This is a genomic window from Haematospirillum sp. 15-248, assembly GCF_012102665.1.
GTDB lineage: Bacteria > Pseudomonadota > Alphaproteobacteria > Rhodospirillales > Rhodospirillaceae > Haematospirillum.
Genome location: NZ_JAAVTF010000009.1, coordinates 57,672 through 103,645, shown reverse-complemented (window position 1 = coordinate 103,645; position 45,974 = coordinate 57,672). Strand labels below are relative to the sequence as shown.

The 45,974-nt window shown below is 57.5% G+C and carries 35 protein-coding genes and 1 tRNA gene (1 of these 36 only partly in view); 20 read left to right on the top strand and 16 right to left on the bottom strand.

The genetic code is table 11. From position 1 onward, the window contains the following. A partial coding sequence (locus HEQ72_RS08835; RefSeq protein ID WP_168020367.1) for a matrixin family metalloprotease occupies positions 1-748 on the bottom strand: 748 nt, incomplete at its 3' end. A gap of 146 nt (positions 749-894) precedes the next feature. Next, complete coding sequence (locus tag HEQ72_RS08830; protein WP_168023143.1) at positions 895-1,644, bottom strand: tetratricopeptide repeat protein; 750 nt, start codon at positions 1,642-1,644, stop codon at positions 895-897. A gap of 121 nt (positions 1,645-1,765) precedes the next feature. Here HEQ72_RS08830 and HEQ72_RS08825 point away from each other — a divergent pair, with 121 nt between their 5' ends. Then, positions 1,766-2,689 carry an SDR family oxidoreductase gene (locus HEQ72_RS08825; protein ID WP_168023142.1) on the top strand — a complete coding sequence of 308 codons (924 nt, stop codon included), beginning with the start codon at positions 1,766-1,768 and terminating at the stop codon, positions 2,687-2,689. A gap of 101 nt (positions 2,690-2,790) precedes the next feature. Here the strand turns inward: HEQ72_RS08825 and infC are convergent, their stop codons facing one another. The 4 genes from infC to HEQ72_RS08805 all read right to left on the bottom strand — a co-directional run bounded on the left by infC (position 2,791) and on the right by HEQ72_RS08805 (position 7,822). Next, complete coding sequence (gene infC / locus HEQ72_RS08820) at positions 2,791-3,312, bottom strand: translation initiation factor IF-3 (protein ID WP_066134279.1); 522 nt, start codon at positions 3,310-3,312, stop codon at positions 2,791-2,793. A gap of 174 nt (positions 3,313-3,486) precedes the next feature. After that, positions 3,487-5,397: a threonine--tRNA ligase gene (thrS, locus tag HEQ72_RS08815; protein WP_168023141.1), complete on the bottom strand. Its 1,911-nt coding sequence runs from the start codon at positions 5,395-5,397 to the stop codon at positions 3,487-3,489. A gap of 311 nt (positions 5,398-5,708) precedes the next feature. After that, positions 5,709-6,659 (bottom strand): glycosyltransferase family 9 protein, encoded by a 951-nt coding sequence (locus HEQ72_RS08810; protein ID WP_322099225.1) that lies wholly within the window; start codon positions 6,657-6,659, stop codon positions 5,709-5,711. Further along, positions 6,656-7,822: a glycosyltransferase family 4 protein gene (locus tag HEQ72_RS08805; RefSeq protein WP_168020371.1), complete on the bottom strand. Its 1,167-nt coding sequence runs from the start codon at positions 7,820-7,822 to the stop codon at positions 6,656-6,658. The genes HEQ72_RS08810 and HEQ72_RS08805 overlap by 4 nt, the downstream gene beginning before the upstream one ends. A 50-nt stretch (positions 7,823-7,872) precedes the next feature. On the opposite strand from HEQ72_RS08805, the gene HEQ72_RS08800 reads away from it, so the two are divergent. Then, positions 7,873-8,700 carry an alpha/beta fold hydrolase gene (locus HEQ72_RS08800; protein ID WP_168020372.1) on the top strand — a complete coding sequence of 276 codons (828 nt, stop codon included), beginning with the start codon at positions 7,873-7,875 and terminating at the stop codon, positions 8,698-8,700. Here HEQ72_RS08800 and HEQ72_RS08795 read toward each other — a convergent pair. Continuing rightward, positions 8,681-9,016: a hypothetical protein gene (locus HEQ72_RS08795; protein ID WP_168023140.1), complete on the bottom strand. Its 336-nt coding sequence runs from the start codon at positions 9,014-9,016 to the stop codon at positions 8,681-8,683. The two genes, HEQ72_RS08800 and HEQ72_RS08795, sit on opposite strands and share 20 nt — an antisense overlap. A 130-nt stretch (positions 9,017-9,146) precedes the next feature. Further along, on the bottom strand, positions 9,147-10,709 hold the full coding sequence (xseA, locus tag HEQ72_RS08790) for an exodeoxyribonuclease VII large subunit (protein ID WP_168023139.1): 1,563 nt from the start codon (positions 10,707-10,709) through the stop codon (positions 9,147-9,149). Between the two features lie 111 nt (positions 10,710-10,820). Between xseA and purD the strand changes: the two genes are divergently transcribed. Together purD and HEQ72_RS08780 are read left to right on the top strand one after the other, a co-directional pair. Then, the gene (purD, locus tag HEQ72_RS08785; protein WP_168023138.1) at positions 10,821-12,101 is read left to right on the top strand and encodes a phosphoribosylamine--glycine ligase; all 1,281 of its coding nucleotides are present in this window, start codon (positions 10,821-10,823) and stop codon (positions 12,099-12,101) included. A 91-nt stretch (positions 12,102-12,192) separates the two neighbouring features. Beyond that, positions 12,193-13,191, top strand: a complete 999-nt coding sequence (locus tag HEQ72_RS08780; RefSeq protein ID WP_168023137.1) for a hypothetical protein — start codon at positions 12,193-12,195, stop codon at positions 13,189-13,191. Between the two features lie 63 nt (positions 13,192-13,254). On the opposite strand, the gene HEQ72_RS08775 is transcribed toward HEQ72_RS08780, so the two are convergent. Continuing rightward, the gene (locus tag HEQ72_RS08775) at positions 13,255-13,860 is read right to left on the bottom strand and encodes a demethoxyubiquinone hydroxylase family protein (RefSeq protein WP_168020378.1); all 606 of its coding nucleotides are present in this window, start codon (positions 13,858-13,860) and stop codon (positions 13,255-13,257) included. A 3-nt stretch (positions 13,861-13,863) separates the two neighbouring features. Further along, on the bottom strand, positions 13,864-14,379 hold the full coding sequence (locus HEQ72_RS08770) for a disulfide bond formation protein B (protein WP_168023136.1): 516 nt from the start codon (positions 14,377-14,379) through the stop codon (positions 13,864-13,866). A gap of 171 nt (positions 14,380-14,550) precedes the next feature. Here HEQ72_RS08770 and HEQ72_RS08765 point away from each other — a divergent pair. Next, a tRNA-Leu gene (locus HEQ72_RS08765) sits at positions 14,551-14,635 on the top strand. 65 nt (positions 14,636-14,700) lie between these two features. Further along, positions 14,701-15,579 carry a formyltetrahydrofolate deformylase gene (gene purU, locus HEQ72_RS08760; protein WP_168020382.1) on the top strand — a complete coding sequence of 293 codons (879 nt, stop codon included), beginning with the start codon at positions 14,701-14,703 and terminating at the stop codon, positions 15,577-15,579. A 70-nt stretch (positions 15,580-15,649) separates the two neighbouring features. Here purU and HEQ72_RS08755 read toward each other — a convergent pair whose 3' ends face one another. Together HEQ72_RS08755 and HEQ72_RS11510 are read right to left on the bottom strand one after the other, a co-directional pair. Beyond that, entirely contained in the window at positions 15,650-16,951 is a 1,302-nt protein-coding gene (locus tag HEQ72_RS08755; RefSeq protein ID WP_168020384.1) for a calcium-binding protein, read from the bottom strand. Positions 16,952-17,183: 232 nt separating this feature from the next. After that, entirely contained in the window at positions 17,184-21,920 is a 4,737-nt protein-coding gene (locus tag HEQ72_RS11510) for a hypothetical protein (RefSeq protein WP_168023134.1), read from the bottom strand. Positions 21,921-22,295: 375 nt separating this feature from the next. Here HEQ72_RS11510 and queA point away from each other — a divergent pair, with 375 nt between their 5' ends. From queA to queF, 3 genes are read left to right on the top strand one after another with little or no spacing between them, the layout of a single operon-like run. Beyond that, entirely contained in the window at positions 22,296-23,357 is a 1,062-nt protein-coding gene (gene queA / locus HEQ72_RS08745; protein WP_168020386.1) for a tRNA preQ1(34) S-adenosylmethionine ribosyltransferase-isomerase QueA, read from the top strand. Continuing rightward, positions 23,357-24,502 carry a tRNA guanosine(34) transglycosylase Tgt gene (tgt, locus tag HEQ72_RS08740; RefSeq protein ID WP_168023133.1) on the top strand — a complete coding sequence of 382 codons (1,146 nt, stop codon included), beginning with the start codon at positions 23,357-23,359 and terminating at the stop codon, positions 24,500-24,502. The genes queA and tgt overlap by 1 nt, the downstream gene beginning before the upstream one ends. Continuing rightward, entirely contained in the window at positions 24,499-24,963 is a 465-nt protein-coding gene (queF, locus tag HEQ72_RS08735; protein ID WP_168020390.1) for a preQ(1) synthase, read from the top strand. Before tgt ends, queF begins: the two co-directional genes overlap by 4 nt. Here queF and HEQ72_RS08730 read toward each other — a convergent pair. After that, complete coding sequence (locus HEQ72_RS08730) at positions 24,960-25,505, bottom strand: prolyl-tRNA synthetase associated domain-containing protein (RefSeq protein WP_168020392.1); 546 nt, start codon at positions 25,503-25,505, stop codon at positions 24,960-24,962. The two genes, queF and HEQ72_RS08730, sit on opposite strands and share 4 nt — an antisense overlap. A 142-nt stretch (positions 25,506-25,647) precedes the next feature. Here HEQ72_RS08730 and HEQ72_RS08725 point away from each other — a divergent pair, with 142 nt between their 5' ends. From HEQ72_RS08725 to HEQ72_RS08695, 7 genes are all read left to right on the top strand, one after another. Continuing rightward, positions 25,648-26,385: a DnaJ domain-containing protein gene (locus HEQ72_RS08725; RefSeq protein ID WP_168023132.1), complete on the top strand. Its 738-nt coding sequence runs from the start codon at positions 25,648-25,650 to the stop codon at positions 26,383-26,385. 41 nt (positions 26,386-26,426) lie between these two features. Beyond that, the gene (locus tag HEQ72_RS08720; RefSeq protein WP_168020396.1) at positions 26,427-27,347 is read left to right on the top strand and encodes a DMT family transporter; all 921 of its coding nucleotides are present in this window, start codon (positions 26,427-26,429) and stop codon (positions 27,345-27,347) included. A gap of 435 nt (positions 27,348-27,782) precedes the next feature. Further along, positions 27,783-28,091 carry a DUF485 domain-containing protein gene (locus tag HEQ72_RS08715; protein ID WP_168020398.1) on the top strand — a complete coding sequence of 103 codons (309 nt, stop codon included), beginning with the start codon at positions 27,783-27,785 and terminating at the stop codon, positions 28,089-28,091. Continuing rightward, positions 28,091-29,764 (top strand): cation acetate symporter, encoded by a 1,674-nt coding sequence (locus HEQ72_RS08710; protein WP_168020400.1) that lies wholly within the window; start codon positions 28,091-28,093, stop codon positions 29,762-29,764. The genes HEQ72_RS08715 and HEQ72_RS08710 overlap by 1 nt, the downstream gene beginning before the upstream one ends. Positions 29,765-29,865: 101 nt before the next feature. Then, positions 29,866-31,680 (top strand): DUF294 nucleotidyltransferase-like domain-containing protein, encoded by a 1,815-nt coding sequence (locus tag HEQ72_RS08705; protein WP_168023131.1) that lies wholly within the window; start codon positions 29,866-29,868, stop codon positions 31,678-31,680. A 14-nt stretch (positions 31,681-31,694) separates the two neighbouring features. Beyond that, entirely contained in the window at positions 31,695-32,333 is a 639-nt protein-coding gene (locus HEQ72_RS08700; RefSeq protein WP_168020405.1) for a 3'-5' exonuclease, read from the top strand. Continuing rightward, positions 32,330-32,557 (top strand): DUF2892 domain-containing protein, encoded by a 228-nt coding sequence (locus HEQ72_RS08695; protein ID WP_168020406.1) that lies wholly within the window; start codon positions 32,330-32,332, stop codon positions 32,555-32,557. The genes HEQ72_RS08700 and HEQ72_RS08695 overlap by 4 nt, the downstream gene beginning before the upstream one ends. 18 nt (positions 32,558-32,575) lie before the next feature. Here HEQ72_RS08695 and HEQ72_RS08690 read toward each other — a convergent pair whose 3' ends face one another. Next, positions 32,576-32,896 carry a DMT family transporter gene (locus tag HEQ72_RS08690; RefSeq protein ID WP_168023130.1) on the bottom strand — a complete coding sequence of 107 codons (321 nt, stop codon included), beginning with the start codon at positions 32,894-32,896 and terminating at the stop codon, positions 32,576-32,578. A gap of 145 nt (positions 32,897-33,041) precedes the next feature. Then, positions 33,042-33,962 carry a flagellin gene (locus tag HEQ72_RS08685; RefSeq protein WP_168020408.1) on the bottom strand — a complete coding sequence of 307 codons (921 nt, stop codon included), beginning with the start codon at positions 33,960-33,962 and terminating at the stop codon, positions 33,042-33,044. 313 nt (positions 33,963-34,275) lie between these two features. On the opposite strand from HEQ72_RS08685, the gene pseB reads away from it, so the two are divergent. From pseB to HEQ72_RS08665, 4 genes are all read left to right on the top strand, one after another. Further along, positions 34,276-35,340 carry a UDP-N-acetylglucosamine 4,6-dehydratase (inverting) gene (pseB, locus tag HEQ72_RS08680; RefSeq protein ID WP_168023129.1) on the top strand — a complete coding sequence of 355 codons (1,065 nt, stop codon included), beginning with the start codon at positions 34,276-34,278 and terminating at the stop codon, positions 35,338-35,340. 22 nt (positions 35,341-35,362) lie between these two features. Further along, positions 35,363-36,583 (top strand): UDP-4-amino-4,6-dideoxy-N-acetyl-beta-L-altrosamine transaminase, encoded by a 1,221-nt coding sequence (pseC, locus tag HEQ72_RS08675; protein ID WP_322099503.1) that lies wholly within the window; start codon positions 35,363-35,365, stop codon positions 36,581-36,583. After that, the gene (pseG, locus tag HEQ72_RS08670) at positions 36,583-38,706 is read left to right on the top strand and encodes a UDP-2,4-diacetamido-2,4,6-trideoxy-beta-L-altropyranose hydrolase (RefSeq protein ID WP_168023128.1); all 2,124 of its coding nucleotides are present in this window, start codon (positions 36,583-36,585) and stop codon (positions 38,704-38,706) included. The genes pseC and pseG overlap by 1 nt, the downstream gene beginning before the upstream one ends. A gap of 357 nt (positions 38,707-39,063) precedes the next feature. Continuing rightward, complete coding sequence (locus tag HEQ72_RS08665; RefSeq protein ID WP_168023127.1) at positions 39,064-40,194, top strand: hypothetical protein; 1,131 nt, start codon at positions 39,064-39,066, stop codon at positions 40,192-40,194. Positions 40,195-40,241: 47 nt separating this feature from the next. Here the strand turns inward: HEQ72_RS08665 and HEQ72_RS08660 are convergent, their stop codons facing one another. Then, a protein-coding gene (locus HEQ72_RS08660; RefSeq protein ID WP_168023126.1) for an AAA family ATPase crosses the window boundary here: on the bottom strand, positions 40,242-45,974 show its 3' portion. It continues 54 nt past the right edge of the window; the window shows 5,733 of its 5,787 coding nt (coding positions 55-5,787); its start codon lies off the right edge, out of view — the gene reads right to left on this strand; its stop codon occupies positions 40,242-40,244.

Below are 45,974 nucleotides of genomic sequence, written 5' to 3'. Positions count from 1 at the left end.
CATAGGTCTTGCCGGCAAAGTCATACCGGTTGTCACCGGTGCGGGTTGTCATGTTCTTCCCGTACAAGTACTGCAACGCGGCCATGTCATTGAGCATGTAGGTCAGCGGCGTGGACTTGAAGCCGCCGGAGCCATCATCGCCAATCTTGGACTTGTACGACATTAATGAATAGGCTGAAGAATCATACGTGCGCGTCACGGGGAAGCCGTGATCATTATCATCATCATGTGGGTGCTTCAGCCCCAGGGCATGACCAATCTCGTGCATGGCAATGGAACGCAGCTCACTCCCGACGGGAGCATCCATTCTTGGATAACTGTACCAAGCATCAAACCAGACAGATCCGGCAAAAGCATCCTCCGAAGGATAGGATGCATGGGCCGCCACACCCAGAAGACTGGTTCCGGACAATGTCTTGCTGGCACCTATCAGAATTCTTCCGGGTTCCCCTCCTCCCTTTTGTTCCGTGAACGAGAGACCGGTAAAATCTGCAAGATGCCTGAACGTCCCGGCAATCGATGACTTCAGACCATCCGTAATGAAGGAAGGATCAAGCGCCGTACCTTCCTGCCAGTCTGTGGTTACACTCTCGTACTCTGGGGATACAAAACTGTACGTCAGCCTCAGGGCTTTTCCTGGAACACCGTCGGAGGACCAGAACTTCCCCCCAAGCAGTGAGTCAATTTCATGCCTCCCGCTGGAAGGCGCGGTAAACGCACTATTATATCTGGTAGATCCGATACCCATAACCTGATTCCTCCTTGGCCATCGCCAACACAATCATAAAGGGATAATAATCAGGCTCCTCTACCTAAAATAAGTCAACATGCAATTTCCTCCTGATATTACAACCAGAAGATAGAAATTTGACTTTTTGTACATATAGTATTGGGTCAGGGGGCAGAACTGTGTCTAATATCCATGGTAGCCAGATGCGTCCGTGCACGCTCCGCTTCGGCAGAGTCAGGACTCCCGAGAATAACGGCCATCCAGTCCCGGCGTGCCGCTGAGGTATTACCTGCTTGGCACAACAGGACACCGCGCTCAACCAGTGCACCGCGATCGTTTGGGCTCAAGACAAGCGCACGCTCCAGATCGGCCAAGGCCAGATTCGCTGCATCCAGTTGCTGCCAGACAGAGGCGCGCAGAAGCAACGCGGGACCATAATCCGGTCGATAATCCAGAAGGGTATTCAGATCATCCACAGCCTCCCACAAGCGCCCCGCAGCCACTGACAGCTCTGCACGATCTTCAAGAATTGTGGCATTTTCCGGAGTAATATCGCGAACCTGCCCCAGAAGAGACAAGGCATGAACGGGATCTCCGGCCTGAATCCAGGCGGATGCTGCCTGATGCAACAGCGGCGCGTATTGTGCGGGATTCTCACGATGCTCCCCGGCAAGCGCCTCCAGGATGACTGCAGCCTCACTGAACTGCCCCAACTCGATCAGGGCCGACGCACGGCAATGGCGAGCCGATGCTCCACCAGCCTGCCCTTCCCAAGATATGGCCAGACGCAGGGCAGCATGAGGATCCTGCCGACTTTGCGCCATACACGCACCGTATTCTGCCGTCAGCCCCGCCACAGGAAGTGCCGCACAGACAACCATCACCAGAACGGGTGCAATACCCTTGATTATCACCAGCCAGACTCCCTGCCCGCAAACACGTTCAACACACGAAAACAGGCATACGATACTCAGACATTGCCTGTCATAACAGAACATGATGTTCTTACAGCCAAACAAAGAGTCAGGACACCACATGCCAACACTTCTCTGTTCCGGTTTCGGATTTTGCGCCGCTGCCCTTGCCAGCCGCCTTCTTGAAGAAGGCTGGACCGTACGGGGCACAACGCGTCACCCGGAGAAGGCCGGTGCTTTACGGGCAGCCGGGATTGAAACCTGGATCTTTGACGGACAATCCCCCATGCCTGCCGAAGCACTGGATGGCGTCACCCACATCCTGGTCTCGGCAGCCCCCAAGGAGCACGACGGAAAGATCATTGATCCGGTACTGGACTGTCACCGTGAGCAACTGCGCCAAGCAGCCGAAGCCGGAACCCTCCGCTGGGTCGGGTATCTGTCATCAACGGGCGTCTATGGCGACCACCAGGGCGCCGTTGTGACCGAAGACACCCCTGTTTCCGGCAACGGTTCCGGCAGCACCCCCTCCACAGCCAGGATCGAAGCGGAACAACAATGGCTGGAACAGGGTGGCCCGATACACATTTTCCGCCTGTCCGGCATTTATGGCCCCGGACGCAGCGCCCTGGACAGTGTACGCAGCGGACGGGCACAGCGGATTGTAAAACCCGGGCACGTTTTCTGCCGTATACACGTTGATGACATTGCCACAGTTCTGAGGACCTCTGCACTGCGACCAAATCCGGGACGGATTTATAACGTTGCCGATGACGAACCAGCCCCGTATGCCGATGTTGTAACGTGGGCCTGCACACTGCTGGGCGTGACACCACCCCCCGAGATCCCGTGGGAACAGGCACAGCTCAGCCCAATGAGCGCTGGTTTCTATAATGCCTGCCGGAGGGTGGACAATACACGGATCAAGGAAGAACTGGGCATCACCCTGGCTTTTCCCACATACAGGGATGGCCTGCGGTCTATTCTGGAGTTCGAACAGATCAACAGGCAAGCCGCCCAGCAGCTACAGCCGGCAGGAACATAAAGGCAGGGTTATGATAACAAAAAAGGCGGAGCCACCTGACAAAGCGGCCCGCCTTTCAAACTGTTCTGGTCACCTGATGCAAAGGAAACCAGAATCCGGGATTATTTGGGAGCCAGCAGCATGGTCATCTGCCGCCCCTCCATCTTCGGAAACTGCTCGACCTTGACAAATTCCACAGTCTCCTCACGCACCCGGTTCAGCACGTCCATGCCGATATTCTGGTGCGCCAGCTCACGCCCGCGAAAGCGCAAGGTTACCTTGACCTTGTCACCTTCCTCGATGAACCGCTTCAACGCACGCATTTTCACGTTGTAGTCGTTATCATCGATATTGGGGCGCATCTTGATTTCCTTGACCTCGATGATCTTGGCCTTCTTGCGCTGCTCGGCCTTGCGCTTCTGATTCTCGTACTTGAACTTGCCATAGTCGAGAATCTTGCACACCGGCGGCTCTGCATTCGGCGAGATCTCGACAAGGTCAAGACCAGCTTCGTCAGCCATTTCCTGGGCTTCGCGGATATGCACCACACCGACCTGCTCGCCATCTTGGTCGATCAGGCGGATCATCTGGGCGGTGATCATATCATTGACGCGCGGTCCATCTTTGGACGGCGGCGTCTGCATCGGTGACCTGGCTATGTAACCCTCTCCATGACATACAGAAACAACAAGGACCCCTGACCGATTCGGTGGAGCCCCCTGTCTTATCCTTCCTGTATGGTCAGTCGGATGATACGCGGGTGGCTCCTTTCCGGTCGTGAACCGGGGTCCGGTTCATTAAAGCGGCGGGGCGAACAACTAGCCCGGCATCCGCGCTTCCCCTGCAATCTTAACCAGGGCAGCTTCCAGCGCAAGTACTTCTTGCACCTGACCACCCAAACAACGCAGGGCAACCGTTCGCTCTTCGGCCTCACGGCGGCCAACAACCAGTATCCATGGAACCTTGGCGTGTGAATGCTCGCGGACCTTGAAGTTGATCTTTTCGTTGCGCACATCCAGGTCAGCCCTGATTCCCCGCTCTTTCAGGGCCGCAAGGACTTCGGAAGCCCAAGCATTGCCGTCCGATGTGATCGTTGCGACAACAACTTGGACAGGTGCCAACCATGCGGGAAAGCGCCCTGCAAAATTCTCGATCAAAATGCCGACAAAGCGTTCAAAGGATCCCAGAACCGCACGATGCAGCATAACCGGACGCTGCCGGCTGCCATCCTCGGCAACATAGCTGGCATCCAGACGCTCGGGCAGAACATAGTCAACCTGCAAGGTACCGCACTGCCAGTCACGCCCGATAGCATCTCTCAAGACAAATTCCAGCTTCGGGCCATAGAAAGCCCCCTCACCCGGGTTTGGCAGCGCTTCCAGCCCAGCCGCCGCTGTAGCCCGGCGCAGGGCATCTTCCGCCCGGTCCCAGACATCATCGGATCCGGCCCGATTCTCGGGACGGTCCGAGAATTTGACCTTGATCTCGGTAAAGCCAAAGTCCGCATACACAGACTGCAAAAGATCACAGAACGCGCGGGTCTCGCTTTCGATCTGCTCGTCGGTACAGAAAATATGGGCGTCATCCTGGGTAAAGGCCCGCACCCGCATCAACCCATGCAGGGACCCGGAGGGTTCATTTCGGTGACAGCTGCCAAACTCGGCCATACGCAGGGGCAGATCACGATAGGACTTGATCCCCTGCCGGAAAATCTGGATGTGGCATGGACAGTTCATCGGCTTGATCGCCAAGGTCTTGTCTTCAGACCCGGTCACAAACATATGCTCGCGGTATTTGCCCCAGTGACCGGATTGTTCCCACAACACACTGTCCACAAGCTGGGGTGTATTCACCTCCACATAGCCGGATGCTTCCAGGCGATTACGCATATAGGTTTGCAAGGTCCGATAAATGGACCACCCCTTGGGATGCCAGAACACCGCACCGTGCGCTTCAGACTGGAAATGGAACAGGTCCAGCTCCTTGCCCAGCCGGCGGTGGTCACGCTTTTCGGCTTCCTCCAGCATGTGCAGGTGATCATCCAGCTGGCGCGAGGTAGCCCATGCGGTCCCGTAAATGCGCTGCAGCATGGCATTGCGGGAATCCCCACGCCAATAAGCACCGGCCACCTTCATCAAACGGAAGGCTTTCCCCAGACGCCCGGTGGACGGCAAATGCGGGCCACGACACAGGTCTTTCCAGTCGCCTTGGCGATATACTGTTATCGTCTCGCTCTCCGGCAAGTCACGAATGATTTCGGCTTTGTAAGCCTCGCCGATGGACTCAAAGTGGGCGATCGCCTCGTTCCGGTCCCAAACCTCGCGCACAATATCCAGATTACGGTCCACGATCTCCCGCATGCGGGCCTCGATCGCCTCTAGGTCATCGGTGGAAAAGGGTTCATCACGAGCAAAATCGTAATAAAAGCCATTCTCGATAGACGGGCCAATTGTCACCTGGGTCCCCGGGTACAATTCCTGAACCGCCTGGGCCATCACGTGCGCGGCATCGTGACGCAACAGCTCCAGCACGGCATCGTCACGGGCCGTCAGGATGGATACGGTTGCATCGGATTCGATCACACGGTTCAGATCCCGCATCTCACCATCCACCAGCACTGCCAAGGCGGCTTTTGCCAGACCGGGACTGATGGAACGGGCAAGATCCACACCCGTTACCGGATGATCAAACACACGGACATTGCCGTCAGGCAGGGTAATGGCAACCATGATTTATCTCTATATCTCTTCAGCGTCGCAGCCCGTCGCACCGCAGTACGGAAAACAGGATATCGGGCCGGAACAGGGAAAACATCAGCCGGAACACGGATCGACAAGATCCGGAATCAGCAACACAACAAAACGGGGAACGGCAGGATCAGACCACAGGGGTCACTGCAGGCCCCGTGCCACTAGTTCGGATCCCGTCCCTGCCATGAAACAGGGCAGCGGCAAAACCGGAAGCGCCGGGGCAAACGACAATACACGACACGCAGGAGAGTCCCATCCCGAGAAAAAACCAAGCCCCGGAATAGCGCATTTTACCCTGCACTGTCGAGTCCGGGCAGACCCAGGGTCTCACACACACGGGCAACCGGCATGGCCGCCAGATCAGAGGACTGCAGAATGGTGACATCCGGACCACGTTGCCCACACAGGCGCGGATCGGAAGCGGATGAATACAACACAACCGACCGACACCCGATACCGGCCAGAAGATGCATCGGACCGGTATCATTCCCGACTGCCAGCGTTGCCCGACGGGCCAGAACGGCCAGATCCATGATAGAAGTCCTGCCAACCAGCGACAGGACACCGGGACACCGGGACATGATGGCATCCGCCTCGGACTGCTCAGCCGCAGTCCCGATAATAACCGGCGTCTGTCCGGATTGCAGCAGAACACGGGCCAGTGCAGCATAGTGGTCTGCAGGCCAGCGCTTGTCAGGACGGTGCGGGGCTCCGCCGGGTACAAGAAGGGCAAAAGGACCGTCGGGCACGGGACCACACGACAGGGCTCCCCTCTCCAGCCAGGAGAAATCCGGAGACGGAATAGTCTCAATACCGGCTACACGCAGCTGCTCGGCCTGGCGTTCAACCGTATGCATCAGGTCCCGTTGCGGATTGTCATGCGGATGGCTGCAGCTACGGGCAATGCCATTCCACTCCACATGATCACCAATCAGCCATCGGTAGGACGATGAACGCCCGGATGTCTGCAGGTCATAAACCCGGTCGAACTGCCCACCGCGCAAACGGGACCGCAACGCAAGCAGGGATGGCACCTGCCAGATGCAGGGACGGCTGTCTGTCCACACCGCGTCAAACCAGGGAGACGCTTCTGCCAAGGCCACATACGGGGCTGTTGTCAGCAAGGTGATGTGTGCACGCGGATGGGCTGCACGAAGAGCCGCAAACGGACCAAAAGCCTGGACAAAATCGCCCAGCGCCGAGAGCTTGATCACCAGGATACGCTGCAAACCGGCACTCACCGCCCCAGAAGCTCCCGGTACACGTCCAGGGTCTGCCGACACATGGCGTCGGTTGTAAACTGCTCCCGCACATGTGCAATGGCACGGGCGGACAGTTCCAGACGTTGCGCGGCATCCAGATCCAGACACTCGGCCAGGGCGGCGGCCAAACTGTCGGCGTGTCCGGGGGCAAACAGCCAACCGGTGCGACCCGGCTCGACAATCTCCGGCGCGGCCCCGTGATCAGGAGCCACAACAGGGCGCCCCATGGCCTGACCTTCAGCACATACCCGGCCAAAGGCCTCCGGATCCGTAGAGGCACTGACAACGACATCGCTGACCATGTAGGCAGCGGGCATGTCATTGCACTCCCCGGCCAGAAGCACACGGTCTTCAAGGCCGGCACGGGCCACCGCACGCTCCAGCTTGCGCCGGAACGACGTCCGCCCCTGGTCCGAGCCAACAAGAATACAGCGGAAACGACGATCCTTCAGACGCGACAGGGCATCAATCAAAAGCAATTGCCCCTTCCAGCGGGTCAGACGCCCGGGCAACATGATCACCGGCTCCCCGTCGGACAGGCGCCAGCGACGACTGAGCTGGATCATGCGTTCCGCGCTGACCCGATCCGGATCAAAGCGGCTGATATCCACACCGCGATGGATAACCCGGACCGGGCCGTCATCAGGCAGGTAATGGTCCAGGATATGGCCACGGATAAAACGGGAAATGGCGATAACCCGGTCCCCCATCACCATCACCTTGTTATAGGGACGCTTGAGCCCCAGAAGGCCAAGGTTATAGGTACCGTGGAAGGTCGTGACCAGGGGCACCCCCTCACTCCGCGCCGCCCGCAAGGCCGCCCAGCCCGGTGCCCGGGAACGAACATGAACCAGGGAAACACCGTGCTCGCGGATCAGGGCCCGCAAGGCATCGGCATTGGCGCGCAGGCGACAGGGGTTCTTGCTGGCCATCGGCAAGGTCACGTGCAAGGCACCAACCCGTTCCAGCTCGCGCACCATCGGGCCACCCTCGCTGGCGACAACCGCCTTCCAGCCTGCGGCCTGCAGCGCTGCCGCCACTTCGACCGTGCCCCGCTCCACGCCACCTGTCACCAGACGGGGCAGAACCTGCAAAATCACCGGGGCAGGCTGCTCGCCTGCAGAATCAGTGCTAAGGTGCATCACTCTGGCAAACTCACAAACTCTGTTTTCATTTCGAAAGGCCATTCCTGATGAATACCACAACCGGGTACCCTGCATCTGCAAAACTACAAAACATGCCGCGACCCGGCGGACGTTTCCTTGCATTCCGGAGCCTGACACAAACAAACCCGAACGCCACGACCGGCGTTGTATTCCTGCACGGCCTGATGTCGGACATGGAGGGTGACAAAGCCCTGTATATGGAGCAACGGTGCCGGATGCAAGGGCGAGCCTTTATTCGCTTTGATCAGATGGGTCACGGTGCCTCGTCCGGACGCTTCGACGAAGGCACGATTGGCGCATGGGTTGAAGACACATTGGCCGTTCTGGATACCCTGACAGAAGGGCCACAGATCCTGGTCGGATCATCCATGGGCGGGTGGCTGATGCTTCTGGCGGCCCGGGCCCGTCCGCAGCGTGTGGCCGGACTGGTGGGGATTGCCGCCGCACCCGACTTTACCGAAGATATTGTCTTGCCAGGCTTGAGTCCGACCCAGCGCCAAGATGTGGAAACACGGGGACGCACGGAAATTCCGTGCCCTTATTTGGAACAGCCCTATGTTTTCACGAAAGCCTTCTTTGAGGATGGCCGACAGAACCTTGTACTGCGAACCCCTTTGCCCTTTGATGGCCCCGTATGCCTTCTGCACGGCCAGCAGGATGACAGCGTACCGTGGGAAACATCCGTAAGACTAGCAGAGCATCTGCATTCAGCCAGTGTGGAATGTATCCTGATCAAGTCTGCAGAACACAGGCTTTCCCGTCCCCAGGATCTGGCCTGCTTGGGCAGGGCCCTGGACTCCGTCCTTGAACAGCAGGAAGAGAAGAAGCGCGCCGTCAGTTCCGTACCGGGTTGATATCGGCCGACAGATCCAGCATCGGCAGGATTTCGGCGCTCTGACGGTTGATGGCAATAAAAGCCTCGATGTGCGAATCCGACAGGGTCGGGATCACGGCAGATGTCTCGGCTACATAACGAGCCCGGTTGTGCAGGGTACGACAATCCGCGCACCGGGCCTCCAGACGCTCGCTCAGAAGCTCGTCCAGCTGGGCCCAGAGCTGGGTGTTCTCGGCGACGCAAACCCGAAGTTCTTCCACGGTTCGCGCCCGGCTCATACGTTCAGCGCACCGCTTCAGACGAAGCGCATAAACAGACCATTCAACAAACGCCATAACGGGCTCCCTGATCCCAGCCCCGGAACATCAGGGGGCAGGCATGATGGACAAGACAATCCCCGCCGCTGTAGACCGTCAAGCCCCGGACGAGGAATATGACTGTGCGAACACAGCCGAAAACAGGGGGTCAAAACAGCGAATCCTGCCGGGGGTCGGAATCCTGCCGAGTCCGGCGTGAAACCCGCCCCCCGGGACCACGAGCTACAACAGGCAAGTCTCCATCCGCAAGCTGGATGGACAGGACATCCCCGACGCGCACGGAAGCCCTGCGGTCAACCAGGAGACCGTTCGAGTCCCGAACCACAGCATAACCACGCTGCAGGGCACGCTGCCACGAAGCTGCCTCAAGACGCTCTGCGGCATTGAGCAACCGCTGCCCCTCATCTTGCTGCAAACGGCGCATTGCGGCCACCAGGCGCTGCTCCAGACCGGTTACACGATCCCGCCCCTGCGCAAGACCACGCACCGGTGATACGGCTGCCAAACGGACCGCAGCGGCCCCCAGTCGGGTAGAAGCACCTCCCAGAGACAGCCGAAAGGCACCGGACAGGGCAGATCCAGCCGTGTCCAGACGGGCAGAGGCCATTGCCACCCGGTCACGCGGATGGCGCAAGGCTGCCGCCAGAGCCAGAAAGCTGGACCTGTTCCGTTCCAGAAAACTGCCAACAGCTGTTCCCAGACGCTCCGCCCGGTCTTCCAGACGCTGCACATGGCCCTGCACCAGACGATCAAGGGGTGGCAGGCCACGGGCCAAGCCCTGTAACCGGGTCCCCTGCTCTGCAAAGCTCCGCCGTGTTGCCGCTGTCAAACGGCGGGCCACATCGGCCACCTGCACACACAGGTCCAGACGTACCGGCACGGCAATTTCCGCAGCCCCGGTCGGGGTGGGAGCCCGCCGGTCAGCCGCAAAGTCACACAGGGTCGTATCCGTCTCGTGCCCTACGGCGGAAATAACAGGAATATCCGAGGCGGCAACAGCCCGCACAACCTCTTCCTCGTTGAAGGCCATCAGGTCTTCCAAAGATCCGCCACCCCGGGCCACGATCACAAGATCGGGACGAACAACAGGGCTGTCTGGGTCCAGCGCGTTGAAACCCCGGACCGCTGCGGCAATCTGGGCGGCAGCACCCTCTCCCTGCACAAGAACCGGCCAGACCAGAACATGAACCGGAAAGCGGTCGGACAAGCGGTGCAGAATGTCGCGGATAACGGCCCCCGTCGGGCTGGTGACCACACCGATCACCCTGGGCAGGAACGGCAGCGCTTTCTTGGTTGCAGGATCAAAAAGACCTTCTGCGGCCAACCGACGCCGGCGTTCTTCCAGAAGCTTGAGCAGGGCGCCTTCTCCGGCCAGCTCAAGGGATTCAATCACAATCTGATAGGACGAACGCCCGGGCCACGTGGTCAGACGCCCGGTAACGATAACCTCCAGACCATCCTGCGGCTTTGTTCCCAGCTTCGGGTACGTGCCCTTCCAGATCACGCCATCCAGAACAGCATTGTCATCCTTCAGACGCAGATAACAATGGCCGGACCCGGCCAGCTTGGGCTGGCTGATTTCACCACGCACCCGGACACGGGCAAAATGATCCTCCACCGTGCGCTTCAGGTCGGCGGAGACCTCGGAAACAGTGCGTTCGGGCAGATTGTGAACCGGATCTGCCTGGCCGGTGGTTTCAGTTGCTGTCATAACGTGGGCGATGGCCGTTTCTTGTCTTCAGCACAGAAGGTGACGGGGCGAAAACAGGATGCTAGAACAACAGCCGTTGCCGGTAAACATCTTTGGTCGAAAGAGAACACCATGAAAGTTCTGGTTGTTGGCTCAGGCGGGCGGGAGCATGCGCTGTGCCGGGCCCTGAAGCAGTCTCCGCGCTGTTCTGCACTGTTTTGCGCCCCTGGCAATGCCGGCATTGCCAGCCTTGCGACCTTGGTACCTGTTGCCGCCGAAGCGGTGGTTGACCTGACCGCGTGGGCCAAAACCCATGCCGTGGACCTGGTGGTTATCGGCCCGGAAGCACCGCTGGTTCTCGGCCTTGCCGACCGTTTGCAAGAAGCCGGTATCAAGGTCTTCGGCCCATCGGCAGCAGCAGCGGCACTGGAAGGATCCAAAGGCTTCATGAAAGATGTCCTGCGTGATGCCGGTGTCCCGACGGCCTGGTACCAGCGCTTTACCGACAGCCATGCCGCCCGGGCCTTTGTCACCGAAAAAGGCGCTCCGATTGTCATCAAGACCGATGGCCTGGCCGCAGGCAAGGGCGTGATCCTGTGCCAGAACACCGCAGAGGCCCTTCAAGCGGTCACGGACATCATGGACCGACGCATTTTCGGAGATGCCGGCACAGAAATTATCATTGAACAGTTTCTGGAAGGCGAGGAGCTCAGCTTCTTTGCCATCAGTGACGGCGAAACGGCCATTCCTCTGGCCGCAGCACAGGATCACAAGGCGGTCGGAGACGGGGATACAGGCCCCAATACCGGTGGAATGGGGGCCTATTGTCCAGCCCCGGCTTTTACCGATGCCCTGCGTGACGAACTGATGCAGAAAGCCATCCTGCCCACTGTGGCCCACATGAAGAAGCTGGGGCGCCCCTATCGCGGTGTCCTCTTCTGCGGGGTCATGCTGACCGCTGATGGCCCCAAGGTTCTGGAATACAATGTGCGCTTCGGCGACCCCGAGTGTCAGGTTCTGATGGAGCGCCTGGACAGTGACATCCTGGAAGTCCTGCTGGCCGCAGCCGAAGGACGACTGGCCGATATCCGCCTGCACTGGAAAGATCAGGCAGCCCTGGTGGTAGTGATGGCAGCACGTGGCTATCCCGGTGCCTATGCCCGCAATACCGAAATCCGTGGGCTTGATGCCGCGTCCCGCTGCGAAGGTGTCTTTGTCTGCCACGCCGGAACCCGTGAAGAAAACGGGCGTATTCTTGCGACCGGGGGGCGGGTCCTGGGAATCACCGCCCTTGGCGAAACGGTCACCGAGGCACAGAAACGCGCCTACACCGCTGTCGATACCCTGGACTGGCCGGATGGATTCTGCCGGCGGGATATCGGCTGGCGTGCCGTAGCCCGTGAACAGACGTGACCATACTGTCACACCTCTTTTTCAAAACACTCTCTCCACACGGCTGCCTGATAAACATCAGGCATGCCCTTTCTCTGAAACCGGATTGTACATGTCCTCTCCTGCTTCCTTTGCAAAGGCTATTGGCCACGACACCCTGCGCCTGTACTGGTCACTGCTGAAAATCATGGTCCCGGTGATGGTGCTGGTGCGCATTGCCGTCGAACTTGATGCGGTTCCACTCTTGGCCGCAGCCTTTGAACCCCTGACCGGCCTGGTCGGCCTGCCCCCGGAGACCGGCATGGTCTGGGCCACCACCTGCCTGGTGGGTATTTACGGCGGCGTGGCTGTCTTGCTGGGCCTGCTGCCCGAGCTCTCCCTGAGTGCCGCCGACCTGACCGTTCTGGGCGGTATGATGCTGGCCGCACACAGCTTCCCGATCGAACTGCGGGTTGCCCGCCGTGCCGGCGTCGGCATCGGGCTGACCGTTCTTCTGCGCATGGCCTTTGCTGTTGGACAGGGGGCGCTTCTGCAAGCCTTTTACGGACACTTGGATATCCTGCAGGAACCGGGCACGGTCCTGTTGGCAACAGAAGGCGCATCACAGACACAAACCCGTCTGGTATGGCTGATCGAAAGCCTGAAATCGCTGGCCGTCATTCTGCCGGTTATTGCCGGGCTTGTGCTGGTCCTGCGCATCATGGACCGTACCGGGATCACCGCCTGGCTGACCCGGATCATGGGCCCCCTTCTGCGCGTTATGGGCATGAGCCGTGATGCAGCCCCCCTGACCATGGTCGGTGTGCTATTGGGCCTGACCTATGGCGGCGGGCTGATTATCGACCGGGCCCGCAGCGGTGCCCTGAAGGCACGGGATGTGGTGATCTCGGTGTGCTTCATGTCGCTGTGCCACAATCTGATCGAGGACAGCCTGCTCGTCCTGGCCATGGGCGGACACTGGAGCGGCATCATCGTCGCCCGCATCATCATGGCCGTCGGCGTAATTGCGATTCTGGCGCGCATCATCCACGCCATGCCGGACAGCTTGTTCCATCGCCTGGTTTTCTGCCGGGAACCGCAGGACGGCGACGCCAAAGCCGCATCATCCTGACCGGAAAGACCAATCCCGGGGCAAGCGTTGTCTGAACGCACGGCCCCGGGGTGAAGGCTGTTCTCAGATACGCTCGGACAGCCAGATTGCCAGCCGGGTCCCGGCCTTGACCGCCCCATGCAGAAGGGTATAGGCCGGCGCCTGCTCTGCACCGTTCTCATACCCGATGTCGCGGTGCTCCAGCTCTTCCTCACGGAAGCGGACAATCGCGTCACGCAGGGGCTTCTCGTCATCACCCAGCTGGTCGATCTGGCCCTGATAATGCGCGTCGATCGCTTCCTCGACAGCCACGGTGCAGGCCATCGCTGCTTTTTCACCCAACAGGGCTGTCCCCGCCCCCAGCATCCAGCCGGCGACATGCCACAACGGCTGCAGGGCGGTCGGACGCACATGCCGCGCGGCAACCTGTCTCTCGAAGTAGGTGCAGTGCTCTACTTCCTGGTCCAGCATATGACGCAGGGTTTGCGCATGCCTTCCTTTCGACAGAACAGCAAGCTGCCCGGTATAGATCCGTACGGCACCATATTCTCCGGCATGATTGACCCGCACAAAACGGTCCAGAAGCTGCTCGCGGGTCAAGTCACCGGGGATATGCCTGTCGGCTGTCTGCCCGGCAGGTGGCACATCCCGGGCCGCAGAAGACGATTCACGAACAAGGCTTTTGGTCATGGCTTATTCCCCCTTCTGCCGGGAAACCGGGAACATGCCCGACAGGAATACAAACATACCCAGCCCCATCATGAACAGGGAGGCCAAGGCATTGTAACCGGCAAAGGACACCCCGAACAGGGTCCACTGCACGACATTGCAGGCCGGGCGCACCGGACGGTCCAGTCCCTCCATCAGATCGGCAAGCCCCAAGGGACCGGGAAGCTCGCCGGTGCATCCCTGAAAAGCCCACCATCCCTGTTCAACCCCGACATGATAGCTGGCCAGAAAAGCACCTGCGGAAAAGGCCGCCGTGACAAGAAGAACCCCCGACATGGGGCTGCGTCGGGCAAGGGGAACACCAAGCCAGCATGCGGAAAGCAAGCCGGCCAGAACCCAGGGGACCCGTTCGTACAGACACAGGATACACGGCTCCAGGCCGAAGACATGCTCGGCCGTCAGGGCACCGGCAAGAGCCAGGACCGCAGCCCCCAGGATACAGGAAAAGAACAGGCGACAGGATATTGCAGATAAAGGCATGGAACTTCCGCACACATGGCAAACACCGTCGCAGAGTGCACCTCTGGCGACAAAATGACCAGCCCCGACACCATAATTTTCAGCATACAATCAGGATAACGCCATTTTTTCCTTGGCGGAGTCCTGAAAAGCCTCTATAGAGTTTCGCCTTCGCATTGGCGGGCCACGCACGGGGGTGTGGCGGAATTGGTAGACGCGCGCGACTCAAAATCGTGTTCTGCAAGGAGTGTGGGTTCGAGTCCCTCCACCCCCACCATGGCTGGCCCGCCGCGAAAGATTGCCCCGCATCCCGAGATCCCGCAAAACAGGAAGCCGGCCCGAATGAACGTTGCCGCTGTCGTCACCGAACCGCTTTATGTGCTGACCATCAAATGCCCGGATGCTGTCGGCATTGTTGCTGCCGTGTCCGGTTTTCTGGCCGAAAACGAAGCTTTCATAACCGACAGCGCCCACTACGGCGACCCGGATACCGGCCTCTTTTTCATGCGTACCTCTTTCCGCGCCGGTGGCAAAAGTTTTCCGGCCCTGGATCGGTTGAAAGCAGGCTTTGACCTGATCGGCAGCCGGTTCGGGATGGAGTGGAGCATTGACAGTTCCGGCGACCGCCCCAAGGTCATGATTGCCGTATCCCGCTTCGGGCACTGTCTCAATGACCTGCTGCACAGCTGGCGTACGGGACAGCTGACGATCGACATCACCGGGGTGGTGTCCAACCACGTTGATTTCCGTGATCTGGTGGAATGGCACGGCATTCCCTTCCACTATCTGCCGGTGACAAGGGAAACCAAGACAGACCAGGAAGCACGGATGCTGGAGCTGTTTGCGGAAACGAAGTCCGACCTGCTGGTGCTGGCGCGTTACATGCAGATTTTGTCGGAAGAAGCCTGCAAGACCTTGTCGGGACGCGCCATCAACATCCACCACTCCTTCCTCCCCAGCTTCAAGGGTGCCAAGCCCTATCAGCAGGCACACAGCAAGGGGGTCAAGCTGATCGGGGCAACAGCGCATTACGTAACCGGTGACCTGGACGAGGGACCGATTATCGAGCAGGCCGTTGAACGGGTAGACCACACCTTCTCTGTCGATGCCCTGGTACGGACCGGGCGTGATATCGAGACGATGGTCCTGTCACGGGCTGTTCGCTGGCATGTCGAGAAGCGGGTTATGGCCAACGGCAACAAGACTGTTGTCTTCCGGTAGGCATATTCTAAAGCTTGCCCTGAATGAACAAGGCCCCTGCATAACAGGGGCCTTGTTCGCATGGGGTCTGTCAGAACAGAAAATCAGACTCTTCCAGAAACGTGTTATCGCTGACCAAAATACGAATCTCTGCGCTGGCTGGATCGCCGTCCAAATCTGCATAACACGTGACACCGACCCCGTCATCACGCACCTGATACCAAACGGCATGCGCCTTTGGCGTTGTGCCGGAGAAGGACAAGGGTTGGCGCCCCTCGGCATCCTTGTCCACATCAACGCGGGCAAAGTCAATACGATCGCCTTCAGTGCGACGGAAATCTGTTATGACATCTTCCGTCACGGTACTGTCGCCATGCCAGAACCAGAACCGGTCTGCGCCACCTCCACCGGTCAGGATGTCGAATCCGCGCCCTCCTGCAATGGCATCATCACCGTCAGAACCAATCAGCCAATCGTCCAGATCCCCACCAGACATAAACGTCCCTTGCTTGCTGGAGCGGATCTCGGCACCCACATTCCGGGGGCCCAGAATACTGGTCACATCGGAACGCTGCCCCAGATCAATGACCCGATACCGGATCTGGGATGAGAAATCGGCAATGCCTCCCGAAATGGTTGGCAGATCAAGATGTGTTCCATCCAGAGAGTCCATGCCCCGGATCACCATATCAATTTCAAGCGTCTCGGGATCACCGTCGGTATCACCGCGCAGCTTGATATTTCCTCCCTTGCGGGACACATTCAATTCTTCGCCTACCCACGGGAGAAAAACTGGCTCCACAATTTCGGGAATCACAAACCACACCGAAAAAGGGGCAGGATCTTCATAGGTAAAAGCAAAACCATGCCAAGCATCCGAGCCGGGACCAACATCAAGAAGCCTCATCTCAATCCGGTCCCCCTGCTGTGGATCAAAATCCATCAGCACATCGCCCAGCGCCTCACCGGCAGAACGATAGCGAAAGCGATCGGCACCTGGTCCACCGACGAGCACATCAGCACCAACACCACCAACAAGGACATCATTGCCGACACCGCCAACCAAGGTATCGTTACCTCGCCCCCCGTCCAGAAAATCGTTTCCATCCCCACCGGAAAGGATATCGCGACCGGGCCCGCCATGTAATGCGTCATTCCCGCCCTGTCCATCCAGAAGGTCAGCGCCACGTCCGCCATACAGTGTGTCGTTCCCGTCTCCGCCAACAAGTGTATCAGCGCCATTCTTGCCATACAGCGTGTCGTTCCCGTCTCCACCAACAAGGACGTCGGACAGACGACTTCCCTGCAACGTATCCGACGTCGCTCCCCCAACAAGAACAAGCCCACCCGAAGCGGGCAAGGTCTTGCTGTCATACGTGGAATGGTTTGTCACGTTCAACATCCCTGCTCCTGCCTGTCAAATAATCCGCAACGCGGGACCGGAACACACCGCCCTATCCCGGAAGCACCTCTAACAATATACACCCTCTTAGGTTAGAGATGTGCCCATATATCAACTAATGCTGCACTCATAACAGGCCACAGCGCCCGTCCTGTCTCTTGCAAAAAATAAAGGTTCCGTGGTACGGCATGCCGTACCACGGAACCCTGCAGATCAGAATATCTCAGAACAGGAAATCTGATGCGGCAAGTGACGAGACACCCTTGAGAAGGAAGGCTATCTCCGTGGTTTCAACATGACCATCCGTATCACCACACAAAACAAGGTCACTGCCCGCAGCATTGGGCACATACCACACAGCATGTGCACGCGGCACCGTATCAGAAAATACAAGATCCTGAACGCCGGCTGCGGACGTATTGGCATCAATCAGGCTGAAATCCAGGGTATCGCCGTCATCCTGACTGAAATCTGTAATAACATCACCAACCGTTGCAGCAGCAGACCAATATACAAAAGCATCCGCACCACTACCGCCGGTCAGCACATCCTTGCCATCCCCACCGGCCAGCACATCGTTACCACCACCACCATGCAAGTGGTCGTCACCATCGCCCCCGGTCAGGGCATTGTCCGCACCGGTTCCATGCAGCTCCATCCCGACAATACGGGAACCAACCAGATTGGATATACCCCGATAATCGGCCAGATCAATGGCCGTATAAGACCGGCTTGACGAGAAGTCGACAGTATCCATGGTAAATACCGGCAGGGGAACAGAGCGGGCCTCAAGAACGGCAACGCCTTTCACAGCAATATTGATTTCGTGCGTGTCCACATTGCCATCGGTGTCTCCGTAAAGGTGTACACCTTTTCCATTGCCATCGACCTGATACCACAGGGAATGTGGACGCACGTTGGCTCCATGGAAGACAAGACCCTGCCATACATCCGGATTGTCGCCCGAGTCTATCCCGTGCAAATCAATCCAGTCCCCCTGTGACGGGTTGAAGTCTGCAATCACATCGCCGACGGTTTCATCGACAGAGCGGTAATGGAAGCGATCCGCACCCCACCCACCGGACAACGTATCCCGACCAAGACCACCACGCAGGATATCGGCCCCGGCACCGCCGGAAAGGGTATCGTTTCCATCATCACCTTCCAGCGTATCATTGCCGGCATCGCCGGTCAGAGTATCGTGGCCACGACCGCCATGCATGATGTCAGCCCCGGTCCCGCCGGTCAGGATGTCATTGCCATCATCACCGTAGAGGGTGTCATTGCCTGCTTCTCCGGTCAGGATGTCATTGCCGCTACCACCGCGCAGGGTATCATCACCGGATCCACCGACCAGGATATCATCCCCGGCTTCTCCGTATATCTGGTCGGGACCATCCCCCCCTGTCAGTACGTTTGGACCGCTGTCACCACGAATTTCCGCACCGGAATCAGCCGGGCCAACGACGTTGTTGAAGCCCCTGTAGGTGTTAATATCAATATGACGGTGATTTGACGTCATCGAGAAGTCAAGGGTCTCCGGCGCCGGAGCCTTGCCACCTGCGTCACGCCCCTGCAACCCCGAGAAACGCCCCTCGTCATCCAGAACACGTAACAGGAACTTGGAGAACTGGGATGCCGTATAACCGGATACGGAAGCCTGGGGGGTATCGTAAGGCCCGTCGCCAGGCGAAATGACAAGCGGTGCCTGCAGAGCGCCGTTCTCATCGCTGCCGGGAAGCGGCTCCGGCGTTGTTTCCGCCGACAATGCACTGTCATCGAAACGGAAATCTGCCTTGGAACCATCATGGGGCGATGGCACAAAAACCCCGCGCAGCGCCTGTAATGTTCCGGAAAGATCCGGTGTCTCGGCACGCAGCACAGGCATATCAAGGTCCGATGCCAGAAGTGACGTTATCCCCCTGATTTCCAGACTGACCTCATGGGTGCGGATGTTTCCGTCTGTATCCCCGCACAAGATCACACTGTTCCCGTCTTCCCCCGGCTTGAACCACAGTGAATGGCGCACTGCTTTTGTGCCGCCAAAGGACATGACCTGCCATCCTGGCTCGTAAACGTTGGCATCAACCTGATGCAGGTCAAGCCAGTCTCCTTCATCCCGATTGAAGTCAAGGATCACGTCGTCAACAGTATAATCGGCAAGTGCATAGCGGAAACGATCAGCCCCTGCACCACCGCTCAACGTGTCAGCACCGGGACCACCATCAAGAATATCGCGGCCATCTCCACCGCGCAAAACATCATCTCCCCTTTCGCCGTAGAGCTGGTCATCCCCACCTCCGCCAATCAGGGTATCAGCACCGTCATGCCCCGACAGCGTATCACCCTTGTCTCCACCGGACAGGATATTGGCATCGGCATTTCCATGAATCTCTGTCGCGACATCAAGGGGGCCACGTACATGATTCACCCCGTTGTAGTAATCAAGATGGACATAGATATGCTTTGTTGTGGCCGAGAAATCGACAGTATCCCCCGCAAGGGAGGGAAGCTGGAGCGCCTCGGGGCCAAAGAACTCGGTGCCCTTGAGGTAGATGGAAATCTCTGCTGTTTCAGGATTGCCATCTGTATCACCCAGCAGCTCCGTACCAAACCGTTCCCGGTCAAAACGAGACCAGAGCGCATGAGCCTGCGGCGTGGTACCGGAGAAAACAAAGCCACGCCATAAAGCCTCGCTTGATGCACTTCCTGCATCAACTATGGTCAGGTCAATCCAGTCCCCTTCCAGCATGTTGAAATCGGTGATCACATCACCCTGGGCTTCCTCGACACCGCTGTAGACGAAACGGTCGGCACCGCGTCCTCCGGTCATCTTGTCCGCGCCGGGACCGCCCGTGACAAGGTCGTCACCGTCCCCGCCATCAAGATAATCGTCGCCGGCACCGCCGTTGACATGATCGTCGCCTTCCATGCCGTACAGCGTGTCATTCCCCTCATCCCCGATGACAGAGTCCTCGTCCATACCGCCAATCAGGACATTGGCGCCACTGCCACCCAGGAGTGTTGCGGAAACAGACCTTGGCCCCATAACCTGAAGGAAGGGATGATGTTCATGCAGGTTGACCAGGTCGTAATGAATCAGGTCGGAAAAATCCAGGGTACCATCCCTGCTGACAGGCAATTGAACATCCGATGCATCAAGAACCTCGATGCCCAGAAACTGGAGATCAAGCTCAACCGTCTCAGGATTGCCATCCGTATCTCCATAAAGACGCATACCTGACCCGTCTGGATCAGGCCCGGACCACAAGGCATGGGGACGTGGCTCTTCGCCGCTGAACGTGAAAAGCTGCCACCCATCCACATGCGTGTTGGCATCAATGCGATACAGATCAACCCAGTCACCCTGATCACGGTTGAAGTCACTGATAACATCGCCCTGCACTTCGGCAGAGGTCCGATAATGGAACCGGTCCATACCCGGGCCACCGGTCAGGATATCAGCGCCGGATCCTCCCCTGAGGAAGTCATCACCATCACCGCCATCCAGAATATCGCGTCCGCCTTCTCCGTGCAGACTGTCATTGCCGCGCCCCCCGCGCAGGGTATCATCGCCACTGGCACCAACAATGTTATCCCCCTTGTCACCCCCGACAAAGGCCCCGGTGACACTGTCGGATCCCTGTATCCTGTTCCAGGCATTCAGGGCACCAACGACCGAACTGACACCCTGGAAAGTCAGTTGATCCAGGTTGACCTCTGTCGGCTGGATATGAGCCGAAAAATCGACAGCATTTCCGCGGATGACTGTCAACAGACCCAGATCACGGGCGTTGACACTGGTCACCCCTTCCATGGCGATATCAATCTCCGGGGTTTCAGGGTCACCGTCTACATCACCCTGAACGTGAACCGTATCGTCACCGTCGATAAAGACCCTGTACCAGATGGAATTTGCCTGGGGCAACTGACCGGAGAACACAAATTCCTGCCGACCGGGCACGTCAACATTGGCATCAATCGATGACACATCGACCACATCCCCTTGGGACCGATTGAAATCAACAATCAGGTCACCGTGGGTTTCCACAAAATCCCTGTAGAGGAAACGGTCTGCACCAAGACCACCGGTCAAGGTATCTGCACCCTGACCACCAACCAGGATATCAGAGCCGCCACGACCGGACAGAATGTTGCTGCCATCGTCCCCGGCTAACCAGTCATCACCAAAACCACCAAAAGCATGCTCGATATTGACGATCGTGTCTTCCTCACGACCATCCACAAGAACGGTTGCGCTTTGGGATCCCGCAAGAGCCACATTGACGGGCAACAGGGCGTCCCGGTAATCGATGGCATCCTCACCACCCCGACCGTCCACGTGATCAGGCCCGAAACCGGCAACCAGCCGGTCATTATAATCCGTCCCTTTCTGCACCGAAGAATCGGCAACCGTTATCGCGGGTCCGGTCAGAACCAGATCCTGACTGGAGAGAGAAGACGTACTTCTCAACCAGACAACACGATCTGGCGACGCATCACCATCCACGTCAACAGCCAGTGTTACACCCTGTTCCCCCGGAGCACCACGGTACCAGACAGAGTAGGGAGATGGTTCCTGACCACTGAAGCGAAGGGATGGAAGTCCGGCCCTGATCATATGCTCGCTGATTACCGACACATTAATTTTATCGCCTTCAACACTCTTGAAATCGACAATTGTGTCACGCTTGTCAGATGCCAGCTCGCGGAAAACAAACGTATCGGCACCCTCATTGCCCATCAGCCTGTCAGCCCCGTCACCACCATCGAGGTAGTCATCGCCTTCGGCACCAATCAGGAGATCATCGCCATCAAGACCGAACAAGTGGTCGTCACCCTCTTCGCCGATCAGACGATCACGCTGGTCTGTCCCGATGATTTTGTCATGACCGTGTGAGCCAATAACCGCACGGCTAGGACCAAAATCCATAGGCTGGAATTCTCTTTCGACAGACATCTGCCCCCCCGCAGGCTGTGGAAATACCCCGTCAATTGCATTGATAATCAACGACAACGTCAACAATAAAACTACATTGAAAATCAGCCCATTAATTATAATACACGGTATTATATGGATACTTTTTAACTATGAATATCTATGTAAAGCGCAATACACCAAGACGCGACAGCAGATGAACTCACATTAACAACAGTCTCTGCCCAGACTTATGTTCCACCCATGCGTTTTTCATATCCGAAAGACGCAATCCCTAATTATGTTCCTCAGACCCAAACATAGATCAAACAGATTTCCCTCTTGCCCACAGAGACAGGGCAAGGCATACCCTCCCTTCTTTTCTTGCCTGCAAACGGAAACAGGATACGGCGCCCGATGCGGGTTGATGCCTTTGACTTTGATCTGCCACGTGAACAGATTGCCACGCGCCCCGTGTCACCGCGCCACAGCGCCCGGCTCCTGGATGTGGCGCCTGATGGCCTGCACGACCGGATCATGCTGGACCTTCCCGGGCTTCTGGAACCGGGCGATGTGATGGTGTTCAATGACACCCGCGTCATTCCGGCACGCCTGTCCGGATTGCGGCCTGCCATTCAGCCCGGGGGGCAACCTGCCAGCGTGGACATCACCCTTCATCAATGCCTGGGGCCAGATACCTGGGCTGCCTTTGCAAAGGGTGCCCGCAAGCTGTCTCCCGGGCAAACCGTTGTTCTGTCAGCAGACGGGGACTTTACGGCCCGTGTCGAAGACAGGCAGGAAGGGGGCGAGATTGTCCTGCGCTTTGACCGCAGCGGGGCTGATCTGATGGCCGCCCTGGAGCATCACGGCCATATTCCCCTCCCCCCCTACATGGGGCGGAAAGATGACGCCCGCGACCGGCAGGACTACCAGACGGTTTATGCCTCCCGCGATGGCGCTGTTGCCGCCCCCACGGCCGGTCTCCACTTCACGCCGGAACTTCTGGAAGCCATTGATGGCCGGGGGATACGTCGGGTACACGTCACCCTGCATGTCGGTGCCGGCACCTTTCTGCCCGTAAAGGCCGAAGACACCCGTGATCACCGCATGCACGCCGAGACCGGGGACATCTCAGCCGAAGCTGCCCGGGCCATCACACAAGCACGGAAACAGGGCGGACGGGTCGTCTGCGTTGGTACAACATCTCTGCGGTTGCTGGAAAGTGCGGCTGCACCGGATGGTTCCCTGTCGGCGTGGTCCGGTTCCACCTCTATTTTTATCACACCCGGCTATCAATTCCGGATCGCCGATCTTCTGGTTACCAACTTCCATCTGCCGCGTTCCACCCTGTTCATGCTTGTCTGCGCCATGGCCGGCCTGGACACGATGCACGCGGCCTATGCTCACGCTATAAAGGCCGGATACCGGTTTTATTCCTACGGCGACGGGTCGCTGTTGCGGTGCAAGGATTCCTGTTGATGACGGCTTTCTCCTTCTCGGTCCTGAAAACAGACGGCGCGGCCCGCCTGGGGCGCATTGAAACCGCACACGGCCCCGTGGATACACCCACCTTCATGCCGGTTGGCACAGCCGGAACGGTCAAGGGCATGCTGCCTGAAAGCGTTGCGTCCACGGGGGCACAGATGATTCTGGGCAATACCTATCACCTGATGCTGCGGCCCGGGGCCGATCGGGTGCAGACCTTGGGGGGATTGCACCGGATGATGAACTGGCCCGGCCCGATCCTGACGGATTCCGGCGGTTTCCAGGTCATGAGCCTGGCCAAGCTGCGCAAGATGACAGAAGATGGCGTCACCTTCCGCAGCCATATTGACGGGTCATCATGGACACTGACCCCGGAACACTCCACCGATATCCAGTATAAACTGGATGCCACGGTAACCATGGCCTTTGATGAATGCACCCCTTGGCCCGTGGACAAGAAAACAGCTGCCCAGTCGATGCGGCTGTCCATGCGGTGGGCTGTACGCTCGCGGGATGCCTTTGTTCCGCGTGAGGGTTATGGCCAGTTCGGCATTGTACAAGGGAGCGTCTTCCCTGACCTGCGGGCGGAAAGCATGGCCCGGCTGCGGGAGATTGATTTCGAGGGCTATGCCGTCGGGGGCCTGGCCGTCGGGGAAGGACAGGAACTAATGTTCCAGACCCTTGACAGCACGGTACCCGACATGCCGGTCGGCAAGCCACGCTATCTGATGGGGGTGGGAAAACCCTCGGATATGGTTGGTGCCGTCGCCCGCGGCATTGACATGTTTGACTGCGTTATGCCCACCCGGTCGGGGCGCACGGCCCAAGCGTTTACCCGACGCGGCACGGTCAACCTGCGCAATGCCCGTCACCAGGACGACCCGCGACCACTGGAAGAAAACTGTTCCTGCCCGGCGTGTCGCCAATACACGCGCGCTTATCTGCACCATCTGATCCGGGCCGGGGAAATGCTGGGGCCGATGCTGCTGACATGGCATAACATCCAGCACTATCAGGATATCATGAAGGATCTTCGCTCGGCCATCGGGCAGGGAACCCTGTCGCAGTACAAAACACAGTTTGAAGCAAGCCAAGCGCTTGGTGATATCGAACCCCTGACGGTGGAGAAACCGGAATGACCAACAGCGACCCCTCGGGCCTGACCCAGCTTGGCCACGCGTCTGCCCTGCCCTCCTCTCCGGAAGCAGCCACCCTTGAGACCGTGCCCAACCCGCATCCGGGCACGCTGTATGTCGCACGCTTTGCTGCACCGGAATTCACCAGCCTGTGCCCGGTCACGGGACAGCCGGACTTTGCCCACCTGGTCATCGACTATGTACCCGGTGCCACGCTGGTTGAATCCAAGAGCCTGAAGCTTTTTCTTGGCTCATTCCGCAATCACGGGGCCTTTCATGAAGACTGCACCGTCTACATCGGGAAACGTCTTGCCGAAGTCCTGAAGCCAGTATGGCTGCGGATCGGGGGGTACTGGTACCCGCGTGGAGGAATCCCGATTGACGTCTTTTATCAGACCGGTCCAGTGCCGGAGGGGGTCTGGCTTCCGGATCAGGGCGTGCCTCCATACCGCGGGCGGGGCTAGATCGTATCGCAGGCCGTTGCGCTGACGGGGTCAACAGCCTCTGGATCCAGCACAGCCAGCGACACCACGTGTCCGCAGGCCTCCAGAAAACGGCGCAAATCCGATGCCGCAATGGTGGTTGTCGCCGTATTTTCCAGGGGATGAAAGTTCAGCAGCGGTTGCTGCATCATCCAGGCATCCAGAACCACGCGCACGGATTGCGCCTGACGATCATTGAGAAGGGCAAACGGTGTCACTGATCCCGGGCGGACCCCAAGGGTTGCCCACAGGCGATCGGCTGAACCAAAGGACAACCGCCGTGACCCGATGCGATCAGGCAAGGCCTTCAGATCAATCCGGCGCTGTACCGGGGCAACCAGAAGCCAGTTCTGGCGGCCAGCATCCCGCAGAAACAGGTTCTTGCAATGCACGCCGGGGATATCAGCCCAGCATTCAGCCCCATCCTCCACGGTAAAAACCGGAGCATGCTCCCGGGTTGTGGTCTTGATTCCAAGGTGATCCAGAAAGGTAAACAGCTCCGCCCGGGATATAAAAGATGTCATAAAACCTCCAGCACTGACAAAGAACGCTACCTGTCCTGCACAAAAGAAAAATCGTGCCGTCTTGACGGCACGCCGGTCAAGGGACATGGTGACCGGGCGCATACGATGGACTGGAGCAATGTGGGGCAAGGTATTCGGTGGAATGGCCGGACTGATGACGGGGGGACCGCTTGGCGCTCTCCTGGGGGCGTCTTTCGGCCACTTTTTCTGGGATCGCCAAGGCGTTTTCCGTGCCTTTGATCCTCTGGGCTTCTTCCGCATTGCCGAAGTATCCCTGCGCCAGTTCCAAGCGGGGACAACCGACACCGCCCTGTCAGCGGCCCTGCTGATCCTGTCCGGTCATCTGGCCAGATTGTCTGGCTGGGACCCCGACCGGGGGCAAACAGCCTTGTTCCGGGTCCTGTCGCTGGCGCCCCAGGACAGGGAAACCGCGATTGCCCTGTTCACCCGGGGCTATGATATGCCCGAGCTTCCGCTCCCCCTGCTGCGGGGACTGGCTGTTCTTCTGGACAATGACCCCGACAGGGCCGATGCCCTACTTGCTGCTTTGGGCGCTTTTTCGGCCAGTGAAGGAAAACCTTCAGTCGCGGTTCATAAAGCGCTGGACACAATAGCCGCCGCCTTGGGACGTCGGCCTGGCACGATGCCAGGCGGAGTTGGAATGGGGCTGCAGGAAGCGTACTCCACTCTTGGTGTCCAGGACCGTGACGACGATGACACGGTGCGCAAGGCCTACCGGGCCCTGCTGCGCAGAAATCATCCCGATGCCCTGACGGCACAGGGTGCAAGCCCGGCTGATGTAGCCGCAGCCGGTGTACGCATGGCATCCATCAACGCAGCATGGGATGAGATTGCCCGCCATCGTGGCCTGCGCCGTTAACCTCCAGATCCCACATTCCCGTTTTGCGGAGTTTTTTTTTCGTGCGCCCTGTTGACATCTTTCTTGCCCTGTTGGTTCAGGTTTTGTGGGGCCTGAACTTTGTTGCCGTCAAAACCGGACTTGCAGACCTTCCCCCCATTCTCCTGGTCACACTGCGCTTTGGCCTGGTCGCCCTTCTGGTCGTTCCTTTTCTGCGTATCCCGCTAAATGCGTTGCGTGATGTCATCCTGCTTTCCTTTACACTGGGCACACTCCACTTTGCCCTGCTGTTTATCGGCATGGCTGATATCAGCGCCGGAACAACAGGCATCCTGATTCAGTTGGGTGTTCCGTTTTCTGCCCTTCTTGGTGTCATCTTGTACCGCGAAAAGCTTGGTCCCTGGCGTATAGGGGGGTTGGCCGTTGCTTTCTCCGGCGCGGCTCTTCTGGCTGGCGGACCCGACGTACCCGAACTTGCACCGGCCTTGTTGCTGATCATCTCGGCTTTTGCGTGGGCAGCATCCAACTTGTTGGCCAAGAAAACCAGCACCGTCAACCCCGTCGCCTTGTCCGGCTGGATGAGCTTGTTTGCCTTCCCGCAAACCGCCCTGTGGTCCTGGTTGACCGAGGAGGGGCAGATGCAAGCCATCGCATCTGCCGGATACCAGACCTGGATAGCCCTTCTTTATACAGCGATCGCATCATCGATTATCGCATACGGCCTGTGGTACTGGCTGTTGCGCCGACACCCGGTCAGCCATGTTGTCCCCTTCTCCCTGCTCAATCCCGTTGTCGGCATGACTGTTGGCGTTCTGCTGCTTGGCGAGGATGTAACAGCGTGGAAGGTTGGTGGTGCCCTTCTTACCCTGACGGGCGTCGGGACCATCTTGTGGAGACAAGCCTTGCACGCAAACCGGAAAACGGAAGAAACCCAGACAGATCCTCTCCCGTCTGTCTCCCCGGAAACAAAACCATCCTCATAAAAGACACGTCCCGGATGACCCTTGCCGCCACGAAAGCAGGCAGGGTCATCCGGGACGGTATCACGTCGTGACTGCACAAGCGCAACAGGCTCTGGGGCACCTGTTAACGTGGCAATCAGAGAAAAAGCGCGGTGATCATGAAACATTGAAATCACGCCAAGACAGACAATACATAACGTCCGTATCTGTTCTCTTTATCTCTTCCGGAAACACTCCGGCCTACAAATGCAACCCAGGCCAGAGTCTCTTGCATATTTTGTTGTGGAATTCTTCCTTATTCACGATATCTTGATTACGTCTCACACGCTATAAGCGTAATTGGTGTCAAACAACACGCTGTGTACAGAGCCGTAATAGGCGCTGCATGTCATAGCCAGCTTTTACAAGCCAAGATGGATCAAGAAATACGATGCAGTAGAAAACGGGAGGAATATCGTGTCCAGCACAGTGTACGAGAAAGTTCGATCCAATCCAAAATTTCACGATCTCTGCACACGGCGCACCCGTTTTGCATGGATTCTTTCGGTGATCATGCTGGCCATATACTTCGGCTTTATTGCTGTTATCGCCTTCTCTCCATCCCTGTTCGGAATCCCCATTTCAGATAAAGGCATTACAACAATCGGGATTCCCATAGGAATTGGTGTTATCGTGTCCGCCTTTGTCCTGACAGGGATCTATGTTGCCCGAGCCAATAGCGAATACGATGATCTGACCCGCCAGATTGTGGAGGAATCCCGCTGATGTTGCATCGTTCCGGCTTTTCCCTCCTTCTTTCCTGCCCCCTTGTTCTGGCTGCATCCACAGCCCTGGGGGCAGGTTCCGTTGACGGCGCTGTCCAGAAACAGGCAACCAACTGGACCGCCATTGCCATGTTCCTTGCCTTTGTTGCAGCAACACTCGGTATTACATACTGGGCTGCCAAACGCACAAAATCGGCCAAGGATTTCTATGCTGCGGGAGGCGGTATCACTGGCTTCCAGAATGGGCTGGCCATTGCCGGTGACTACATGTCCGCAGCCTCGTTCCTGGGGATTGCAGGCTTGGTGTTTACATCAGGCTTCGATGGCCTGATCTACTCGATCGGCTTCCTTGTCGGATGGCCGATTATCCTGTTCCTGGTGGCTGAACGCCTGCGCAACCTGGGTAAATACACCTTTGCCGATGTCGCATCTTTCCGGCTCCAGCAAACGCCGGTTCGGTCCATGGCCGCATCCGGAACATTGGTTGTTGTCATCCTGTACCTGATTGCCCAGATGGTCGGAGCCGGCAAGCTGATCCAGCTGCTTTTTGGTCTGGACTACGGCCTTGCCGTCGCGGTGGTTGGTGTTCTGATGGTAGCCTACGTCATGTTCGGCGGCATGCTGGCCACAACGTGGGTCCAGATCATCAAGGCTGTCTTGCTGTTGTCAGGCGCAACCTTCATGGCCGTCATGGTACTCTCCGCTGTTGGCTTCTCGCCGGAGGAAATGTTCGCGCGTGCTGTAGCCAACAGCCCCAAGGGCAAAGCCCTGATGGCCCCCGGTGGCCTGGTGGCCGACCCGATTGATGCCATATCGCTGGGCATTGCCCTGATGTTCGGAACAGCGGGGCTGCCCCACATTCTCATGCGCTTTTTTACCGTCTCGGATGCCAAGGAGGCCCGCAAATCCGTTTTCTATGCGACCGGATTCATCGGGTACTTCTACATCCTGACCTTCATCATCGGGTTCGGGGCCATTGTTCTGGTTCTTGGGCATCCGGAGTTCATGGCCGCAGATGGAAAAGGGATCAAGGGCGGATCAAACATGGCCGCCATTCATCTGGCCGCGGCAGTGGGAGGTGATGTCTTCCTGGGCTTTATCTCTGCGGTTGCCTTTGCCACAATCCTGGCCGTTGTCGCCGGGTTGACCCTGTCCGGTGCCTCGGCTGTTTCCCATGATCTCTATGCTTCGGTCTTCCGCGACGGGAAAGCCGAGGAAGCCGACGAGATCAGGGTCTCCAAGATCACGACCCTGTGCCTGGGAGTTGTCGCAATCCTGCTGGGCATTGCCTTCGAAAGCCAAAATATCGCTTTCATGGTTGGCTTGGCGTTCTCGGTTGCGGCATCCGCCAATTTCCCGGTTCTCTTCCTGTCGATGTTCTGGAAAGGACTGACGACAAAAGGGGCCTTTTATGGCGGCTTTTCCGGGCTGATCTGCGCCACGGTTCTTGTTGTGCTGGGTCCGCCGGTATGGAAAACGGTTCTGGGACATCCTGCTGCCATTTTCCCGTACAGCAACCCGGCCATCATTTCCATGCCTCTGGCGTTCCTGGTCGCGTGGATTATGTCGAAGATGGACTCTTCCGCCACGGCCGCCGCCGAAATGGTGGCCTTTGAAGACCAATATGTCCGTTCACAGACCGGCTTGGGCGCAGAGGGGGCATCCAAGCACTAGGAACAAGAACCCCGGCAAAACGAAAGCCCCCGGGATGCACACAAGGCACGCCGGGGGCTTTTTCATCTGTAAACCCGCCTGATGTTGTGGATACAGGCCCGATGAGTGCCTTTGATTTCTCCATGCCACCGTTTGACCTTCTGGACGTCCCGGGACGGGAGAAGGTGGCACGCGCGGCCGACATTGCCTACTTCCAGCCCGGTGAACGCCTGACATCGCCAGACACGGCGCAAGACCACCTGTTTGTCATCATGAAGGGCATTGTCACGGAATATGACGGTGACACCCTGGTCACCGTCCACGGACCGGGGGACTGCGTAGGTGCCATGACCTTGATCCGGGGGCGCGCGTCCCCTGTATGCGAGGCACGGGAAGAAACGCTGGCCTATACACTTCCGCGCCAGCTGCTGCTGGACCTGTGCCGGAGCAACCTGCCCTTTGAACGGTACTTCACCGCATCGGTCAGCGAACGTCTTCTGGCTCGTGCCGAAGCCCGGACAAACAGGGGCATGGCGGCCTTCATAGTTGCCAAGGTCGGTGATGCCTACCTGCATCCACCTGTTTTTGCCGATGGCGCAACGGGGCTGCGCGATGCCGCACTGATGATGAAGAAAAACCACGCCACCAGCCTGTTGGTAAAACACGCGGATGGTCGCATTGGTATTCTGTCCGGCAGTGATATCCGCGAAGCGGTTCTGATTGAACAGAAGCCGTTGGATACACCGGTCGAACAATGCGCCAGCTTCGGAACAATCACCGTCCGTGCCGATGATTTCCTGTTCAATGCCCAGGTCACGATGACCAGGCACGGTGTGCGTCGGCTGCCTGTCCTTCATGACGGCCATGTTATCGGTGTCCTGGAATTGATCGATCTGCTTGGCTACATGTCCAGTCATTCCCATCTGGTTGCCATCCAGATCGAGCGGGCTGACTCTGTAGATACCCTGGACAAGGCCGCCCGGTCATTTGATCCCCTGTTAAGGGGACTGCATGGCTCAGGGGTCAAGGTCCGCTTTATTGCCGAAATGGTCTCGGATCTTTCGCGCAAGCTGCAAAGGCGCCTGTTCCAGTTTCTGGCTGAACCGGAACTTGGGGAAAAAAGCTGCCTGATTGTAATGGGATCGGAAGGACGTGGCGAACAAATGGCCCGGACCGACCAGGACAATGCCCTGATTGTCGAGGACAGTATTGATCCGGATACGCTGGAACCCCTGTGTCAGCGCTTTACCGAAGCCATGATCCGGTTTGGATGGCCACCCTGCCCCGGCAACATCATGGTCTCCAATCCCCAATGGCGCAAAACCTGTTCTGCCTTCCGCGACAGCCTGTTCCAGTGGATAGATCAACCCAGTGAACAGAGCTTCATCAACCTGGCCGCATTCCTGGATGCACAGCCGGTTGCCGGGTCTCCGTTATTGCTCCACAGCCTGAAAGAAGACCTTTTCAGCCGTGTCAGCGACAGCGACATGTTCATCAGCCATTTTGCACGACCTGTATTGTGGTTTGATACCCCCGGGGGCGGCCTATGGCACACCCTGCTGCAAGGAGGCGGTCGCAGCGAACCCCTGGATATCAAGAAGGCCGGAATCTTTCCCGTTATACATGGTGTCAGGGCACTCGCCCTGCAGGGACGGATCATGGAAACCAATACCTTTGACCGCATTGATTCCCTGCGGGACACTGGAAGGCTTGACCGGGGCCTGGCCGACGAACTGGTAGAGGCCCTGCAGTTCATGATGGAGCTGCGCCTTGGAATCAGCATTGGCCATAAAGGTACGGATATCACAGGCACAGACACCCTGATTAATCCCGGGACCCTTGGCAAGCTGCAGTACGATGCCCTGCGGGATTCCTTGGCGATTGTCCGTCGTTTCCGCAATCACCTGGTGACGCGCCTGCGTCTGGATGCATTCTAGGAGAGGCTTATCCTGTGTTCTCGCTGCTCAGCCATGCTTGGAACAGACGCTGCCTGAAAGATCTGTCGTGGCGCTTTTTGTTCGGGCCGGAACACCCGGACGAAGTCGTCTGCTTTGATTGCGAAACAACCGGACTGGACCGGGAAAAGGATGATATTATCTCGCTGGCTGCGGTCCGGATTCGCGGAAACCGGATCCTGACCAGCCGGAGCTTGGAACTGTTCATTCGCCCGGGTCGGGCCATAAACCGGGATGCCATCCGCATCCACCATCTGCGTGAAACCGATGTGGCCGGTGGCTTTGCCCCACAGGAGGCCATGGCGCGCTTCCTGCATTTCATCGGCACACGCCCGCTGGTCGGCTATTATCTGGAATTTGACGTTGCACTGGTAAACCGCCTGCTGAAACCATGGCTGGGGATTCGCCTGCCAAATCGTCGAATCGAGGTGTCCTCTCTCTACTACGACAGAGAAATTGCACGACACGATCCGCTGTGGAGGGGGCATGTTGACCTGCGCTTCGATACCATGATGCAAACACTGGACCTGCCACGCCTCCAGGCTCACAATGCCTTGGATGACGCCGTTATGACGGCCCTGATGTATGTGAAACTTCGTAGCAAACCTGTGCGGAAACACGGAGAACGATCATGAAACGCAACATGGGAACAATAGACCGGGCCCTGCGCCTGATTGCAGGCGTTGCACTGATTGGTTCAGCCCTTGTCGGGGCCATTGACGTGTGGGGCTATGTAGGAGTGATCCCGCTGCTGACCGCCGTATTCGGCTACTGCCCGGTTTACGTCCTGTTCGGTTTCCAGACCTGCCCGCTTGAGACTGAGGACACCAGCCAGGGGAATCCACCAGCCAACGCATAACGATGACATTTGCGTGAGTCAGGATTCCAGTTTCAAGCCTATGACTCCGCAGACAATCAGTGCGGTAAAGACAACCCGCCGGACCGTCAGCGGGTCTTGGTGCAGGATGATTCCGGCAGCAACAACCCCGACAGCCCCTAATCCAGTCCAGACCGCATATGCCGTCCCGATCGGAATTCCCCTCATGACAAAGGACAAAAGCCCGATATTCAGAACCGTCAGAAATAAGCAGCTTCCAAGTGTCATAACCCCGGGCTCCTGTTGGATGGCCTTGAGGCTGAGTGCCCACATTACCTCGGTAACAACCGCCAGAAACAAGACCCCCCAGTAAACAGACATTCCGATACCCCACAGATAAACAGGCCAACACCGCCTGTGCCCGGAAACGGGTATCACCATAAGAAACGTTTGCAAACTGTGGCAAAGAAAAACGGTGCCGGGTTGTTCATCCGGCACCGCCCGTACGCAACAAGGAAACAGCACACTACCTGAAGAGCTGCAGCACCGACTGTTCAGACTGACCGGCGAACGACAGCGCCTGAATACCCAGCTGCTGCCGGGTCTGCAGGGCCAGAAGGTTTGCACCTTCCTCGTTCAGGTCGGCAAGAACAAGCTTGTCAGACCCTTCAGACAGGATGTTTGTATAGTTCTTGGTAAAGTCCAGTCGCACCTGGAGAATAGCAACCGCACCACCGAAGGATGCCGCCTTGGCACGCACGTTGTCGATTGTGCGCTCCAACCGGTTGGTAACCTTGTCGGCAAAGTTGTTATAGCTGGCCAGATTCGGTGCAACCGAAAGATTATAGGATGAAAGAGCCGCCGTAAATCCGAGGCGCTTGAGAACAGTAATCCCCAAACCAGCTTTTGAAACATTCATACTCAATATGCCATTGAGCGTCGTACGGAACAAGCGTGAGGCGTTGAAGTTCAGGCCGTTGATCTCCAGCTTCGAGTCCGCTTTTTCAGAGAAATAGACTGTCAGCTTGGCCGCTGAAGAATTCAGCAGGTTTTGACCTTGGTAGGATGTGTCATCCACCAGCTTCTGGATCTGCCAAGCCAACGAACCAAGCTGCGACGTGAATTCCTGCCGCTGTTCCTTGGTCGCCGTACGCGAGCTGTTGACAATACCGCGCATCTGGTTGGCCAGCTGCTCCAGACGCTCGGTTGTCTCGACCACCACCTTCAGGGCATTGATCCCTTGGTCAATCGAGTCCTTGCGCGCAGAGAGATCGCGGGAGCGGTCACTGAGTGATTTGGCCTGAAAGTATTTCAGGGCATCATCGATAACCGAAGACACGGCCTTGCCTGTTGACAGACGCCCTTGGGTACGATTGACCAAAGACTGCGTATACTGCAGTGACAACAGGTTCGCCCGGCTGGAGGCAGTAAGGGAGATATCAGCCATGGGTTTGCATCCTCTATTCTTGAAAATGCCTTCAACCCCGTTCTGGGGGATCTCCAGCACAAGCGCGCCCGGAAGATCTGTCCGTGCAGGCTGTCCCGATGACGCAATACTGCATTTACAGGAGAAGTGTTACCCAATGGTTAGTGGCTAACCCCTTCAAAACACAAACATATAGGCAGATATTGCCTAGTGCCGGAAAGGGCTATGAAATATAAAAACAAACATCATCTGCATCAGATTCCGTGTACAGTACCGACGGGGAATTTTATCAATCACCATTGTTTCCCGATTGTCATTAACAGGGGGAAATCTTATGCACGACCCAGTTCCCATTCGTCGGTTCGACTCTCCGTCACCCGATCTGGACGGCGCTTCCATTCTGGTAACCGGTGGAACCGGGTCTTTTGGTCAGCAGTTTGTGCGCACGGTTCTGGACCGCTACCGCCCCAAACGCTTGGTTGTCTTCTCCCGCGATGAACTGAAGCAAAGTGAAATGGCGGCTGTCTTCCGACCGGAGACGCACCGCTGCATGCGTTATTTTCTGGGTGATGTACGCGATCGCATGCGCCTGGAATTTGCCATGCGGAACATTGATTACGTCATTCATGCCGCTGCCCTGAAACAGGTTCCGGCAGCCGAATACAATCCGATAGAGTGCGTCCATACCAACATCATAGGGGCCAAGAACATTGTATACGCCGCCATCCGGGCTGGCGTGAAAAAGGTTGTTGCACTGTCTACTGACAAGGCTGCCAATCCTGTCAACCTGTATGGGGCCAGCAAACTGGCCTCGGACAAAATCTTTGTCGCAGCACGCCACATTGCGGGCGGCTCTCCCCGCTTTTGCGTTGTCCGTTATGGCAACGTTCTGGGATCACGGGGCAGCGTGGTACCTTTCTTCCTGGACTTGATGGCACAAGGCGTCGACAGCCTGCCCGTAACGGACGAGCGGATGACACGGTTCTGGATTTCCTTGGAACAAGGTGTGGATTTCGTCCTGTCCAGTCTGGCTCTGATGCAGGATAGCGAAGTGTTTATTCCAAAAATTCCCAGTGCCCGTGTTGTTGATATTGCAAAATGGATGGCCCCTCACCTGAAACTGCACACCGTTGGCATAAGACCGGGCGAGAAACTGCACGAAGCCATGATCCCCCTGGACGATGCCCGGTCTACGCTCGAACTGCCGGACCGCTACATTTTATTGCCGGTACCAACGCACTCAGACACACCGCGCCGGGAATTTGCCGGGGCAACACCGGTTGATGAGTCCTTCTCGTATACATCAGACAAAAATAACGAGTGGATTGACCAAGACGCTTTTCTGTCTGCCGTTCACAGCAAATTTCCTGACAAACGCCATCTTCTTTCCTCATCGTAGGTGGGCACTACGCCGGAGCAACATGATGAGCCTGGAACCGTTCCTGCCTTATGGGCGCCAGCTTATTGACGAGGACGATATAGAATCTGTCGTGCAGGTCCTGCGTGGAGACCGGATCACCACCGGGCCGTTTGTCACACACTTTGAGCACGCGCTGGGTCAGCGCGTCGAAGCGTCTTCTGTCGTCGCCTGCTCCAGTGGCACAGCAGCCCTGCACCTGGCACTCTTGGCCCTGAACCTGCAACCAGGAAAGCGGGATGCAGCGATTGTTCCCAGCATTACCTTTGCAGCCACGGCTAACGTGGCCCGTTTTATCGGTCTGCACGTGGTCTTTTCCGATGTCGATCCAGATACAGGACTGATGCGGGATTGCGATCTGGAAGCCGCCCTGTTCCGGGCCCGCTCGGATGGATTGATTCCCCGTGTTGTCCTGCCTGTTCATTTTGCCGGACAAAGCGCCGATATCCCGGTTCTGGTTGATATTGCCAGCAGTGCCGGTTGTACCGTAGTGGTGGATGCCGCTCATGCGCTGGGGTCTCGGGAACCGGGTGGCATTCCGGTCGGCAGTGACCGAAGCACGGCACATATGACGTGCTTCTCGTTCCATCCTGTCAAAACGATTACCACCGGCGAGGGCGGGGCTGTCACCACCGCAGACCCCGATTTGGGACATACGTTGCAGCGCCTGCGCAGTCATGGCATTACACGAGAGCCAGCTGCCTTCATGAACAGGGACATGGGGTTTACCGAAGAGCACGCCAATCCATGGTACTATGAGCTACAGGATATCGGCCCGAATTACCGTATTACCGATATCCAGTGCGCCCTTGGCCTGAGCCAGCTTGGCAAGCTGGACCGGTTCCTGGAAAGCAGAGCAGCCCATGTCGCCCGCTACCACGAGCGACTTGCTCCCATGGCTCCCCGGATCCGTCCGCTGAAGAACCTGCACCGCCCACAGACCGGATGGCACCTTTTTGTCGCCCTGATCGACTTTGACGCTACCGGAACCAGCCGGGCACATGTCATGGGCGCACTGCACAAGGCGGGTATAGGAACACAGGTTCATTATATCCCGGTGCATACGCAGCCCTATTACCGCCAGCACAGTCCATGGGCTGAACTACCGGGTGCCATGGAATATTATCGCCGCACACTGTCATTGCCCCTGTTCCCGGGGATGACTGTCGATCAGGTTGACCGCGTTGTCGATACCCTGCAGTCCCTGCCGGAGCTGCAGGCTTGATGACCAAAACAGTCTGCATTGTCCAGGCCCGGATGACATCATCCCGTTTGCCGGGAAAGGTACTGGAAGACCTGGCAGGAAAGACTGTTCTGGCACATGTCCTGGAACGATGTGCCGCAACACCCGGGGTAAACCAGGTTGTAGTGGCAATCCCCGACGAACAAACCGATGAACCCGTTGTACAGGAAGCAACCCGCCTTGGCTTTCCCGTATGGAGGGGATCGCGCGATGACGTCCTGTCGCGGTTCCACGGCGCAGCCCATGCCTTTGGCGCCGATATCATTCTCAGGGTCACCAGCGACTGCCCGCTGACAGACCCGGCGGTCAATGGACAGGTTCTGGCACTGGTTACGACCGATATCGATTATGCCTGCAATGCGGCTCCTCCTCTGTGGCCACACGGACTGGAAGCAGAGGCATTCACCCTGCAATGGCTTGACCGTGCCCACAGGGAAGCCCGTCGCCCCAGCGAGCGGGAACATGTTGGTCCCTTTATCCGTAACCATCCGGCTGCGCGCAAGGCCACCCTGCCCGGCCCGGGCGAGCCGGAATGCTTGTGGCGCTGGACTCTTGATACCCCGGATGATCTGGTTTTTCTGCGCACTCTTTTTTCCAGGATGCCTGTGGATGAAAACCGTTTCAGTTGGTCCGTACCGGCAGCCATCATGCATCGGTACCCCGAACTGGCATCCATCAATGCCGGACATGACCGTCTGGAAGGGCTGAAAAAGTCGCTGCGGGCAGATGCCCTCCGTACAAGCAAGACGGCAATCATCCGGTGTGATGCCGATCCAAGGCGCGGAGGGGGGCACCTGATGCGCTGCCTGAATCTCAGCCATGGGCTGTCAGCCATGGGCTGGTCCTGTCATTTTGCTGTTGCGGCGGGTAGCTTTGAGGCAACAGGCCGGACCAAGCCACCGGGAACCCTTGAATTATCGGGTGATTCCGTCATGGACCCTGATGCCCTGCGTCACTGGATGCCCGATGGCTGCGACCTTCTTGTCGTCGATCACTATGACTTGGGTATCACGTGGGAACAGAGCCTGTACGGCTGGGCAAGGACACTCCTGAGCCTTGATGACATCCCCGGACGCCCGCATTGCGGCGCTGTTCTGTCTGCCATTCCCCTGCCCCCGGCGGGACCAGGGCCGTGGCTGTGTGGCCCCGACTGGGCAATTCTCAATCCTGCATTCCAGGCCGTGCGTCACAAGGCACTGGAACGGCGTAAACGCATGCAGCCTGTCGAAAGGATTGTGGTCTCATTCGGCCTGACCGATCCGGACAATACAACATCATTGGTTCTGGGTGTCCTGCGCACAGCGGGCCGTGGCCTGTCCATTGATGTTGTCATTGGCTCGGGTTCACCATGGCTGGAGGCTATCAGGGCAGCGGCCGCTCAGTGTGATCCCCCCGCACAGCTTCACATTGATGCGGACAATATACCCGCATTGCTTCTCGAGGCTGACATGGCCATCGGTGCCGGAGGCGTCAGCGCCTTTGAGCGGTGTTGTCTTGGCTTGCCATCCATCCTGATCCAGATTGCTGACAACCAGAAGGAAACAAGTGCATTGTTGTCAGATCACCGGGCCGCGCTGGATCTGGGATCCCGGCATGATCTCCGGATTGATGACCTGGAGAGGGCAATACAAGCCCTGATCCATAATCCGGGCAAACGGGCGGCAATGGCGCAAACAGCATCATCCCTGTGTGACGGACGTGGCTTGTTACGGGCCATGTGTGCCTTGTTTCCAGTCCTTACCCCGACAGGGTCTTCCGTTATCCTCTATCCAGCCCAACCAGCAACGCAGAAGGTGCAAGGGCACGATCATCTCGTATCCGATATCCTGGTCGATGGTCAGAAGGCCGGATCACTAACACTGGAACAGATATCTGCCAACGCAGGTAACGATGATGAGAATGCAAAAATGCCAGCAATGATGCTCACAGTATCCTTGGAAACAGAGGCATCAGATGTGATCGAAGCTGCCCTGATCCTGGCCCGTCGCCTGGCCCCGCAGGAGAGGTTTCATGTCCGTAAAAACATAGCCCCGGACACCATACTGATACAGGCCGGATACACACCCCGGGCCGACAACCTGTTTGTACAGGAGCCATCGTCATGAACATATCCCCGCTTCCCGGATACAGCCTGCGGCACCCATCCTGCAAAACGAATCGGGCACAAGACTGCTCCAGCCACCCCTTGAAAACGGCAAGGGACTCCATAGCCCGCGATTCGTTGCAGAACAGACATGTTTTGACATCTGACACGAGTCTTCCGGAAGCAATCCGTACCTCTTCCTCCTTGTTGGACAACGAGAAAAAGCAACGCAGGGGAATGGTGAAACACCTTGCTTCTCTTTGCGGATGACTCGCCGTGGCAAAGCACGCACTATGTAAGCTGTGTTTGGAAAGCTTTCCGTAAGGCTTTTCTGGCAGCATTACCGTCAGGAGTTTCTAACAAAAGGGTATGGCAACTTATGGTAGACCTGACCCAACTACGCAGAATGCCAACACCCAACGTCTTGACCGCTGTCAATACGTTCAACAAGTCTTTGGTTGTAACCGCCAAGCTTCAGGAAACCATACAAAATCAGCTGAATGCCAAGGCGACCATGATCGGCGATCGCTATGCCGCATCGGTATCGGCAAACGGTCTGGATCGCGCAAAATGGTCCCGTGCCGAAGACAGTGTGCGGGATGCCGTTGACAAGATTGACTATGCACTTCAGGCTCTGACCGATATCTCCAAAATGCTGCCCCAGATGAAGTACGTCGTCCAGAAGGCAACGGCTGATTCTGTTGAGAAACCGGAGAATCTGAAAGCCTATGCACAAACCCTTCAGTCTTACATCCGCTCCATGGACGTCTCCATTACCAGTGCACGGGGGCGAACCCCGCTTCTGGACAGCCAGAGCGGCGGACTGATCTACAGGACCGGAATCACTGAGGGCGAACAGATTGAATATGGGCGGGATCTTTCTACGCGCTTCTCCCTCGAAAAAGATAATATCCGGTGGGAAGCAGACAGAACATCAAACTCCTTGATCGAGTATGTTGATGGGAAAGCAACCAATAATTCTGGTCTTCTAACCGGTGGTGTGCGCCTGGACGCAATCAATACCGATGGAACTGTGGACTTCACGATCGGATCCAGCACCGCTGTACCGCAAACAATGACAGGCTTTACGTTGAAACGTAGTGGGCTTGACGTTGCTGATTCATGGTTCTACGAAGATTTGGCAACTGATGACGGACGTGCGCGTGCGCTAAAAGATATCGAGACTGCGCGGGGCACCATTGCCGTACAAAAGACCCGCATTGAAAGCATGAAAATTACCGCTGAGTTCTATGCACAAAGGGCAAAAGCTGCCGTTGCATCAATTGATGCCGAGAATATCAAGACTGCGGAAGCCCAGGCAGCGGAAATCGAGAAACTGAAAAGCGAGGAGTCCCTGAAGGCCCAGGTTCTGCTGCGCTCTGTCATGCAAAGTGAACAGCTCTCACAAACCTATGCCTCTGTCCTCAAGATCCGGGACAATCCCCTCCTTCTCAAGAAAAAGATCCGGAACGCAAAGATTTTTGACACGATCCTCAAGGTCTCCGTCTAGGCATGGGCCTGCCCTCGATCAGAAGCAAAATCCGGATTGTCTCCTGATCAGTCGTGAAGACGTGGCGGCCCTTGGTTTGTAACCGTCAGGGCTGCCAAAGGCCCACTTTGCGTTGCTCCTTCTGGTTCAACCGGCATAGTGATAACAAGCCGGGTGCCTCTTCCAGGTTCGGAGTCCACCGTTATCGTTCCCCCAAGAACACCGGTCACAAGATTGAACACAATGTTCAGACCCAACCCCGATCCACCGGATCCGCGACGGGTTGTAAAGAAGGGATCGAACATACGGTCCCTCACTTCTCCGGATACTCCCTTTCCATCATCAGCAAACACCAGCTCCAGCATACCTCCGACAATCGGACGAACACTGACGGACAGGATGCCTTTCTGCCCTTCGTCATAAGCATGCATGACAGCATTTGTCACAAAATTGGATAAAATTTGGGACAAGGCTCCCGGCCAACTGACAATCTCCAGATCCTCGGGGCAGGAAACCTCAAGACGATGACCGGCTTTCCGCAGCATGGGCCCGAAACTACGCAAGACATCATTGATATACTCCGACAACCGGAAGCGCGTTTTTTCACCCCCGCTCCGATCAACAGCAATCTGTTTGAAACTGTTGATCAGATCTGCCGCGCGCTGGATATTTGCTACCATCAGGGACGTCGTTTCCGTGGCCTGCGCCACAAACTGTTCGAACTCGGATTTACGCAACACCCCTAATGCCATTTGGCGGTTGATCACATTGGCCCGCTCCATCAAGAAAGAAGCGGCTGTCAGGGTCACACCAACCGGGGTATTAATTTCGTGGGAAACGCCGGCTACCAGTTCACCCAGGGATGCCATCTTTTCTGCCTGGATCAGGTCATGGCGGGCGCTGCGCAAATCAGACAAGGCACGCTCTGCCGCCGTGCGCGCCGTTTCCAGTTCCTGCTCGCGCTTCAGCTCGCCAGTAACTTCCCTGAAAATCAGGACCTCCCCCCCGCCAGGCATCACCTGCCGCCGGACCCGCAGTATCCGCCCATCGGCAAAAACAAGGTCAGCACTCTCCATCTCCGAGCCACCATCAGCACCCTGCGAGCGCCCACCCCTTTCCAGAAGACGCACAGCATCGGTATCTGCAGAACCCGGTGCAACGGCAGCTTCCATAACAGATGACAGGGGCGTTCCCCGTCGTCGCAAACCCGGTGGAATACGGAACAAATCACAGGCCCGTCGGTTCCAGGCCACCAGTCGCCCTTCTGGATCGCAGGCAATCAACGCATCGGGTATGGATTCCAGGGTTGCATCCACCAACCGGCTCTGGCGACCAAGCGTTCTGGCCAATTCGGCTACCTGGGTCTCAAGATCACTGTTCAGGGCCGACAGGTGCTGGTAGAGCCTTGCATTCTCCAAGGCAACAACAGCCTGTGCAGCAAGATAGTGCAAGAACTCCATCCGGGCCGGTGTAAAAAGGCCGGCGGTCCGGGCATGCTCCAGCCATAGCATTCCACCGGGTGCGCCGCCTTTTGAGAGGGGCATGCACAGCAAGGAACGCGTCTGGGTATGACTGATATAGGGATCCAGAACGAACGGACCCGTTTTCGTCGCATCATCCAGCAGCACGGGTTCGCCAGTGCTCTCGGCCAAGGCAAAAACAGCCGGACTGAACAGCATCGCAACATCATTCTGCCCTGGATCCCCGGTTACAGCAACCGGCCGCCGGATACTGTCCACCCGCGCTGTTGAGGCATCACTTTCAGCCTCGATAGCCCAGCCATCGCCTCCCCTCAGGAATAACAACCCACGGCTGGCACTTGCAGCACCCATTGTAATTCGTAGAATATTCTCCAGCAGGACCGAGCGCTGAAGCTCGCCGGAAATAACGCGGGCAGCCCGCATGGCGGTCGCAAGATCAAGACCTCCCTCGCGGGATGTTTTAACCGATCGCCCGGGGCGCTCTCCCACATCATCACGCAAATCAACCCAACGGCTGCGCAAAAGAGATACCAGTCCCTCTGCTCCCCAACTGCGTGCAACATCAAGAGCCTGCCGCCGCCACGACAAGGCGATACGGGACTGGCGTTGCCCGTCATGGAAGGATGCCGCCATAAGACAAATCAGGATTTCGTCAGCATAAATACCGTTATCCGCTGCTGTCTGGAAGGCTTTGGCATACAGGCCCTCGGCCACTGTCAGGCGGAACGATACGCGGGCAACTTCGGCCTCGACCAGCAACAGGCGTTGCAGATGATTCACCGGCCCGATATCAGCTCGCTCCTGCATCAGGGGCAGAAAGCGCCGCAGTGCCAGCCGCCGCTCGGATTCGCCAACACTGCGACTGTTCAGAATCGTCAGGAGATAGAGCCAGTCATAAATGGCGACAGATAATGTACCCTCGATACGGCGTGCAACAGCCGCGATACGACGTGCAAACTCCAGGGCATGACCGTATTCTCCACAAATGACCGCGAGAAACAGCACAACAATTCCAGCCCCGCCTGCCAGCGCAGGATGTGCCGAATTGAAAAGACGCTCCAGAAAGGCACGCTCCTCCTCAAGAAGCCCGGGAAGATCGGCAGATACAAGGCTGTCCTGCATCAAAAGACGGCAGGTACGCTGAACCGTCATCAACCAGGGACGAAAGTCACGGCTTCCCGTGCGCTGGCAGAACTCCAAGGTTCCTGAGGTTTCAGAGGCCAGCTGGGGCAAAGACCCACCGTTGTAGAAAGCCAGTTCAACAGAAAGTCCCATGGCCATGACAACAGAGCCATCATCCCCGATACGGCCTGCCTCGGCGGCACAGGCACGCAACGCATCGCGGGCAGCATGCAGGTTTTCCCCCCAATGCAGCCCAAGGCAACGCGCAGCCAGCTCTGCCCGAACCCGCATCATCCCGGAAGGCAGAGCGGCAATAAAACGGACTGTACGGCGGGCCAGACTTTCAGCCAGACGGATACGCCCCTCACTGGCAACCTGCATAACCGCCGAGGCATGTGCGGCAGCAAGGGATCCCGGCGTCCCACTGTCCAACGCAAGCCGGACGAGCACGGTAACAGCCCGCGGAGACAGGGCCGGCCCTGATGGGAAGCAAGCTGTTGCCGCTGTAAACAGAAGCCCCACTGCTGCATCCAGCGAGCGACTGGCATCAGAATTTGCACGAGGTTCTGTCGCCATCAAACGAGGAAGAAGCCAAGACAACCGAATCTTGGTCAGGATACGGCCAAGCCAATTGTCATCGGGCCGAACATTCAGGCCCATGGAAGCAAGAGCAGAAACGGCAACAGCCATAGCTTCCGCCCGGTTCCCTTCTGCGGCAAGGGAAAAAATACGGTACTCGAGAGCCGGTGCTGCCGCCGCAACATCCCCCGTCCCGGCAAGCAAGGCATCCGCAGCATGTTGCAGACTGTCCCTGAAATCCAGTGCACAGGCTGACTCCGCTTGCGCAAGAAAAAGATCATGGGCCAGAACGGGGTGAGACTGCCATGGATCAGGTCCAAGACTATCGATACCAGAGACGGCATGGTCATAGGCCACAGCATAGGCTGCCAAGGCCGCAGCCCGCCGGGCTGCCTCGTGCTCCAGCTCGGCCAGACGCCCCCCAAGCCGGGGATCATCCTGCTCGATATGGCCGGCGCGCACATGGTCCAGTGCTGTAAACAAAAGAACAGAGGGGGCATCGGTGCCCAATTCCTGACACAAGGTCAGGCCAATCATCTGATGGTGAAGCGCCTGATCCTCTTCCGATATCAGGGAAATAACGGCATCACGAACAAGATGATGATTGAATATCAGGCAGGGAACACCGTGACCGCCATCCGGATCAGGAACAGGAGCATGAGGCAAAAGCAGAACGCCACGCTCCAGGGCAATACCGAGACGCTCGAGAATAACAGCGGGGGCAAGGTGTACAACCCGGGTCAAGAGATCCATGGATACAAGAGATCCAAGGCATGCCGCCGTCATCAAAATCTTGCAGCACTCTGCTCCCAGGTCATCAATGGCTTGACCCAAAGCGTCGCGGGGCTCATGGACAGACAGGTATTCGGCAAGAGCAACACCATCCCAGGACCACGTCCATGTGGTACGGTCCAGCACAATTTTCCCTTGGTCATTCAATATACGCAACAGCGTATGAATCCAGAATGGATTCCCCCCGCTGTGGACAATAAGCAGGTTGGCCAGCTCCTCTATACCTGATGGAGCACCGCCGAACATATCTGTCAGCAGGGCAACGACATGATCAACCGACAAGGCGCCAAGCGCGACGAGAGGTGGCATGCTTCCATTACGGTCACTGCGACGCAGCAAGGACGAAACAGGGTGATTGGCCCCCACCGCATCTTCCTGCCACGCAACAACAACCAGTAAGTGGCGAAGGTCACCCTCGGCCAGGATATAACGTACCAGGGCAATACTGGAGGAATCCGCTTCATGCAGATCGTCCATGACAAGAACCAGGGGCCTGGATGGACCAGCAACAGCCTGCAGGAAACGCAAAACAGACCGGAACAATCGCGCCTGGTTCTCACGGAGCGGAAGGGGATCAGGCAAAGGACGGCGGCCAACAATCAAGGCAAGGTCAGGTACCAGATCCAGCAAAACTCCGAGATAATCCGGTGGCAAAGCCTCAAGACGGGCGCGGGCCGCGTGCAGATCCGCCTCTCCACCCCCCAGCAGACCAGCAACAAACTCCGAGAAGGCTTCTGCCAGAACACCATGGGGAGACCGGCTTTCGCGTCCACCAAAACGGGCAACCATGACAGCCATCAAATGACCGGAAAGCGGAAACACCTCATTCACCAAGGTTGTCTTACCAATCCCGGCCGGTCCGCAAACCATGACGAAACCACCCTCGCCATTAAGAACATTGTCGCGACAGCGGCGAAGCATCGTGATTTCGCGTGATCGTCCATACAAACGACTGGGCTGGGCAAACCGTTCAAAACGATCAAAGCGACCGGGGTGGAACCCTACGGCACGCGATGACGTATCCGTAGCAGGTACAGGGGAAGCAGAAGGTGTCCGGCATGCCAGAAGGTCAGCCTCAAGGCCAACCAGACTCTGGTATCGGTCCTCGGGTGCCGGAGCCAGTAACTTGAGTACAATAGCTGCCAACGGGCGTGAAATACCCGGACTGCGCAAGGCAACCTGAACCGACGAAGAACCGGAGCGTACCAGGTTCCCCGTCAGCATCTCAAAAAGAACGCAACCAAGCGCATAGTAGTCATTACGGAAATCATCCGGACGGACAGGTCCGCGACCATCACCATGCACGGAACGCATTTGTGGCAGTTCGGGTGGCAAGGGAAATGTCGCCGGATCTGTCCGGTCCAGAACCGCGTCCAGGTCAGCCAAACGTACGGTACCATCATGATCAAGAAGAACATTGACAGTTGATACATTGCGGTGCAGAAGGCCTGCCGCATGCAGATACGACAGCGCACGCACAAGCCCGATCGAGGTATCAATGAATGTCGTACGGTCAAAGGGACCACGCGAGATCTCGGTTGCCAATGTCCGGGCACCGGTATCAGCCATAACCAGAACAACGCCAGCCTGATCTTCCAGAAAATCGACAGCCGGAGGCGTTACAGTCCCCCCCAGACGAACAAGGAGCCGATACTCGCGGTACAAACGCTCGACGGCATCCAGAGACGGCAGGCCGGTGTTGATATATTTAACCACAACAGCAAGGGCATCGCTATCGCGCCGACCGCGCCATACTGTATGTATACGCCCAGCATGGAGGCATGATTCCAAAGTGTAACCACTAATCAGGCGCATAGAGAACCGGAC

Excerpts from the sequence above, each read along its gene's own strand:
- HEQ72_RS08825 (WP_168023142.1), top strand. The coding sequence starts at position 1,766 with ATGCCAACACTTCTCTGTTCCGGTTTCGGATTTTGCGCCGCTGCCCTT.
- infC (WP_066134279.1), bottom strand. The coding sequence starts at position 3,312 with ATGCAGACGCCGCCGTCCAAAGATGGACCGCGCGTCAATGATATGATC.
- thrS (WP_168023141.1), bottom strand. The coding sequence starts at position 5,397 with ATGGTTGCCATTACCCTGCCTGACGGCAATGTCCGTGTGTTTGATCAT.
- HEQ72_RS08805 (WP_168020371.1), bottom strand. The coding sequence starts at position 7,822 with ATGCACCTTAGCACTGATTCTGCAGGCGAGCAGCCTGCCCCGGTGATT.
- HEQ72_RS08800 (WP_168020372.1), top strand. The coding sequence starts at position 7,873 with ATGAATACCACAACCGGGTACCCTGCATCTGCAAAACTACAAAACATG.
- HEQ72_RS08795 (WP_168023140.1), bottom strand. The coding sequence starts at position 9,016 with ATGGCGTTTGTTGAATGGTCTGTTTATGCGCTTCGTCTGAAGCGGTGC.
- xseA (WP_168023139.1), bottom strand. The coding sequence starts at position 10,709 with ATGACAGCAACTGAAACCACCGGCCAGGCAGATCCGGTTCACAATCTG.
- purD (WP_168023138.1), top strand. The coding sequence starts at position 10,821 with ATGAAAGTTCTGGTTGTTGGCTCAGGCGGGCGGGAGCATGCGCTGTGC.
- HEQ72_RS08780 (WP_168023137.1), top strand. The coding sequence starts at position 12,193 with ATGTCCTCTCCTGCTTCCTTTGCAAAGGCTATTGGCCACGACACCCTG.
- HEQ72_RS08775 (WP_168020378.1), bottom strand. The coding sequence starts at position 13,860 with ATGACCAAAAGCCTTGTTCGTGAATCGTCTTCTGCGGCCCGGGATGTG.
- HEQ72_RS08770 (WP_168023136.1), bottom strand. The coding sequence starts at position 14,379 with ATGCCTTTATCTGCAATATCCTGTCGCCTGTTCTTTTCCTGTATCCTG.
- purU (WP_168020382.1), top strand. The coding sequence starts at position 14,701 with ATGAACGTTGCCGCTGTCGTCACCGAACCGCTTTATGTGCTGACCATC.
- HEQ72_RS11510 (WP_168023134.1), bottom strand. The coding sequence starts at position 21,920 with ATGTCTGTCGAAAGAGAATTCCAGCCTATGGATTTTGGTCCTAGCCGT.
- queA (WP_168020386.1), top strand. The coding sequence starts at position 22,296 with ATGCGGGTTGATGCCTTTGACTTTGATCTGCCACGTGAACAGATTGCC.
- tgt (WP_168023133.1), top strand. The coding sequence starts at position 23,357 with ATGACGGCTTTCTCCTTCTCGGTCCTGAAAACAGACGGCGCGGCCCGC.
- queF (WP_168020390.1), top strand. The coding sequence starts at position 24,499 with ATGACCAACAGCGACCCCTCGGGCCTGACCCAGCTTGGCCACGCGTCT.
- HEQ72_RS08730 (WP_168020392.1), bottom strand. The coding sequence starts at position 25,505 with ATGACATCTTTTATATCCCGGGCGGAGCTGTTTACCTTTCTGGATCAC.
- HEQ72_RS08725 (WP_168023132.1), top strand. The coding sequence starts at position 25,648 with ATGGCCGGACTGATGACGGGGGGACCGCTTGGCGCTCTCCTGGGGGCG.
- HEQ72_RS08710 (WP_168020400.1), top strand. The coding sequence starts at position 28,091 with ATGTTGCATCGTTCCGGCTTTTCCCTCCTTCTTTCCTGCCCCCTTGTT.
- HEQ72_RS08705 (WP_168023131.1), top strand. The coding sequence starts at position 29,866 with ATGAGTGCCTTTGATTTCTCCATGCCACCGTTTGACCTTCTGGACGTC.
- HEQ72_RS08695 (WP_168020406.1), top strand. The coding sequence starts at position 32,330 with ATGAAACGCAACATGGGAACAATAGACCGGGCCCTGCGCCTGATTGCA.
- HEQ72_RS08690 (WP_168023130.1), bottom strand. The coding sequence starts at position 32,896 with ATGTCTGTTTACTGGGGGGTCTTGTTTCTGGCGGTTGTTACCGAGGTA.
- HEQ72_RS08685 (WP_168020408.1), bottom strand. The coding sequence starts at position 33,962 with ATGGCTGATATCTCCCTTACTGCCTCCAGCCGGGCGAACCTGTTGTCA.
- pseB (WP_168023129.1), top strand. The coding sequence starts at position 34,276 with ATGCACGACCCAGTTCCCATTCGTCGGTTCGACTCTCCGTCACCCGAT.
- pseC (WP_322099503.1), top strand. The coding sequence starts at position 35,363 with ATGATGAGCCTGGAACCGTTCCTGCCTTATGGGCGCCAGCTTATTGAC.
- pseG (WP_168023128.1), top strand. The coding sequence starts at position 36,583 with ATGACCAAAACAGTCTGCATTGTCCAGGCCCGGATGACATCATCCCGT.
- HEQ72_RS08665 (WP_168023127.1), top strand. The coding sequence starts at position 39,064 with ATGGTAGACCTGACCCAACTACGCAGAATGCCAACACCCAACGTCTTG.